The following is a 57,671-nucleotide window of genomic DNA, read 5'->3' on the forward strand; positions in this document are numbered from 1 at the left end:
TTCCAATCTCCACAACAAAATGAAATAGAGAAATTAATTAGAGTTGAGGTTAAGATTCATGAAGATAATCCTTGCAGGTTGTTGTTATAGCAACTAGTATGGGACTCAAAGTTGGTTGAAAATTTTTGCTTTTCGGCGATCGTCGCCCCAAGGCTTAGAGGGGCACTTTTGTTGGGACTGCCATTGAAGGAGAAAACGTTAGACAGCCTAACAATGAAAGCAATTCTCTCCAAGAAAACATTAAACGGATTCAAATCATCATGAAAATTTTAATGGAAAAAAACCGACGTTCGTTATTGTCATCAACAATAGACCAGAGAAATACACTTGTTGTTTTGGACGAACGGGTTCAAGACTTAGAGACTCTGTACGACGCCTTATTGCCCGGCGTTGTTGCTCACACACTAAATAGTCAGACCGATGCCATAACCACTATTTCCCAGTTATTGGCAGAAACAGGGGCAACTAAGCTGGCGATCGCCGCCCACGGCGAACCTGGTACAATTTTCCTCGGAAAAAATCCCTTAAACTCTCAGCAATTAGCAGCATATTCCCGTCTTTTAATGGAGTGGGGCGTCAAGGAAATTGCCCTCTACAGTTGCCAAGTGGCGCAGGGGAATGTTGGTAAACAGTTCATTCATCAGTTGAGTGAGTTAACTGGCGCAGTTATCGCAGCTTCAGCCACAAAGACAGGGTCTAAAGAACTCGGTGGTAATTGGTTGCTAGAAATGACTACGGGTGAAATACCGGAATCATTAGCATTTGAACGATCGCATTTAGAGATTTACCAAGGCATTCTTGATCGTTTTGACCCCTTCATCACTTACGACACAGGCGTTAATCCTATTGCTGTAACATTGGGGGATTTCAACGGTGATGGTTTTCTAGACATAGCTACAGCGAAAAATAACGAAAACGTATCCTTGCTGTTGAACAATGGTGATGGCACGTTTGGGACTCCAAACTTTACTTTCTTGAGTATAGGAGGTACTAATCCTTTTGCTATTGCTGCAGGGGATTTTAACGATGATGGCGACCTAGACCTAGTGACAGCAAATCGCAACAACAATAGCGTGTCAGTGCTCATAGGTAATGGTAATGGTGGCTTTACTGCGACCAACTTTGCTGCAGGAAGCAATCCTATCGATGTAACCGTAGGAGATTTCAACAATGACGGTAATCTAGACATTGCCACAGTGAAAGATGCGGCCTCAGAGGTATCGTTGTTGTTGGGTAATGGCAATGGCACGTTTGGGGGCGCAAGTTTCTTTAACTTGAATATAGGAGGCACAGATCCCTTCGCTATCGCTGCAGGAGATTTTAACAATGACGGTAACCTGGATCTAGTTACCGCAAATCGCAATAACAATAGTGTTTCGGTACTAATAGGCAATGGCAGTGGTGGCTTTACTCCGACCAACTTTAATGCCGGAACCAATCCTATCGATGTGACTGTGGGAGATTTCGACAACGACGGTAACCTAGATATTGCCACAGCGAAAGATAATGGAAACGTATCGGTGTTGTTTGGTAATGGTGGCGGAGCGTTCGGTGGTATAATCTTCCTAAATACGACAGGTACTCCTTCTTCCATCGGTGTGGGGGATTTTAATAACGACGGTAATCTAGACATTGTCACAACCAGCAACAGCAATAATAATGTCTCATTACTATTGGGCAATGGTGATCGAACATTCGAATCCGCTGCTACCTTTGCCGTAGACAGTGGACCTAACTCCATAGCTGTGGGGGACCTCACTAACAATACCCTAAGCGATGTAGTGACAGTGAGTCAGGGGCCTAACACTGCGTCAGTCCTGATTAATGACAATCCCGCGGACCTACTTAATACCCCATTTATCCGGTTTCAAAACACTAATCAACCCGGAACTTACTTGTTTGTTAACCAGGTAGAGGCCGCCGCAATTCGCAACAACCCTGGCTTGAGGCAGTTCGTAGAGGAAGGGGTTGCTTTTCAAGTTGCTCAACAAAAAACCGATCCATTGCAACAGGGATTCTTCCGTTTTCAAAATACTAGTCTGCCTGGCACCTACTTGTTTGCTAATGAAGGAGAAGCGGCAGCTATTCGCAGTAACCCCAACCTGAGCAATTTTGTTGAAGAAGGCCTTGCTTTTTATGCCTATGGACCAGGCACAGGCAACGGCACCGCTGACTTCACTCGTTTTCAGAGTGTAGGTGTTCCCGGTACTTATCTCTTTACTGCTCCTGGGGAAACTTCTTCTGTGATAGGAAACCCCAATTTTGTCAGGGAAGGAATTGCATTTTCTGCCGCCCTTGGTTGATTTCCTTGAAAAAAGCTAATGCTTTGATTGAGTTTAATTAGCTAAAAGTTAACTTCATATTTTTGGGTAAAACCCTCTGGAAACGGGGGGTTTCTTGATTTTTTCTGTGGGTGAATCCAGTTTGTAATCTCGATAACGGGATAAAGCACGGCAACTAACCAGAATTGAAATTAAGATTCATGAAAAAATCCTTGCCAATCAACAACTTATAGACTATCGTCTGGCTTGTAGACTGGCATTATTAGGGGCAGTGTGGAGTATTAGTTAGTCCAGTTTTCGATAATAAGCTTACAATATTATAAATTCCCTAACTCGCTGAATAGTACATTTATTTGAAGCTCCATGTCGGCCATAGGTAATATAACTTGTTAATTGAAAGTCAACTTATCGGCTTAGGTTTTTGTGATCTTTAGTTTAAATTAGAACTTCCACCAAATTAAACTTCTGTGTTTGTTGATGACTCTAAATCAGGATCTTATTTCATGGTAACTAACTTAATTACATTCGGAAGTAACAACACCGCCGCTAATGATAATAGTAAATTATCTTCCTTGGGAGGGGTGTTTGACGATAGTGGCAATCTTATTGTCTTTGATACCTTGGCATCAAATTTGATAGGAAGTATTGATGATAATAACCTAAACGATGTCTACATTTACAACATTTCTACTAAGACATACATAAATTTAACTCTGAGGGGACCCGTCGGCTCAATAAGCATTAACGGAAATGAAAATCCATCGATTAGTGGGGATGGAACCAGAGTGGTTTTCCAATACAGTAATCCTAGTACGGGATCCATCGATATTTACCTAGCAACGAATTTATTTGGTAATCCCCCAACTTTCAGTCTTGTTACCCCATTTAATACTAACAATAACATCAATGGTAGTAGCAGGAATCCTAAAATTAGCCGCAACGGCCGGTTTATAGCCTATGAAACTACAGCCACAATCCCAACGGGTTCAGGAGATGATGCCGATCGTGATTTTGATATAATTTTATTTGATACTGTCAACAATTCTAATACATGGGTTAGCCAAATAAGTAACTCTGGTGGTAATCCTTTCAGCCCCGGCTCTAGTACCAATGGCACGGTTAGCGAAATGGGTACTGTTGCTTTTCAGTCTCTTGTTCCTGAAAATGAATTAATGCCTGGTCCGGCATTTGGGAACAATGGATTCTCAGACATTTTCCTATTTAGTGCATCTAATGCAGGTGAGACTTTAACATTAGTATCTTTCAATCAAAATATTGCTCCCTTGGTGGGGGCGAATGGTGGTAGTTTTAATGCCTCAATTTCTGCCAATGGTAACTTTATCGCCTATGAATCAGACGCAAGTAATTTAGTTGCTGGTGATACCAACGGTCAGCGGGACATTTTTGTATACAACGTCAACAATGGCACGAATAAGCGAATTAATTTGCGCCCAGGGGGCATACAAACCCAAGGCGCTAGCCGTACTCCCAGCATTAGTGCAGACGGACGTTTTGTCGCCTTTGCATCTGATGATTCAAGCCTTGTTGCAAATGACACTAATGGTGTAACTGACATATTTGTCTGGGACGGCATTGACAACTCCATCAAACGTGTGAGTTTAGGAACAAATGGAGAACAAGCTGATGCTCCTGCTAGTAACCCCATAATAAGTTCAGATGGACGATTTGTATCTTTTCAATCCCGATCTACGACATTAGGTATGCCCACTACTGCTGGGACGTTAAATATTTTTAGTGTTTCTACTAGCTCTAGCCCCAATCCGAATCCAAATCCTATCCCCAATCCGAGTCCAAGTCCTATTCCCAATCCGAGTCCAAATCCTATTCCCAATCCGAATCCAAACCCTATCCCCAATCCGAATCCAAGTCTTGCCGATACTTTAACCTCTCCTTTCTTCCGTTTTCAGAATACCAATCAGCCTGGCACCTATTTATTTGTCAGTGCAGGTGAAGCTTCATCTATTCGGAGTAACCCTGGCTTAAGTCAGTTCGTAGAGGAAGGCATTGCTTTTCGGGTGGCTCTACAAAAAACAGATCCATTACAACAGGCATTCTTCCGTTTTCAAAATACTAGTCTGCCTGGCACCTACCTGTTTGCCAATGAAGGAGAAGCGGTAGCTATTCGCAGTAACCCCAACCTGAGCAATTTTGTTGAAGAAGGCCTTGCTTTTTATGCCTATGGACCAGGCACAGGCAACGGCACCGCTGATTTCACTCGTTTTCAGAGTGTAGGTGTTCCCGGTACTTATCTGTTCACTGCTCCTGGGGAAACTTCTTCTGTGATAGGAAACCCCAATTTTGTCAGGGAAGGAATTGCATTTTCTGCCGCCCTTGGTTGATTTCTTTGAAAAAAGCTAAAGCTTTGATTGAGTTTAATTAGCTAAAAGTTAACTTCATATTTTTGGGTAAAACCCTCTGTTTCCAGAGGGTTTCTTGATTTTTTCTGTGGGTGAATCCAGTTTGTAATCTCGACAACAGGATAAAGCACAGCAACTAACCAGAATTGAAGTTAAGATTCATTAAAAAATCCTTGCAAGTCAACAACTTATAGACTGTCATCTGGTTTCTAGACTGGCATTATTAGGGGCAGTGTGGAGTATTAGTTAGCCCGATTTCTTATAATATAGTCATTTCAATTGACAATGAGACGATTTATCGTTAAACAATAAGTCGTAAGAGTTAAAGGATTTAAACAATGACTCATATTTTAGACTTAAGGCAAAGAGTAGTAGATTATGTGGAAGCTGGAGGAAGTATAACCGAGGCTGCCAAAATATATAAGATAGGAAGAGCGTCAATATACAGATGGTTAAGTAGAGTGGATCTAAATCCAACAAAAGTAGAGCGTCGCCATAGAAAATTAGACTGGAAAGCTTTAGAAAAAGATGTAGAAGAAAATCCAGATGCAAGATTGATAGACAGAGCCAATAAATTTAAAGTAAGGCCGAGTGCCATATGTTATGCATTAAAGAAAATGAAAATAAACAGAAAAGAAAAGAACTACGTTATCGAGAAAGAAACCGAGATGAACGAATGAAGTACTATAGAACATTAAGGGAGTTAATCAAGGTCTATGGTAGTCGGGCGATAGTTTACATAGATGAATCAGGATTTGAAGCAATCGAAGCTTGTATTTATGCCTGGTCAAAAAAAGGAAAGAAAATTTATGGAGATAGACAAGGAAAAAGGGGAGTCCGAGAAAATCTAGTGGCAGAAAGAAGAAAAGGAAAAAAAGATTTGATTGCACCGATGGTTTTTACCGGGAGTATGAATGCAGAAGGCTTTGAAAGTTGGTTAAGTTTATATTTGTTACCGTCACTCGGCATTCCATCAATATCAATAATGGATAATGCTCCTATTCACCGTAAAACAGCTATTAGAGAATTAGCTAATGAAGCAGGTCATCTGGTTGTCTTTTTACCCAAGTATTCTCCTGATTTAAATGATATCGAGCATGATTTTAGTGTATTAAAAAGGAATAGAATGTACGCTCCAGAAGGAACAAGCCTTGATGAAATTATCCGCTCTTATTGTAATGACTTCAATCTCAGTCTTATTTGAAATGACTATATAAGCCCATTGGCAAAGTTTTAGTTTTCCCAAAAAATCACCCCACTAAAGCTATGGCAATAATGGGGAAACTTTTGTCCAATTTCCCCCAGTCTTAGAGGTTTGGAGGAGCTTTTCCAAGCCTTTTTAACTGCGTAAACTAACGGCAAATTGCTTGGTCAACGCCTCCCGGATTTGATTATGGAGGGGTTCCACATCGGCATCGGTGAGGGTCCGATCGCCGACCCGGTAGGCCAAACTGAAGGCGAGACTGCGTTGTCCAGCCGGGACGGATTGCCCCCGGTATTCATCAAACAATTCCACCTGTTCGAGTAAATTGCCACCGGCTTTGACCATGGCTTGGGTAAGTTCCGCCACCGTTAATTCCAGGGGAGCATAGAGGGCCAAATCCCTGGCCACCGCTGGGTAGGGGGAGTAGGGACGGAAATGGGGCGTACCCAGAATTTGGGTTTCCATGGCTTGGTATAGGGGGGCTAAGGCGATTTCAAAGGCGTAAACTTCATCAATCAGACCTTTTTCTCGCCGTAATTGGGGATGGAGTTGGCCAAACTGACCTAACACTGTGCCATTGCAACTTAATAAGGCAGTGCGACCGGGATGGAGGCGGGGGTCTTGGCGATCGCCGTTGTAGGTGACCGTTACACCCAAACGCTGAAAAATTTCTTCTAATAAACCTTTGGCATCGTACCAACCCATGGATCGGGGTTTGCCGCCCTGGGGCCAGGTGCCTTGGGTAATCTGGGGGCCGCCGCAAATGCCCGCCAGGTGATCCGCCTCACCAATATCCCCTTCGTTTTGCCAAAAAACTCGACCCACTTCAAAGGCATTCAAGGCCCCATTATTTTGGGCTTGGTTATTGGCAAAGGCGGTGATCAAACCATCGAGTAAATTGGTGCGGAGAGCGGAATATTCCGCAAAGAGGGGATTGGCCAATACCACTTCGGGTCCCTGGGGTTTGACGAGGGAGTAATGGACCACCTCCGTTAAACCAGCACCCCGACAGGCTTCCCGCAGGGCCAATTCAGCTTGATAGGTGGGGGATAAACCACCGGGCACCGCATTGTTGGGTAACTGTTCACAAAAGTGGTCATAGCCGTAAAGCCTGGCCACCTCTTCAATGAGGTCAATTTCCCGTTCAATGTCCCGTTGGCGGTAGGAGGGCACTGTCACAGCCCACACTGGACTAGCGCTATCGGATTGTCGGGTTAACCCACAGCCTAGATCGGTCAAAATTCTTTCCACATCTTCAGCATTAATCTCGCCAATACCATTGGGGGTATTCACTTTACCCAGCAATTGTTGAAGGCGTTCCAAACGCAGATTAATTACGGCTTCCCCTAGGTTCTGCCGTTGATCGGCCTTACCCTGACGAACCACTGTGCCCCCGGCCAATTCTGTCATTAAGGCGATCGCCCGATGCAGAGCCACTTCCAATTCACACTGGTTCACGCCCCGTTCATAGCGGGTGGAAGATTCACTACGGAGGTTAATGGCCTTACTGGATTTACGAATGGTGACCCCATCAAATAGGGCAGTTTCCAGCACAATATTTTGAGTATTTTCATCCACTTCCGTGGCCGCTCCCCCCATCACCCCGGCGATCGCCACTGGTTGGTCATGGGCGGTAATTAATAAATTTTGGGGTTGCAATGTCCGTTCCTGGTCATCCAGGGTAATTAACTTTTCCCCTGCCTTGGCAAACCTCACCCCCAGGTGAATATCTGCTCCGGCCCCTAGGGCTTGCAATTTATCTTGGTCAAAGCTGTGCAGAGGCTGGCCCCATTCCAAGAGTACGTAGTTGGTCACATCCACCACGTTATTGATGGGTCTGGTCCCCGCCGCTAACAATCTTTGTTGTAACCAATCCGGGGAAGGACCCACTTTCACCCCCCGCATCACAGTGCCCACATAGGCCGGGCAAGCTTGGGTTTCCGTCACACTGATGGGCAAATCCTGGTCCGATATTGAGACTTCCTCCACTTCCGGCAGGCTTAACTTACCCCCGGTGAGGGCCGCCACTTCCCGAGCTACCCCCACCATGCTGAGGGCATCGGCCCGGTTGGCAGTGGGGCTAATTTCCAAAATCACATCATCTAAGCCCAGCAGAGGCCCCACGGGACTACCCAGGGGCAAATTCAAATCGGCAAAGATATGGATGCCCGCCGACTCCTTACTGAGACCCAACTCTGCCAAAGAACAGATCATGCCGGAGGATTTTACGCCCCTTAACTTGGCTGGCTTAATTTTCAGATCTACTTTAGGTAAATAACTGCCCAGGGTAGCCACTGGCACTAGAATGTCTGCCCTCACATTGGGGGCTCCACAGACAATGGTGGAGGGTTCCTCTGCCCCAATATCCACCACGCAAACGCTTAATTTATCCGCATTGGGGTGTTTTTCCCTAGAAATGACTCGCCCCAACACTACCCCCGCTGCCCAGCTTCGACGATCTTCGATTTCCTCCACTTCCAAACCGGCGATCGTTAGCAATTCCCCAAGCTCTTCCGGAGACAAATTAAGTTCAACCAGGGATTGCAGCCAGTTGACAGAGATACGCATGGGTTTCCTTTTCTACTGATTTTTATTAATGCTTGCTTGGTTTGCTGTGGCGTCAGCGGCATCTATTGTATCGCTGAAGGCATTACCCCAGGCCATTCCAACCAATGTTTGACGACTTTCGGAACAAATTTATACTGGCGGGGGCTCAATGAACCAAAGTTTCCCGCTAACTAGCCTAAAATAGAGTGGCCTTCCCAATCCCATCAACTTTTCGGAAAATTTAACGAATTCGATAAAGCATAGGTTAGTCTTACATCACACCATCTGGTGAACCGGAATGAGTTTTTGCGTTAATCCCAATTGTCCCCATCCTAAAAACCCTAATAACGTGCAGGTGTGCCAAGCCTGTGGCAGTAGTTTGCGTCTTAACGGTCGTTACCAAACCTTGGGTTTATTGGGAAAGGGGGGATTTGGGGCTACTTTTGCGGCGGCGGATGTGGCACTGCCGGGGACTCCCATCTGTGTGGTGAAGCAGTTGCGCCCCCAAACCGATGACCCCAATGTGTTCCGCATGGCCAAGGAACTATTTGAGCGGGAGGCCCAGACCTTGGGTCGGGTCGGTAATCATCCCCAGGTGCCCCGTTTACTGGATTACTTTGAGGATGATCATCAGTTTTATTTGGTGCAAGAGTATGTAAAAGGCCATAATTTGCACCAAGAAGTGAAAAAAAATGGCACTTTTACCGAGGGCAGTGTCAAGCAATTTTTAACAGAAATATTGCCCATCCTTGACTATATCCACTCCCAAAAAGTTATTCATCGGGATATCAAGCCAGCTAATCTAATTCGTCGCCAAACGGACCAAAAATTAGTGCTGATTGATTTTGGGGCGGTGAAAAATCAAATTGATTCAGTTTTATCTTCCAACACCTCGGCTCAAACAGCCTTAACGGCTTTTGCGGTGGGCACGGCGGGTTTTGCCCCCCCGGAACAGATGGCCATGCGCCCAGTTTACGCCAGCGATATTTATGCCACTGGGGTAACTTGTTTATATTTACTAACTGGCAAGACTCCCAAGGAGATTGATTGCAACAGTCAAACGGGGGAAATGGACTGGGAAAAACATGTGACAGTTTCTAGCAAATTTGCTGAAGTGATCCGCAAAATGTTGGAACTTTCCGTGCGTCACCGTTACAAGAGTGCCCAACAAGTGCTGGATGCCCTGGAGATGCCCACCTATGAAGATGGCATGATGCAGGGCATGGTTTCCACCCCCTTTAGCTCCATAACGGGGACTGGGGATGAACCGGCGACGGGGATCCACATGGGGAATAGTTCTTCCCCAGACTATGGTGACCCATCCACTCGGTTTAACACTAATGTTCAGTCCAGGGGACCTAGCTCCACTAGGTTTAACACTGGCATTAAAACCCGTACCGCTAAACCCAAAAATGTTGAGCCTCCGGCCACTAGGGTGCGCCCTGCTTCCAATGCAGGGGATGGAGGCCCTGTTGGGGCGGGGGGAATTGACTACAATATGGTTAACCAAAAGCCCCTTTCTCGTCGGGAACGGGAAGAGGAAAAACCGGCGATCGCCAACCAACCGGAGATTAAACGTTGGAATGGTAAAACTTTTTTAGCCGAGTATGCCCAGGGGAAACGGGACTTTGCCGATCAGAATTTAGTTGGCATCGTTTTGGCTAAGGCGTTTGTGCCGGGAATTAACTGTTACCAAGCTAATTTGACCAATGCCAATTTTGAACAAGCGGAGCTGACTAGGGCAGACTTTGGCAAGGCCCGATTGAAAAATGTCGTCTTCAAAGGGGCCAATTTGAGCGATGCCTACTTCGGCTATGCCGACCTGCGGGGGGCGGATCTACGGGGAGCAAATCTCAGCGGCGTTAATTTTAAATACGCTAATCTCCAGGGTGCTAACTTCTCCGGGGCAGATTTGGGTTCAGCCAAGGTATCCCCAGAGCAGTTAAAGCTTGCTAAAACCAATTGGCGCACAGTCCTGCCCGGTTCCAGTCGGCGGAGATAGGGTTGGGGCCGACATGCCCACTCTTTCCGATCAAGCAATTAGGGTAAGAACCAGCATTTCACTTTGGGGCCCCATCACCACCGGCAATGTCAATGACCCAAATTGATTGACCTTAGTTAACCAGTCCAGAGCGGATGGCCCGCACCGCCGCCTGGGTACGGTCGTTGGCGCAGAGCTTATTAAGGATATTTCTGACATGGGTTTTAACTGTGCCCACGGTGATATAGAGTTTTTCTGCAATGTCGGCATTACTACAACCGTCCACAATTAATTGCAGAACCTCCAATTCTCTTTCCGTTAACCCATAGGATAAAGATGTTCGACCGGGGGAAGACGGTTCCGATGGTTCCGCCGCCGGGGCATGGGCCAATACTATTCTGGCGATCGCCGGGTCAATCCAGGCAAAACCACCGTGGGTAGCTTGAATAGCCTCGATTAACAACTCCGTGCGGCTGTCCTTCATGCAATAGGCGTCGGCCCCGGCACTAAAGGCGGCCAACACCGTTTCCTCCTGGTGATTGAGGGTCAAAATCACCACCCGACATTGGCAATTAAGGGGGCCTTTTTTGAGCCGTTGGGTAACATCAATGCCACTCATGTCTGGCAAACCAATGTCAATGATCACCACGTCGGGGCGTTGTTCTTCCATCATTGCCAGCCCTAATCGGCCATTGGCTGCTTCCCCCACCCACTGAAAACTAGGCTCGGTGTTCAAAGCATCCCGCAAGCCCTGGCGAATTAAATCTTCATCTTCAATTAAGGCAATGCGAATTTTCTCCATGGTTAGGGGTTATGGTGTTAGGCAATGTTCAAACACAGCGGCGGCGGAAGGGGACAATCCCTTGCCCCTAGCTCAATATTAGGTACCCTATCACCGAATCAGCCAGTATTACGCATTCCCGCTGCAATACCGTTGATGGTCAACAGAGCCCCCCGCAGTAGCTCTTCTTTGGAATAACGACGGTAGCGCACACCACTGGTCTCCGCTTCCTGGGTTACCTGGCGTAAGCGTTTTAACAGGGAAATCTGCAGTAGTCCCAGGGGCACAATGGTGCGATTGCGCAATAACACCGACCGTTGCAGAGAACGATCGCCATCGAGGAGGTGGGGATGGGCCGTAATTTCCATGGCAAAATCCCTGGTTAATTGGTACTCTTGCTTGATCTGCTGGAAAAGGCGATCAAATCGCTCCCGGTCTTCTGGCTTAGATAACTCCTGCACATAGTGGGAGGCAATGGTGAGGTCCACCTTGGAAAGGGTCATTTCCACTTTCGAGATCACCATGTTGAAAAAAGGCCATTTGAAGTAGAAGTAGCGCAACAACTTCATATTCTTGACCGGGTCTTGGTCCACAAAGGATTTTAACGCCGTACCCACCCCATACCAAGCCGGCAAAAGGAAACGGGTTTGGGTCCAACTGAACACCCAGGGAATGGCCCGCAAACTGCTGAGGTCCGCTTTGCCCCCCTTACGCCTGGCCGGGCGGGAACTGATTTGTAACTCGCTAATTTCGGGAATGGGAGTAACGGTAAGGAAAAAATCCAGGAAGTCCGGTTCTTCGTAAATTAGACTCCGGTAGGCCTGGCGGGCGGTGCAGGCCAACTCCTCCATAATCCGGTTCCAGGGCTCAATGAAATCAAAACTGCTTTTCAGTAAACTAGCTTGGATCACCGCCGTGGTTAAAGTTTCCAGATTATAGAGGGCCAACTCCGGCAGGGAATATTTCGAAGCCAACACTTCCCCTTGTTCGGTAATTTTGATCCGACCATCCACGGTACCTGCGGGCTGGGCCAAAATGGCTTTATAGGCTGGGCCTCCCCCCCGACCGACAGACCCTCCCCGACCGTGGAACAACCGCAGAATGACCCGATGCTTTTGGGCCACGGCCTGGAGCGCTTTTTGGGCCTTATGGATTTCCCAGTTACTGCTTAAAAAGCCCGAATCCTTGTTGCTGTCGGAATAACCCACCATAATTTCCTGGAGATTACCGGGATTTAATTGGGCCTTGGTGGTGGGAATTTGATAATAATCCAGGGGATGACTTTCCAGTTCCCGCAGGGATTGGTAACTGCCGGCCAAGGTGGCACGGTAAAAGGGCAAGGTGAACAGGGAATCCATGATCCCCGGGGCGTTTTTCAGGTCTTCCACTGTTTCAAACAGAGGCACAATACGGAGAGAATTAGCCGCCGTAGCGGGATCATACAATCCGGCTTCCTTGGCCAATAGCAGCACTTCCAACACATCACTGGCATCGTTGGTCATGCTGATGATGTAGGTTTGGCAAATATCCACCCCAAATTCCATCTGCAGGTGGCGCAGGGTGCGGAGGGTTTCAATGGTTTCCCTCGTCCGTTCCGAAAAGGGCATTTCCTGGGGAATTAGGGGCCGGCGGGTTTGGAGTTCGATCGCCAACCAGGCCAATTTATCCGCTTCGGGCATTTCCTCATAGGGAGTGGTGAGTACCCCCATATACTCGGCAATTTCGGCGATCGCCTCGGCATGGCGGGAGGACTCTTGACGGAAATCCAACTGGGCCAAGTTGAAGCCATAGACTTCCAACTGGGTAATTAGATTTTCCAACTCCAAACAGGTCAGCCCTGTTTCGGTGAGATTACGCTGAATTAGTCTTAACTCCTCTAATAATTCTTCCCCAGTGCGATAGTGATTTTCGGCCGGCATGGTGATCATGGTTTGCCGTTCTTCCGGGTTGGCTAAACGGTTATTGCGTCGCAGGGTATTTTCCAGCCGTTGGGTAACGTAGGCCAGCTTCATTCGATAGGGTTCCTGGCGATAGCGGAGGGAAAGTTCCTCGTACACTTCCGGCAATTGAATGCGGTCCCGTTCTAGGGAATCCAACAATTCCTGGGACACCTTACACCAATGGAGGGAAGGACTGAGAATAGCCACCAGTTCTCCCAAGCTAAACAGATATTTCCCCAGCACTAAACCCCTTTGATAACAAGCCGTTTGCCAGGTTACCTCCGGAGTTACGGAAGGGTTGCCGTCCCGATCGCCGCCGACCCAGGAGCCGAAATAGCAAAAATTAGCCCGGGGGGCCCGCAGATGGGGAAAGGTTTCCTTGATAGCTTGCCCTAGGCGTTTGGACAATTCCGGCACCGCATCGAATAGCACCTCATCAAAATAATGGAGGGAATAGTCCACTTCATCCAACACGGTGGGTTTGAACTGATGGAGCTCGTCAGTGCGCCACCAGAAACGAATTTCCTCTGTTAATTGGGCGATCGCCGTTTTTGCGTCCCAGGTGTTGAGCCAGTCCCGACCCACAACGGAACCCTGGAGTTGATCCAACTTGCGCAGAATGCGGTCTACCCTTCTTTGCTTGCGGCGAATGGTGTGGCGGACAATTTCCGTGGGATGGGCGGTGATGACCAGACGAATGTCCAGATGATCCAGTAAATTTTGGATATGTTGGGGGGGCACATTGAGACTTTTTAGCTCCCTCATCAACCAGTGAAAAGTACCCACTGAAGCTTGTACTTCGTTTTGATCAATGCCTACCGGCAAAGGCCCCGCCGAGGACCCAAGCCTTGACGGGTTCACCAGTTCTTCTTCATTGCCAGCCTGCTCATAAAAGTTGGTTTCCTGGGAAGCTTCCCAACGGTTACGTTGTTGCTCGTTTTGTTCGTAGTGCTGTTCAACAATGTTAATCAACTGAAAATACAACGCAAAAGCCCGGGCTGCCCGGATGGCATCATTGAGTTCCAAATGCTCAATCCGCTGGGTAATGCCCATGATGACTTCTTCGGAAATCTCGCTGGAGATCGCCTCATGGGTACCCTGGAGCCGCAATTCCGTCAGTAAATCCACCAATTCCTGGCCACACTCACTCTGTAGCACCCTTTCCCACAATTCCTCCACCATCTTTAACCGCTGGTAAAGCACCGACTCTTCTTCAGAGTTGGAACCATTGCCATTACCAGACCAGTTAGTGGAAAGACCGAATGCAGGAACTGCCAAGTTCATGGGAACCTCTAGGACAAGATAGTGACGCTAACAACACCCAGAATGCGTTGCTACTGTACAAGATACTACGGGATTATCACCCCCTCACTCCGCATCCCAGGCTACAGCCAGCGGTTTGTCGATGCTCTCCCCAGATTAAGGCAGAAAAAAACCCCTGGGGCAGGGGAAGGAAGAAGACAATGGAGTAGGGCACTAAAAGCTAAAATCACCGCAGTCATAGATGAACAAAAACTTAAGAATGGTGTCTAGTAGGCTAGGGTTTCTAGGGTTTGACGCAGATAGTGACGTACTTGGGCGTCTAGCAGGAGAGGGGCCACAGTTTCCGTTTTAGACACCACAGCCTCACCGTTATCATCCTGCCAGCATTTGAAACCGGAGCTGTCGGCGATCGCCAATTTGAGACTGTTCCAGATGGCGGAATCAGAGTTAGAAGCAGATGCAAGGGTAGCAGTAGTCATATTTTTATATCTCGCAGTGGTGGTCAGGAAACAACGAACGGGGTCCGACGTAACTTTGAGGTAACAGCCAAATACAGCTATGTTGTCGGCCTTAGCTCAACTACCTTCAGGTTAACTCAACTTTGGGGAGCTGGACTGTCAAGTCAAGCACAATTGTAAAGAAAATTCAACAGAGTTGCCATCACCGGGAATCAATGGACTGGGTTAGGATTGGGGAAGAGGGGAGCATTTTCTTCCCAGTTGCTGATTTTCCGGCTTCAACCGCAGGCCCAAGCCATTTATATGTCCCCTGTTTATCTTTGGATTGTAGCAGGCACCATACTCTGCCTTGTGGAAGTTATTTTCCCGGTGGATTTTGTCGCCGTTGTGATGGGGTTAAGCGCTGTGGCCACCGCTGGGGTGGCCCTGTTGGTCCCCGGCAGTTTTGCGCTCCAGTCCCTTTGTTGGCTGGGATTATCGGTGTTGTCAATTATTTTACTGCGGCGCTTTCTCCCCCGTCCTCGGCAGAAAAGTATTTTGCGGGATGCGGTGGAGGGCCAGTGTTTGACAGCTATTTTGCCCGGGGAAACTGGTCGGGTGCTCTATGAGGGCAATTCCTGGCGAGCGGAATGTCAGGATCCCGATGTGGCGATCGCCATTGATGAAAAAGTTTATGTGGTGGGGCGCAGTGGCAATACGTTATTGGTCTATCCGGCCAATGCTCTCCAAGGGCGATCGGATATTCAACACCCAAATTTTTGACAGGAATTTAAGCTTGTCCCAACCAAAATATTGTCAATGGATGTCAACTTCTGCTTTAACGGCATTCAATTCATCTGGAATGAGGGGAAAGCAAGAATTAATCCACTCAACCATGATGGAATTACTTTTGAGCAGGCTGTGGAAGCTTTCTTCGATCCCATGCTTGTGGTGGTTGATGCCAGTCGCAATGATGAAGCAAGGGAGGCGGTGATTGGCTTGGATCGACGTTGGAACTTGTTGTACGTTGTCTTCATTGAACGAGAGAATGAGGCTATTCGAATCATTTCAGCCCGCAAAGCGACACGTCAGGAGAGGGATCTTTATGAAGCCTGAGACATTAAAAAAGCGGTTAGACAAAAATCGTCCTATGACGACTATTACAGTCCGCATACCGGTAGATGTAATTGAAGATTTGAAGCGAGTTGCGCCTTTACTTGGTTTTTCCGGCCATCAATCCTTGGCAAGAACTTATATTGGTCAAGGTTTGCGGTCTGACTTGGAACTCCTAGAAAATGACGCCGTGTTGGCATTGATTGCCAGCCTTAAGCGTCACGGTGTCACCGATGAAGTAATTCAAGAGGCTTTAGTTGACGTTGCCCAACGTTAGGTTGACCCCAATTTAGGGAGAATATAGGAATTGACGTAAATTTTGGTAACGAACCCATTCCCCATGACCTGTTTACCCCCCTGGATAATTATTGACCCTTGGCTCCAGCAATGGTTGGCGGAGGACATTGGTCGGGGAGATTGGTCTACCCAGGGCCTTGGTTTACAACATCGGGGCCAAGCCCGTTGGGTGGCGAAGGAAAATGGTGTGATGGCGGGATTACCCATGGCCGCTCGGATTTTTCAGCTTTTGGATCCCTCCATGGAATTTCAGGGATTAGACCAAGAAGGTAAAACCGTCCAGTCCGGCACCATAATTGCCACCATGGCGGGAGATTTAGGCAGTTTACTGACTGGGGAAAGGGTGGCCCTCAATTTGGTGATGGGTTTGAGCGGCATTGCCACCATGACTAGGCAATACGTCCAGGCGATCGCCGACTATCCCAGCCGTTTTGTGGATACCCGGAAAACCACCCCAGGGTTGAGGGTGTTGGAAAAATATGCCAGCCGTTTGGGGGGAGCCATGAACCATCGTCTCGGCTTGGATGATGCGGTGATGGTCAAGGATAACCACATTCAAGCGGCCGGAAGTATTACTAAAGCCGTGCAGACCCTACGGCAAAATTTGCCCTATCCCCTGGCCATTGAGGTGGAAACCAGCAATTTGGAGGAAGTGAAAGAGGCGATCGGCGCCCAGGTGGAAATTATTATGCTGGATAACATGGACACCGAAACCATGGCCGCTGCAGTGAAATTAATCCGCCAAGCCAACCCCCTCATCCGCATTGAAGCTTCCGGCAACGTTACCCTGGCCAATCTCACGGCGATCGCCAGCACTGGGGTGGACTTTATCTCCAGCAGTGCCCCCATCACCCGTTCCCCCTGGTTAGACTTGAGCATGCAAATTGTGCAAAATTGAACAAATCTGGCTAATTTATGCCCAGCCTTGGAAACTTAAACCGGAGTCGAGCCATCTTCAATAGGCAGTGACGGCTTGCCCCCGGCCCATAGCCATTGTCCTCCGCTTTCCCCCAGCCCCAAGTTTTTATGAATAATTCCGATTTCCTGTCTTTTTTCCCTGAGCCTGACAATGATGATACGGCGGATGTCAACGTCGAAGAATTGGCCCTGCTATTCAATGGGATAGGCGGAGATGTACAGGAGCAGGTAAATCCCTCTGACCAGGAGCATTTTGGCACCATGCTCGATGGCATCGAAATGTTAGAAGAAATGCTGGTGGAAACGGAATTAGCTGGGGAAGCGGCCCTGCAGGAAATGACCCCCTTGGAGCAGGAAACGTCCGTTATGTTCGAGGGAGACGATTTACAGTACGAAGAAGTGGATGACCATAACCCAGTGGTCCTAATTCCACCCTTTCTCCGGGCCCATGAAGCCTTACAGGAACAGGTTATTAGCCTGGGGCAACGTCTAGCTTCCACAGAACAGGAACTCCTGGGACACCAGCGTCGAGCTTCCAGTGCCGAAAATTTGATTCAAGACCAGGCGATCGCCCTAACCCAGGCTCAGGAACAATTAGCCCATACGGTGGCGGAACTGCAGGTTTACCAAGAAGCTTGTAAGCAACAACAATTGCAGGTGGAAACCCTGACGGAACAATTGGAGGTGAGCCAAGGGCAAGTCATCGCTCAGCAAAATCAACTGGATGGGGGAATGGCTGATAAGGGGGCGGAAAACCAAGAGCTCCAAGCTCTAGTAACTAGCCTCACAGCGGAAAATGAACAATTAAAAGGACAGATCGGCCGTCATGACTCGGAAGTGGCCCGCTTTGAGCAACAACTCCAGGAACTGAGGGCCCGTCTGCAACGGCAACAACGCTACGCCCTCCAATATAAGTCCGCCCTGGAGCAATACCTGGCCCAACCTGATCTTCTGCCCCTGGGCGACATTGGTGAGGTGGTGGCCAATGTAACGGCCCAGTCCAAGGAAGTGAAACCCTGGGCCAGCGTCGGCGATGTGTTGGCTTCATTCTCCAGTGTTAACAATGAACCGCCCAGTGCCCCCGTGGCCGACCTAACACCGGGTCTAGTTAATTATTCCCCATCCCCTGCCCAGGAGATTACATCCCCAACAGAGGCAACCCATGGGGATAAAACAGAGGAAATTTCTCCCCCGCCCCAACCTTCCCCGACCCCAGCAGTACCAGCCATTGATCGACTAACTTTTGCAGTCAAAGAACCTCGACCTTCCCGTCGTGCCATTGATCTGCCCAGCTTTTTGCCCCGTTCTACCCCGATTGGGTAATCTTAAGCTTGCACCGCAATCAGGCAAGATAGCAGCCCGATGGAGTTGAAATTGGGATCGGCCCCAGCTCAATGGACAATGGCGTTGACCATTTTGATGCAAAACCCCGGTTATTCCCACCCCGGAGTCAATGCAACCCAGTTTCGTTGCCCTGCCTGGGGGAGCAGTCAATTTTCCTTTAATAGTTTATGAGTAATCTTTCGATCGCCGATGGGGTCCGCCTCGGTATTGCAGTGGGGGTGGCCAAGACTGTTACAGCCGTGGTAAAAGCCCTGCGCTTGGGTTCCGCCAGTGTGTTACCGGGGGAAATTGCCCGTCGTTTACATCCTAAAATGCTGGGGCTGTTAGCTCAACAAGTGTCCCAAGGGGTGATTTTAGTGGTGGGCACCAATGGCAAAACTACTACCTCATTGCTGCTAAGGAAAATTTTGGTGGACCAGGGTTATCGGGTGACCCACAATGCCACCGGCGCTAACTTGATCAATGGTTTAATTACTGCTCTGTTGGCCGATGCCAACCTATTTGGGCGTTTATCCACCGATTTTGCCATTTTGGAAGTGGATGAAAATGTCCTCCCCCTGGTGCTCAAGGATTGTCAACCCAGGGCAATTTTGGCCCTGAATCTTTTCCGGGATCAACTAGACCGCTATGGGGAAGTGGATAGCATTAGTCAGCGTTGGCAAAAGGCGATCGCCCCCCTACCGGAAGACACCATCATTGCCGTCAATGCTGATGATCCCACCCTTTCCCATCTGGGGCAAAAGTTAGCCCAACAGGTTTGTTACTTTGGCTTGAGCGAACCAGATTTATACCTGGAGGAAATTCCCCATGCGGTGGATTCCATTTACTGTCCCCAGTGCGGAACTTCCCTAGATTATCAAGGGGTTTACCTTTCCCATTTGGGGGATTTTCAATGTCCTAGCTGTGGATTTCACAAAAGCCAGCCGGCTTTCCATAGCAGTGAGTGGCCCCAAATTCTCATCGGTGTTTACAACAAATACAACACCCTAGCCGCCGGTTTGGTAGCTCAACAATTGGGCATCAAGACAGAGAAGATTTTCAACAACATCCGCAGTTTCAAGGCGGCTTTTGGTCGGGCAGAGGAGTTAGACGTGGAGGGCAAACATGTCCGCATTCTCCTGTCTAAAAATCCGGTGGGCTTAAATGAAACCATTCGGGCTGTCAATGACCTTAAACTGCAAGGACAATGCTCCACTACCCTGTTGGTACTCAATGACCGCATTGCCGATGGCACCGACGTTTCTTGGATTTGGGATGTGGACACTGAACCCCTGGTGGCATCCGGGGGAACTTTCATAGTCAGCGGCGATCGCCTTTATGACATGGCCCTACGTTTGCAATATAGCCAGGAAAATTTAATTCAACCCAGCCAGGGAAATGAGGCGTGGGATGGACAAACATCGAGGCTAATTTTGGAGGAAAACCTCGAAAAAGCAGTGCAAATTGCCTTGGAACTCACCCCTGAGGAAGAAACTCTCCATATCATTCCCACCTACACTGCCATGCTGGAAGTGCGGGGTATCCTAACTGGCCGCAAAATTCTCTAGGAGTCTGTTGGTCGGGTTTTATTGTTTCTCAGTTTCTCAATCCATTCCCTCAAACCACTCTAATACGGGGGGGATTTTTATCTCGATTCTTGCCAGGCCAACATCAGTAACGCATTGACAATGCCAGCGGCCACGGGGGAACCGCCCTTATTTCCTTCCACCCTAATTTGGGGACAGGGCAAGGTGGATAAAGTTTCCTTGGCTTCCAGAACCCCAATGAAGCCCACCGGCACTCCGATCACTAAAGCTGGTCTGGCCTCACCGACGGCGATCGCCTGACAAAGGGTTAAAAGGGCGGTGGGAGCATTACCAATGACGTAGATCGCTTCGGGAAATTGGGTAATACAGTGGTCCATGCCGGTTTCGGTGCGGGTTTTGCCAGGGGTGGCCGTGGGCGCAAAATCAATTGCCGTTTGGATGGGATTGCTAAAAGTGCGCTGTACTAAACCTTGAATGCCCTGTTTGACCATATTCACATCCACCACAATGGTTTGGCCCTGGCGCAAACTTTTTATCCCCCTGGCGATCGCCTGATTGGTCAGCAAATCTGGATCAAATTCAGCCTTGGCTAAATCCGGGGTAAAACGGAGCAGGTGAAGAAAATCAAAGTCGGCGGTGCTGTGGATCACCCGACGGGCAATGGCATATTCCTGGGCAGAAAGATTATGGGGCCCCACAGAACGGTCAATGTGGGCAAAGCTTGCCAGCAAAATGGGATGTTCTAGGGGAATCATTGGCGATTAGATTCCGGCAAAATCCGACCAATGGTACTGTTCTCTGGGCGGAAAGTCTCTTGGGCAACCCGTTGAATATCCTCTGGGGTCACAGCGGCGATCGCCTCTAGGCGGACAAAAAGATTACGCCAATCTCCGGTACGCACATTGTATTTCACCAACAGTTGGGCCATGCCCATATTGGAGTTGAGGGATTGCAGGGCAGAAATTTGTAGTAAGTTCTGGGCCCGTTCCAGTTCCTCCTGGGTTACAGGCTCCGTTTTTAACCGTTCAATTTCCCCATGGAGGGCTTGGCTAAGTTCATCCAAACTGCGGCCGGGGGCACTCTGGGCATAGAACATCAACAGGTTGGGAAATTTATCAGCGGGAAAACCGTTAAAGCCCTGGGCCATCAACGCCAACTGTTGTTCCTCCACCAGGGATTGATACAAACGGGACGTGCGGCCACTGCTGAGAATGGTGGTCATCACGTCAAACACCGCACTATCGGGATCATCAAAAGCCGGGCTGTGGTAACCCTCGAAATACCATGGCTGGGAAGGCAAGGTTAAATTAATTTCTTTTTGTTCCGTCTGGGGCGGTTCCACCACCGTTACCTGGGGCGTAGGGGGGCGCTTAGGGAAACGACCAAAATATTTCTGCGCCAAACTTTTCACTTGGTCAGCCTTCACATCTCCGACCACCGCAATGGTCATATTGCCAGGAGTGTAATATTTTTCATAAAAATCCGTCACATCTTGGCGGGAAAGGTTGCGGATATCCTCGTCATAGCCAATTACCGGGCGACGGTAGGGGTGCTTAGTAAAAGCAGTGTCTAAAAATTCCTCCACCATTTGCCCCACTGGGTTATTTTCCGTGCGCATACGCCGCTCTTCCAAAATTACTTCCTGCTCTTGGTAAAACTCCCGAAATACCGGTTCTAAAAACCGCTCCGACTCCAAAGACATCCACAGTTCCAATTTGTTGGCCGGCAAACTGTAGAAATAAAACGTAGCATCGGCACTGGTGGCCGCATTTAAGCCCACGCCCCCGGCCATCTGAATAATTTGCCCAAATTCATTCTGTTGCACTAAGCTCTGGGCCTGTTGTTGGATTTGCTTAAATTTTTCCTCTAACTTGGCCTCTGCCTCCTTATCCCCCTTGGCCCTGGCCTGGGTGATTTGTCCAAACACTTCGTCCAATTGGTCTAGTAGCTTTTGTTCCTGGGCAAAATTCTTGGTGCCAATGCGTTCTGTGCCTTTAAAGGCCATGTGCTCCAGAAAGTGGGCTACGCCGGTTTTTCCTACCGGTTCATCTACTCCCCCCACATCAAAGTAGGTGTAAAAGGAAACCACTGGAGCCTCGTTATTCTCCATGACGATAAATTTCAAACCATTATCCAGTTGAAACTCCGTCACCCGTTCGATCGCCTGGTCGAGGTAGGGTTTGAGGGTTTGGCTATTTCTTTCCCTAACAGGGCTGAGGTCAGCGGCGATCGCCGGGGTGGGCGACAGCAAAGGACTGTGCAGAGCTAACAGTAGCACCAGGGCACAAAGGGAACGGGGCAAGGAACTCAAGACCGGCAGGGGCATGGGGAGCAATAAACTATGAACGCAAACTACTTCTACCCATCACTTTAGACCATCGCGGTGGAGAACTTGGGCGCTTGCCGGGAGGGTTTAAGGAAGATTAAAATTTGTAACAGTGCTAATTTATCTGGCAAAGTTCAATCATAGGGTGAAGCCGAAATGCGTGTTGCAATTGTAGGAGCGGGATTGGCGGGGATGGCCACCGCAGTGGAATTGGTGGATGCGGGCCACGAAGTTGAACTTTACGAAGCCAGGAGTTTCATCGGCGGCAAAGTGGGCAGTTGGGTGGACGGCGATGGCAACCACATCGAAATGGGCTTGCATGTCTTTTTCGGCTGTTACTACAATCTTTTCAACTTGATGGAAAAGGTGGGAGCCAAGCAAAATCTCCGGCTTAAGGAACATACCCACACTTTTGTTAACCAAGGGGGCCGCATTGGCGAATTAGATTTTCGTTTCTTCACCGGCGCTCCATTTAACGGCTTAAAAGCATTTTTCACCACGTCCCAACTGGATACCCAGGACAAAATTGCCAACTCCATTGCCCTGGCCACCAGTCCCATTGTGCGGGGCTTAGTGGACTTCGATGGAGCCATGAAAACTATCCGGGATTTAGACAGAATCAGTTTTGCGGAATGGTTCCTCAGCAAAGGCGGTAACGAAGGTAGTTTGAAAAAAATGTGGGACCCGATCGCCTATGCGTTGGGTTTTATTGATACGGAAAACATTTCTGCCCGGTGCATGCTGACCATTTTTCAGTTGTTTGCCGCCCGCACAGAGGCCTCAGTGTTGCGGATGTTGGAAGGCTCACCCCAGGAATATTTACATAAACCCATTCAGGAATATTTGGAAAAACGGGGAGCCAAGTTTTACACCAGGCATCGAGTCAAGGAAATTCACACCAAGGTATTTGACGGAGAAACTAAAGTAACCGGCTTAGTGATCAACGATGGCTCTGACAGCAAAACCGTAATCGCTGATGCCTATGTAGCCGCCTGTGACGTGCCGGGTATTAAAAACCTGTTGCCGGAAAGCTGGCGCACCCAATGGGACTTTTTTAACAAAATTTACTACCTGGACACCGTTCCCGTAGCCACAGTGCAACTGCGCTTTGACGGCTGGGTAACGGAAATGAATGACCCAGCCAAACGCAAACAGCTAGAACAAGCCTTTGGGTTAGACAACCTGCTCTACACCAGCGATGCGGAATTTTCCTGTTTTGCTGACCTAGCCCTCACCAGTCCCGCCGATTATTACCGACCCGGGGAAGGTTCCCTGTTGCAATTAGTGCTCACCCCCGGTGATCCCTTCATGAAAGAGTCCAACGAGGCGATCGCCTATCGTGTGCTTAAACAGGTTAAAGCTCTGTTCCCTTCCGCAGCGGATCTGAACATGACTTGGTACAGCGTGGTTAAGTTAGCCCAATCTTTGTACCGGGAAGCACCGGGCATGGATCTGTTCCGCCCCAGCCAAGCAACCCCGATCGCCAACTTCTTTTTAGCCGGTAGCTACACCCAACAGGATTACATCGATAGTATGGAAGGGGCCACCCTATCCGGTCGCCAGGCCGCCCAGGCTGTTTTGGCTAACCAAGCCCGTTTGCAAATCCCCGTCCCTTCCGCCCAATAATTTTTCTCAAATCCCATGGCTAATTGGCTAGAACATAGTGTGCAGGTGGAAGTGGATGCTCCCATTGAATTGGTGTGGCAACTGTGGTCTGACCTGGAGCAGATGCCCCGCTGGATGAAATGGATTGATTCCGTCAAAGTGCTGGAAGATGATCCAGAGCTTTCCCGGTGGAAGCTGGCCAGTGGCAGTTTGGAGTTCACCTGGCTGTCGCGGATTACTAAATTAATTTCCCAACAAATTATTCAGTGGGAATCGGTGGATGGTTTGCCCAACCGGGGCGCTGTGCGCTTTTACGATCGCCAAGGGAAAAGTATTGTCCGCCTCACCATTGCCTATAACGTACCGGGTTGGCTGGGGTTATTGATGGATAATCTCTTCCTCGGTCGGGTGGTGGAATCTACCATCCAAGCAGACCTAGAACGCTTCCGGGAATATATCAATAAGTTACAGGCTCCATAAACTAAAATCACAGTAGGCGGTCATAACCGGCATCTTGAGCATTAACAGCAAATATCGAGGTCACTGTGGCGGAGAAAACAAAAGTCTCAAGAAGCTTGTTAGTCCTTGACGACGAAAAAGATGTCGCCGCCACAATCTGCATGATGGCTGCCACCGCAGCCTATGACGCTGACTATATTGATGATGCTGACATTTTTCTAGAGAAAGTGGCCTCCTCGGCACCAACCCACGTGGCGGTAGATTTGCAACTAGCTGATCGTGATGGGATAGAAGTTATCCGTAAGCTAGCAGAGATGAAATGCAAGGCGGCAGTGATCATTATGTCTGGTCTAGGAGGACGCATACTAGAATCCTCTGCTAGGGCCACCACTGAAAACGGACTTCGGCTTCTGGGCACCCTAGCCAAGCCCTTTTCCCGTGCTCAACTTTTGGAATTGTTGGCAAAGGATGCCCATGAGACTGTTTCAACGCGGAAATTCCCAACCTATTCTGTTTCTGATGAACAAATCAGCGATGCGCTCAAGGCCAAAGTCTTTGTGGCCCACTTTCAGCCCAAAATTTCCTGTCTGACTGGCGAACTAGTCGGATTTGAATGCCTCGCCCGTTGGCCCCAAAAGGACGGTACTATGATCCCCCCGGATCAGTTCATTGGTTTGGCTGAGCAACGAGGAATGATTGATGCACTAACGCGACAAGTCTATCATTACGCCTTAGCCAACTTGCCCCTACGAAACCATAGATCTCCATTGAAATATGCGTTGAATCTTTCACCAATCAATTTAAAAGATACAAATTTTCCCAACTGGTTAAGAAATAAATGCCGCGAGCATAGTATTAAGCCATCACAGATTATTCTGGAACTTACAGAGACAGCTAGCATGGAAAATCCACTGGTGTTATTAGAGCATTTGACTCAGTTTCGCATCCATGGATTTCAGTTGTCCATTGATGATTTTGGTGTCGGTTACTCCTCCCTTGTGCAACTGGCACGGTTACCTTTTTCGGAACTGAAGGTCGACCAAATGTTCGTCAAAACTCTCTCCAGTTCCCAAGAGTCTCAGAAAATTGTCGCCGCTGTGGTTGGTCTTGGGAAGTCCATGGATCTGAATGTAGTAGCTGAGGGGGTAGAAAACACATCCGCTCTGGGGCTGTTGCGAGAGCTTGGTTGCGACGAAGCCCAAGGCTACTTTATCGGCAAGCCCATGGATGTTGTCACCGCCGGGAATTGGAGCAGCTTATCGGACAAGTAGGCATAATGAATCAACCAATGAATTTTCTATACAAGAGACTTTTCAAAGCGTCACCAAGCAAAATTCTGGTGCTCCAGCCCGACAGATTTGAGATTATTGCCGTCACGGATGAATACCTGAAGGCGACCGTTACAAAAGAAAGTGATATTGTCGGCAAGACCCTGTTTGAGGTATTTCCCGATGACCCCAATGACCCCAATGCGGATGGGGTAAACAGCTTGTCCGCTTCCCTGCAGAGAGTTATGTCGCTGAAAACAGCCGATATAATGGGTATACAACGTTATCCCATACGCCTACCCAATGGTACTTTTGAAGAAAGGTTTTGGAGTCCGGTAAATAGTCCTGTGTTAGATGAATTCGGAGTAGTCGAGTTTATTATGCACAGGGTAGAGGATGTGACGGAGATAGTTCATCAAAATAGTTTTGCCATCCTCACGGAGATCACCAAAACTGAAAACCGCATTGCTCTTCAGGATATTATTCTGCGGTCAAAAGAACTAAAGCAGACTCTATCAAAACTGCAGGAACATGAGGCTCGCATTCGCACCGCAGAGCGGATTCTGAGTCTTGGTACTTGGGAATATAATCCACAGACCGGCACTTTGAATTGGTCTAAGCAGGTGTTTGACATCTACGGTATGACCCCTACTCAAAAAACACTGGATGTCGAAGAATATTTTGCCATGGTACATCCAGATGATCGGGAAGCATCCATTGCCGTTTATCAGTCCTTTATGGAAGAAAATGCCCCCCGAATTGCTTTTGAACATCGTGTGACCACCCGTGATGGCGATGTTAGGCATGTTAAAGGCTTTGGTGAACGTCATTGGACACCGGACGGTGAAATCGTGGTTGGCTGTGTTCAGGACATTACCTCGTTTATCAGAAATCGAGACAAACTTACCCAAGCGGAATACCTTTTACGTCTAGCAGGGGAAAAGGCCAGGCTAGGAGGTTGGCGGGTTGAACTCGATCCGCCGGTTGTCACTTGGACGTCGGAGACCGCGGTGATTCATGGTATGCCAGCCGGTTACTCTCCCCCTGATGTGGCCACAGCAGTTCAGTTTTATGCGCCCGAATTTCGTGAATTTATCATGGAAGTTTTTGAACGTTGTGTGCAGCAAGGGGAGGCTTTCGATGTCATCTGCCAACTTCAACTACCCGATGGGCGGAGTCCTTGGATACGGGCCATTGGTGAAGCCGAAAGAGATGCTCAAGGCAAGGTAATTGTTGTTCAGGGAGCGTTTCAGGATATTTCCACTTTGCGCGAGGCCCAGGACCGTTTTCAGTTAATATCCAAAGCCACCAATGATGTAATTTGGGACTGGAATTTTGCCACCAATAAAATCTGGTGGAATGCCTCCATAACGGATACGTTTGGATACACTTTGTCGGATATGGCGGGGCCTGACTCCTGGGCATTACGCATTCATCCGGAGGATCTAGAACGTGTTCTTCAAAGTATTCATCAAGTTATCGACGGTGAGGATAATTACTGGCAAAGCGATTACCGTTTTGTTAAAAGCGATGGGCAGTACGCTAACGTCATGGATCGTGGTTTTGTGACCCGTGATAGCCAAGGTAAGGCGACTCGTATGGTGGGAAGCATGCTCGATGTCACTGAGCGCATGGCCATGGAACAGAGGCTACGAGAATCGCAAAAACTCGAAGCTGTGGGACATTTAACCGGTGGTGTGGCCCACGATTTTAATAATTTATTAACAATTATTCTAGGTAACGCCGAAATGTTGTCGGAACTGGTGGCGGATCCAAACCTACAAAGTATGGCGGAAATGACATTATCGGCCGCTAAGCGTGGTGCCGAACTAACTAGCCATTTGCTGGCCTTTGCCCGCCGCCAACCCCTTGACCCGAAAGTGATAAATATTAATCATTTAGTGGAGGCGATGTGGGGCCTGATTCGTCTCACCCTACCGGAAAATATTGAGCTTGAATTTGTCCCCGATCCTGATCTAGGCATTACAGAAATTGATGCTGGTGAACTGGAAACAGCATTGTTGAATCTGGTAGTCAATGCCCGCGATGCCATGCAAGATGGGGGTAAATTAACCATTGAGACCTCCACTGCTGTGCTGGATAGTGATTACGCCGATCGCCACTCTGAAGTGATAACGGGCGAGTATGTCATGATTTGTGTTTCGGACACTGGCATTGGCATGGATGCAGATACGGTGAGCCATGCCTTTGAACCCTTCTTCACCACTAAAACGGTGGGTAAGGGCAGTGGCCTTGGTTTAAGCATGGTCTTTGGTTTTACCAAACAATCGGGTGGACATATAAAAATTTATTCCGAACCCGGTGAAGGCACGGCCGTTAAACTCTACTTCCCGATGGTGAGAGGTGCCCAGCAAGTAAATTATCAACCAACCCAGGAATCATCACCGGAAGGTGGTACGGAGCATATTTTGATTGCCGAGGACGACGATTTGGTACTGAAACACCTTGAAGCTCAGTTGCGCTCCCTAGGTTATCGCGTCACAGCCGTCACATCCGGCCCCGATGCACTAAAAGTCTTGGGCAGCCATAACGATATCGAGCTTTTGCTTACCGACATAATTATGCCCGGTGGCATGAACGGGCGGGAATTAGCTGATCGTGCCAAGGCAATGTATCCCAAACTCAAGATTTTGTTCACCTCTGGCTACACCGAGAACGCCATTGTTCATCACGGTCGCCTTGATCCGGGAGTGGACCTGCTAAGTAAACCCTATAATCGTTTGGAACTGGCAACTAAGGTAAAGCGTGTAATTCGAGGTTCTGGCAGTTGAAAACCTTTGCTGATTTTGCTAGATCATCTTACTTACATGTCGGCCTGATTTGGCTTTTTTGGGCCTTGGTATTCTACACCGACTTTCTCACTCCCCTTGGCTTTGCCCACGGTATCCTCTATGTCCCCGTTCTAATCTATGCCATGGTAGTGCCGGGTATAGGGGGGCGACTACAACTGATGGTACTGATAGCGGCCCTGACTTCCACGATTTTGTCTTATTCACTGATACCCAATCACTCCGATTTATCAAATATATACATTTTCAGTAACCGCTTACTGTCAGTGGCCATACTTCTATTAACCTATTTTTATTTCCAAAAGCTGCGTGCTACCAATCAGCAAAATATTACTATTCGTAAATTGGAGCAATCTCAACGTCAGACATTGGCTGATTTCCTTGAGGCTATGCCGGTACAAGTTTGGTCTGCCGATGCTAGTGGTGTCATAGATTTCGTCAGCAGCGGCTTGGTAACTTTTTCCGGTAGGAGCAGGGAAGCTATTCTCAATGACTGGATTGAACTCCTCCACCCTGAAGATCGAAAAAATACCATTGAAGCCTGGAGCCACTCGGTAAAAACTGGAACCCCATATCATATTGATTTTCGGCTAAGACGCCATGATAAAAAGTACATCTGGTTTAGTACCCAAGCCGTTGCTCAACGAGATGAAAATGGCAGGATACAGCGCTGGCTGGGTTCCTCAATTGACATTGACGATCTGCGTCGATTTCGAGAAGAATCTGAGCGAATAGCGGCAAAGTTTCGACATACCGTAGAAAGTATTACCGATGCCTTGTTTACCCTTGACCATGACTTTCGATTTACCTATTTAAATCAGAAGGCGGCGGAAATATTGGGTGGTACGGTTGAAGATTTACTGGGGGAAATTATCTGGCGAAAATGTAGTATTGGCTATCATAGCTCTTTTGCTGTATGGTATCGCAGGGCTGCACAGACAGGACAAAAACTACATTTCGAAGAATATTTTCCCCCCGATGATAAGTGGCTCGAAGTGCGTATCTATCCATCTCCTGATGGCCTTTCAGTATATTTTTCAGATATTTCAGAGCGGCGAAAGGAACGTGAACAACTACGGTTACTAAATATCGCTGTGTCCAAGCTCAATGACATTATTCTTATTACCGAAGCAGAGCCCCTGGATGAGCCGGGACCAAAAATTGTCTATGTCAATCCAGCCTTTGAAAAATTGACAGGGTACACATCCCAGGAGATCATTGGACGTAGTCCCAGATTATTACAAGGTCCCCAAACAGACCCTGGGGAATTAAGCCGGATTAAGACAGCCCTGGAAAATAAAGATTCAGTCCGTGCACAGCTTATCAACTACACAAAGACAGGCAAACAATATTGCATTGAACTTGAGATTATTCCCTTGCTAGATGACAAGATGCTCTGTACTCATTTGGTCTCAGTGCAGCGTGATATTACTGCGCGAATACAAATGGAACAGAGGCTAAGGGAGTCGCAAAAACTGGAAGCTGTGGGACATTTGACCGGTGGCGTGGCCCACGATTTCAATAATTTATTAACGATTATCCTGGGTAACGCCGAAATGTTGTCAGAACTGGTGGCGGAGCCAAGTCTACAAAGTATGGCGCAAATGACGTTATCGGCCGCTAATCGTGGTGCCGAACTAACCCGTCATTTACTGGCCTTTGCCCGCCGCCAACCCCTTGACCCGAAAGTGATAAATATTAATCATTTAGTGGAGGCGATGTGGGGCCTGATTCGTCGAGCCCTACCAGAAAATATTGAGCTTGAATTTGTCCCCGATCCTGATCTAGGCATTACAGAAATTGATGCTGGTGAACTGGAAACAGCATTGTTGAATCTGGTGGTCAATGCCCGTGATGCCATGCAAGATGGAGGTAAATTAACCATTGAGACCTCCACTGCTGTGCTGGATAGTGATTACGCCGATCGCCACTCTGAAGTGATAACGGGCGAGTATGTCATGATTTGTGTTTCGGACACTGGCATTGGCATGGATACAGATACGGTGAGCCATGCCTTTGAACCCTTCTTCACCACTAAAACGGTGGGCAAGGGCAGTGGCCTTGGTTTAAGCATGGTCTTTGGTTTTACCAAACAATCGGGTGGACATATAAAAATTTATTCCGAACCCGGTGAAGGCACGGCAGTTAAACTCTACTTCCCGATGGTGAGAGGTGCCCAGCAAGTAAATTATCAACCAACCCAGGAATCATTACCGGAAGGTGGTCCGGAGCATATTTTGATTGCCGAGGACGACGATTTGGTACTGAAACACCTTGAAGCCCAGTTGCGCTCCCTAGGTTATCGAGTCACAGCCGTCACATCCGGCCCCGATGCACTAAAAGTCTTGGGCAGCCATAACGATATCGAGCTTTTGCTTACCGACATAATTATGCCCGGTGGCATGAACGGGCGGGAATTAGCTGATCGTGCCAAGGCAATGTATCCCAAACTCAAGATTTTATTTACCTCTGGCTACACCGATAACGCCATTGTTCATAACGGTCGCCTCGATCCGGGGGTGGAGCTGCTAAGTAAACCCTATAATCGTTTGGAGCTAGCAACTAAAGTGCGACAAGTGCTGAGCCAAAAACGTTAACTTTTGTTCAAATACCTGACTAGGATGAATTCAATGAAATATTTCCATTTGAGCAATGGGGAGCAGATTCCTGCCCTAGGTCTGGGAACGTGGAAGTCGTCCCCCCAAGTGGTAGGCCAAGCCGTTGAGCAAGCTTTGGACTTGGGGTATCGCCACTTTGACTGTGCCGCCATCTATGGCAATGAGGCGGAAATTGGATCCACTTTTGCCAATGCTTTCAAGAAGGGTTTGGTAAAGCGAGAGGATCTCTGGATCACTTCCAAGCTGTGGAGTAATGCCCATCATCCCGACGCGGTTTTACCTGCTCTCCAAAAAACTTTGCAGGATTTGGGCCTAGATTATTTGGATCTGTATCTAATCCATTGGCCGGTGGTCATTCAACCCGGTGTTGGGTTTCCTGAATCCGGTGATCAGTTATTGCCATTTACCCAAGCTTCCCTAGAAGGAACCTGGCAAGCCTTAGAGAAAGCAGTTGATTTAGGACTCTGTCACCATATTGGGGTGTCTAATTTCAGCCTTAAAAAGTTAGAAATGCTCCTGTCCATGGCCCGTATTCGCCCCGCCGTCAATCAGGTGGAACTTCACCCCTATCTCCAGCAATCAGACTTACTGGCGTTTGCTGAATCCCAAAACATTTTACTCACGAGTTATTCTCCCCTGGGCTCTGGCGATCGCCCGGCGGCTTTTCAGAAGGAAGCAGAACCAAAATTACTAGCTGACCCAGTGATTGCTGGGATTGCGACTGAACAAGGATGCAGTGCGGCCCAAGTCCTTTTAGCCTGGGCAATTAAAAGGGGAACTGTAACTATTCCGAAGTCGGTTAATCCTGAACGACTACTACAAAATTTGAAGGCGGCAGATATTACCCTCACTGATGCCCAAATGGCAAAAATTGCGGCACTAGACCGTCATTATCGCTACGTCTCAGGGGAGTTTTGGACAATTCCAGGCAGCCCCTATACCTTAGAAAACCTATGGGATGAAATCTAAACTTTGTTTTGAATTATAGAAAACCATGCCGAGCATTACTGTCCAAGGAAAAATCATTAACTGTCAGAGGGGAGCTAATCTCCGGCAGGTGTTGCTGAGAAACCAGATTCCCGTCCATAACGGCAATGCCAAAATCATAAATTGCCGGGGTTTGGGAACCTGTGGAACTTGTGCAGTGGCGATCAAGGGCGAGGTTTCGACATTGGGTTGGAAGGAACAGACCCGTTTATCCCTGCCTCCCCATGTCCCCGAAACGACTCGGCGGCTGGCCTGTCAGGTCAAAGTCTTGGGCAACCTGACAGTGACTAAATTTGATGGTTTTTGGGGCCACGGCGATCATCTTAATTACTAGGGGATAACTGGCGATCGCCGTCAATATTATTTTTTTGCTATCTCTGATTTTTGCTCGTCCGTATGTTGCTATCTTAATTTTTTTATCATTTCAATTCATTAAAATATTACAGAAACTTACCTCAAAGGAAGGAAGCGTGATGATTCTCGAACTGAACCGGGAACAACTGGAAAAAATGAAATCCCATCCTGGCTTCATTGCCGCCTTAGACCAAAGTGGAGGTAGCACGCCGGGTGCATTGGCCGATTACGGAATCGAACAGGATACCTACTCTGGTGACGACGAGATGTTCGCGCTGGTGCATCAAATGCGGACCCGCATCATGACTAGTCCCGGCTTCAGCGGCGATCGGATTTTGGCGGCGATTCTGTTCGAGGACACCATGGACCGGGAAGTTGAGGGAGAGCCCACTGTCAACTACCTTTGGAAGCAGAAGCAAATCGTACCGATTCTGAAAGTCGACAAGGGACTAGCCGAAGAGAAGGACGGAGTCCAGTTGATGAAGCCCATACCCCAGCTTGACGATCTGCTAATGAAAGCCAAGAAAATAGGCATCTTCGGCACAAAAATGCGGTCGTTTATCAAACAGGCCAATGGGGCCGGTATCGAGGCGATCGTGAACCAGCAATTCGGGCTAGCCCAGCAAATTATTGCCGCCGGACTGGTACCAATCATTGAGCCAGAGGTGGACATTCACTGCCCAGAGAAAGCTATGGCAGAAACACTACTCAAAACTGCCATTCTGAAGCATCTTGAACAATTGTCCAAAGAACAGTGGGTGATGCTCAAACTTACCCTGCCGGAGCAAGACAACCTTTATAGCGATTGCATTGAACATTCCAGTGTTTTGAGAGTGGTTGCTTTGTCTGGTGGCTACTCCCAAATGGAAGCCAATGAACGCCTGGGTAGGAATCACGATGTCATAGCAAGCTTTTCCCGAGCCTTGACTGAAGGGTTGACCGCCCAGCAAACCGATGGCGAGTTCAACACCATGTTGGATGAATCCATTCAAAAGATCTATCAGGCATCACTCACATAATCTGTGGTAGGGAAAAATTTCATACTTTTAAGGGGCGCCCAAATTAAAGCACAGTAAAACTTGCCCCTGCCGTCCTCCCGTCTAACTTTGCCCATTTGCGTTAACTGGTCTGCAAAGTGTTGTATCAACCCACAAATCTCTCCAAGGAACAGGGTAAACCTCTCTGGATGAAACTAGAAGCAGTCCTGCTGTACATGAGTGGTATGTCAATCAATGCTAAGGCAAAACTATTGGGAGTTTCCACTCAGTCAGTGCTCAACTAGGTTAGAGATTTTGGTGAAGCAAACTATGAAAAACCAGCCCCAGACTCAGCCATGGTGGTGGAATTAGATGAACTGTGGCATTTTCTCCAGATGAAAAAACAAGTTATGGATCTGGAAAGCATATGACCGTCTTATTGGGAGACTCATCGACTGGGAACTGGGAAATCTTGATAGTCAAACCCTAGGTCGTTTGCTGGAGAGACTGGCAAAGTGGAAAGTGACGGTGTACTGCACCGATGACTGGAAGCCTTATCAACAACTGCTGGATGAACATCCTGATGCGTTCCATGTGATTAGGAAAAGGGAAATCGTCGGGATTGAGAGAAACAACTCAGATAATCGCCATTGGTTTGCCGCCGGATGAAGGTTGTCTCCAAGTCAGCCGGCATGGTTGATATTACCATGGCAATATTTGCTAAATTCAGGGTCAATGACAGCATAGAATTGTTACGCAACTGGCGGCTTTCATTACTTGCTTGAAACTCTCTTCTTTTTATATCCAGAATTAATCCTAGATGCAAATATTTAAAGTACTCTAAACTTCTCACTTCTAGGAACAAGTCTCTGTAGGCTCAGCAATATTTGTCTATGAATTCTACTGTTTCTCTGGCTTTACGGGGGGCTACCATATGCCACCTCTAGCTTTCAGCTTTTTTTTCTATTCTATCTTCCCTTTTCTGATAGAAGAGCGATAGCTTGACCACAAATTATGAGCGGGTCAGAACATATCATCGAGCCGAGTCACGATCCGTTTAAAGACCTCTTGGCAATACCCTCAAGTTTCCTTCAAACAATCAAAATATGCTTGATAATTACCAAGCTACTTTTCCCCCAAATCATAGGAGGGACTAAGCCAACCCTTGCGCCAGAAGAAATAGAGGGAGCCTCCGGCAATTAAAATCATCACTATCCAGGTAATATAGTAGCCCCACGGACTATTTAATTCTGGCATGTCTTTGAAGTTCATACCGTAAACCCCAGCAATAAAAGTTAGGGGGATGAAAATAGTGGAAATAACAGTCAAAAACTTCATCACCTCGTTCATTTTATTACTCATGGCAGTCATATAAACCTCCATTAAACTCGAAGCTAATTCCCGGTAAGCCTCAATAATATCTAACACTTGAATAATGTGGTCGTAGCAATCTCTAAAATAAATTCTTACGTCTGCTGTTACGATGGAATTGGTGGTGTCCCGGAGCAGCACATTCATCACATGGCGCAGGGGCCAAATTAACCTTCTCAGGGCCAACAATTCCCGACGAATATGGTAAATTTCCTCCATCAATGAACTATTGGGATTACGAATAATGGTATCTTCTAGGGCTTCGATACGTTCCTCATAGTCTTCTAAGAGGGGAAAATATTCATCAATTAACATGTCAATTAACAAATAACAGAGGTAATCCGCCCCCTGTTGGCACACTTTTCCCTGGTTGGTACGAATTCTTTCCCGCAATGGATTAAAACAATCAATAATATGGCCTTCCTGGAAAGTTAACAGGTAACGTTTGCCCAACACAAAACTGACCTGCTCACTCTCAAATCCATCTTCTTCCCGGTTGGGGCGTACCCGATGGGCAATCACCATGACATGGTCGTTATAATCTTCCACCTTGGCCCGTTGGGGCACGTTAACAATATCTTCCAATAGCAGAGGGTGTAACTTAAAAATTTCCCCCACTTCCTTAAGCACCTCTTCACTGCCCAAACCTTCAATGTCCATCCAGGAAACGGTGTTGGTGCCTAGGTAGGGCCTGAGGGCGTTGGGACTAATATCAGATTTGCGGACAGCATGGTTGGGGCTATAGTCCACTAAGACTATGCGAGAAGGGGGCGCATCGGGTTCAATGCTGAGGGTCCCTGGTTCACTGCCCGGTTCATCGTAAAAATAGTCGAAATAGTCTTCCTCTTCCTCTGCTTCTGGGGGGCGGCGCAGTTGGCGCAGGAGAAAATCCTCAATGCCAGTTTGGGTTTGGGGCATGGCAAATGCTCAGGAAAACTAGTTGATTTTATCGCAGGCTGTTTAAAGTTTGTTTAAACTGCGGTTCTTTGACGATGGGGATTTGGGCATAAATTCCGACAATGTCGGGCTGGCCCTAAACTTTACCAAAACGACGTTGCCTTTGTTGATAGTCCCGCAGGGCTAAATGGAACGCTTGGCGGTCAAAGTCGGGCCAGAGAGTGGAGGTGACATAAATTTCCGCGTAGGCCATTTGCCAGAGCAAAAAGTTGCTGATTCTCAATTCTCCACTGGTGCGGATCAAGAGGTCGGGATGGGATAAACCTTCAGTATAGAGATATTTTTCCACCACCCCTTCATCGATGGTTTCTGGGTCTAACTTTCCCCCTTGCACTTCCCTGGCGATCGCCTGGCAGACATGGACAATTTCTTGGCGGCCGCCGTAGTTGGTGGCCACGGTGAAGCGGATTCCCGTATTATTTTTCGTATCTTCCATGGAGCGGGCAATTTCATCCTGGAGGGAACGGGGCAGGGAAGTAAGATTACCCACAAAGCGGATACGGACATTTTCCGCCATCATTTCCTTCAATTCCCGCCGTAGCACCCGCTCAAACAGGGTCATCAAAAATTCCACTTCTTCCAAGGGACGGCCCCAATTTTCGGTGGAAAAAGCATAGGCCGTCAGGGCAGAAATGCCCCAATCGTCGCAACAACGTAACAAATTCTTCAGGGAGTCCACCCCCCGCTGGTGGCCCATAATCCTTGGCATTCCCCTTTGCTTTGCCCAGCGGCCATTCCCATCCATGATGACCGCCACATGTTGGGGTAACCGTTGCTTATCCAAATCCGGCGGTAATGTTTCTAAGATGACAGGTTTAATAGTCATTTTTTGTCGTTTTGGGCAGTTGAGGAAGGCAGCCAAAGCAAACGTCTGAGTATTCCCCAACTTTGGTTACTCAGGCTACGGCTCAGGCGGCTGAGTTGGGGGGTAACGGACTCCCGCTCCGTGGGGGGGGCATATTCAGTTTCGAGCAATTCCTTTAGTTTACTGCTAGTCAGGGGACGGTTGAGATTTCCCCCCTGGGCCAGGGTAATGGAGCCAGTTTCCTCGGAAACGACAATACAAAGACAATTTTCACTTTTTTCGGTGATGCCCATGGCGGCACGGTGCCTGGTGCCCAACTGCCGAGAAGCACTGCGTTCTGAGAGCGGCAAAATCACCCCGGCGGACACTAAACGGGAGCCCCGGATAAAAATGGCTCCATCGTGGAGCAAGGTTTTTGGCTGAAAAATGGTTTGCAACAATTCCTTGGACAATTTACTGTCAATGGCTACCCCCCGATTGAGAAAAATACGGCTGTCTAAAATTCCTTGGGCTTCCATCACCATCAGAGCCCCAATCCGATTTTGGGACAGTTCCTTGACGGCATCGACAATTTCGTCAATGGCATCGGTGCTGGGGGGGCTAGAACTCCGCCGCCGCAATAATTCTAAAAATCTCCCTTGGCCAAGCAGTTCTAAAAATCGCCTCAGTTCTGCCTGGAAGATTACAGCTAGGGCCACCGCTGTGCCCAAGACAAATTTTTCCAGCACAAACTTCAACAATTCCAAATGGAGGCGATCGCTCACCACCTGGGCCACCATCAGCACCAACAGCCCCCTCATAATCCATAGGGTTTGATTTTCACCAAAGACCCGGCTTAGCAGGTAAAACAAACCGATGACTAAGCCAAGATCGAGGGCGCCATGGAGGAGGGGGAGTAGGGAGACAAAATCCGGGGGAAAGCCCGACATGGGTAAGGGGAGATGGTCGTTAGGGTGGGGGTGGGGAGAAATTTAGGAAAGTAGACGGTTGGGTAAACAATCCTGGCGTAATAGGTCGGTGTAGGTTTCCCGTTGCAGAATCAGGTTTGCTTCCCCTTGGCTTACTAGTACAGCGGCTGGGCGACCTAAACGGTTGTAGTTGGAAGCCATGCTGTAGTTATAGGCTCCGGTGGCGGTGACCACTAGAATGTCCCCTGGCTCAGCGGCGGGTAGGGCCACATCCTTAACGAGAATATCGCCGGACTCACAATGTTTCCCGGCCACGGTGACAGTTTCGCTTAGCTCATCGTTCATGCGGTTAGCTAGGGCAACGCGGTACACCGATTGGTAGGTGATGGGGCGGGGATTATCGGACATGCCGCCATCGACGGCAATGTAGGTGCGGATATTGGGCACGACTTTGCGCCCCCCCACCCGATAGGCCGTTACACAGGCAGACCCCACTAGGGAACGTCCCGGCTCAGCAATCAGTTTGGGGTAAGGGACATTATGGTGATCGCAGGCCTTGGCTACGGAGAGGGCCGCCGCTTGGGCCCATTCTTCAATGCTGGGGGGATCGTCACTTTCGGTGTAGCAAATTCCTAGGCCACCGCCGATGTTGAGTTCCTTCAGGGGCAGGCCGTAGGTTAAACCTTTGGCAAACCATTGCACCAGCACTTCCCCTAAGTCTTGGTGGGGTTGGCGCTCAAAAATTTGGGAGCCGATGTGGGCATGGAGTCCGAGGCAATGGAGTGCGGGCTGCTCGGCAATGTAGGTGAAAACCGCTTCGAGCTGGTTGGGATCAAAGCCAAATTTGCTGTCTAGATGTCCAGTTTTAATATATTCATGGGTGTGGCATTCGATGCCGGGGGTGAGGCGCAACATGATTTTTACCGACTCCCCTGAGTTGGCCGCCAATTTGCTCAGGGTTTCTAATTCCAGCCAGTTGTCGACAATGATGGTGCAATTAACAGCGATCGCCTCTTGGAGTTCCTGCACCGATTTGTTATTGCCGTGGAAGTAAATTTTTTCTGCAATCTCAGCTTCGTCCCAGCCCAATTGCTTCAGGGCTGAAACCGTGGTGAATAATTCTCCGCCGGATACCACATCGAACCCCAAACCTTCCTGGGCGGCGATCGCCACTACGGCTAAACAACTCCAAGCTTTGGAAGCGTAGATTACTTGACTGGGGCCAGGATAGTGGGTTTGGAAAGATTGACGATATTGTTGGGCCGCTTGCCGGAGGGTGGTTTCATCCAAAATGTAGAGGGGAGAGCCAAACTGTTCCACCAAAGCCGTGACGGAGCAACCACCAATTTCCAGTTCACCGTTTTTATTGATTACGGCGGTCAGAGGTAAAAGATTTTGGTTGGGGGAGGGAGAGGCCGGGGTTTTTAACAATGTACTTCCGGTGGTCGTACGGGGCATTTCAGTGGAGAGCATAGCAGGGGGAATTTTAATACAGATAAAATTTAATCGAACTGGCGGGACAGCGGAGCTACAACAACCAGGGGCAAAGCAAAACCCTAAAAGTATCAATAACTCTTGTAATATCTCAGTTTATCAACCTTGGGGATGATTGTTTTCCTTCTTTTTCTGCTGCAACTGCGGTCAAGGAGAGGGGGATACAATTCTTTCTGGCGTTAATTTCCCCTGCAGTTCTTGCTTAATGCGGGCCATAACGGAATTTTGATCCAAAGAATTGAGGATGTCTCGCACCACCGTCCGGGGCCCCGTTTCTCCCCAGGCGGCTCCGTTGGCTAGGTAGGTTTTGGTCACTTGACCGATCGCCAAGGTGGACACTCCGGCCACGCTAGCTTGGGTGAGGGCAACGGAAATATAAGGGGCCAGGGCCAATCCCCCCGTTAACGGCACCGTTAGACCCAGTAAGCCTTTGAGGGAACTGAGTCCCAATCCGGCCAAAAATTCGCTGGCCGTGATGCCCCCCATGCTCACCCCAATTTTTTGCAACAGGGCGATCGCCGTCGTTTGGGTCATGGGCAAGCCGTACAGCTTGGAGAGGGAAATAATCAGGGCCACATCCACCACCGCCCCACTGAATAAATCCAGCACAGTCACCGGATTGAGGGCAATGGCCGCCGCCTTAACCATCACTGCTTTTTGGATAATGCTATTGGCTTGGCTATCCCGCAAACGCATTTTTTGTTGCACTAATTTATCATTCAAACTATCAGCACAAAGCAAGGTATTTAAAGCTACTAAAGATTTCCCTTCCCGTTGGAGTAAATCAATGATTTTCAAGCGTAGGTTATCAACCTTTGCTTCCCCCCGATATTGATGACGCTCTAATTTACCTTGGGCATTTTGCCTTAATTCTGTAATCAATGGACTGGCGGAAACTAAGATAATTTCCTCTGGGGACAATAATTCTTTTACTCGTTCATCACGAATTTTTTCGTAAATCAATTGCTGATCTGTCGCCGGATATTGATCAATTTTATTAAATACTAACAACATTGGTTTGCCCACCGCTCGCAGTTGGGATAAGGCTTGGAATTCCACCTGGGACATGTCCCCCGCAATGACAAACAAAATTAAATCCACCTGTTGGGCCACGGCGATCGCCAATTGTTCCCGTTCTTTGCCCTTTACTTCATCAATGCCCGGTGTATCAATTAATTGTAATTGGGCATTGCCCCAACCGGAAATGGTAACGGTGGATAAACCGTTAGCTTGGGTCAGTTGCCAGGGAGCGGACTGGTGGCTCTGGGTAACGCCATGGATTGGTCCTGTGGTGAAAACTTGCTGCCCTAAAAGGGCATTGAGCAGGGAAGATTTGCCCCTTCCCACCAAGCCAAAAGCCGCAATTTGTACTAGTCCCTGGTTGAGGTTTTCTAGCATGGCACAGAGGTGACCAATTTCCCTTTCCAGTCCCTGTTTTTCCCTAGTATCAAGATCAATTTGTTCGACGATCGCCGTCAAGCTAGCCTGGGCTTGTTGATAATTTAAATCTTCTTGAATCGCACTAATAATATCTAAGGTCTGGTCTAAATCAGTCAAAGAATTATTATTCATGGAAAGTAACGATAAAATTCTCGACGATGGATAACTCTTGCCAAAATAACGCTCTCATTCTGAATATAAAAGCCAATTCTATAGTCCCCTAGGCGTATTCGATAAGCATTGTCTTCTCCTTTGAGTTTTTTGACATTAGGAATACTTTGGATTTGTTCAAGTTGGGGGATTTCATCAAAGACTAAGCTCCTAATGAGCTCGTATTGGGGAAAACTTTTTAGTCTTTTTAAATCTTTGATAAAGCTAGGAAAATATTGAACATCCATCGAAATTAGTTCTCTAGTTCTGCTAGAGCTTCAGAATGGCTTAAAGGAGTCTCATCTTTAACTTTATGCATAAAAGCTAACAGTTGATTATCTTCAAAATTTTCAAGCATTTTTTGATAATCATCAAAATCAATCACAACTTTTTGAATGTTTCCTTGGGGATCTTTAATTAGTTCTTGGGCAAAAGGATAATTGATATCCATAACTATTAACTCAAAATAATCAAAGTATTTTTACCTGTGTAATCTATTCTAACAAAAGGATTTTGGTAAATAAATGGGGAAGTTATTTTCCCATATTTACATCCTGTCTAAAACCGGAATACCCAATAAAGACAGACCTAATTTTAAAGTTCTGGCGGTGAGATCACAAAGCAGTAAACGGGAACGACGCTGGGGATCCTTTGCCTTGAGCACCGGACAATTTTCATAAAAACGGTTAAAAACTTTGCTTAATTCATAAAGATAATCGCAAAGACGATTGGGCAATAAACTAGTTTCCACCGTTTCAATGACGTCAGCAAATTGTAAAAGACTTTTAGCCAAAACTAACTCCGTTGGTTCAGTCAAAATAATTTCACCACTGGCCATTTGGGCAAAATCAATGCCCCCTTCCCGACTAATGCTCTGAATACGGGCGTAGGCATAGAGCATATAGGGTGCCGTATTGCCCTGGAGAGCCAACATTTTGTCAAAACTGAAAACGTAATCACTGGTGCGATTTTGACTAAGGTCGGCATATTTCACTGCCCCAATGCCCACCCGTTGGGCCACCTCGGTCTTAAATGCTTCAGTTTCTTGCCGTTCTTCTGCTGTTAAGCGAGTTTCCAAGTCCTGTCTAGCCCGAGCGACTGCTTCCGTTAACAAATCCTTTAGGCGAATGGTGTCCCCTGCCCTGGTTTTCAGCTTTTTGCCGTCTTCCCCCTTAACCAAGCCGAATGGCACATGGACTACTTGACTGGGGTCAGTGAGAATGTCAGCTTTTTGGGCTACCTGAAAAAATTGGGCAAAATGGTTGGCCTGCCCCGCATCGGTGACGTAAATAATTTTCTGCGCCCCATCGGTTGTTAGGCGATAATTCAAAGCGGCTAAATCGGTAGTGGCGTAGTTATAGCCCCCGTCGGATTTTTGCACTATTAATGGCAGGCGATCGCCATCTTTATTGGTGAAACCGTCAAGGAAAACGCATTGGGCACCGTTATCTTCCACCAGTAACTCTTTTTCCTGCAATAGTTCCACTACACCGGGTAGAAAGGGATTGTAAAATGACTCTCCTCGTTCCTCAATGACGATATCTAACCAATCGTAAATCAGTTGAAATTCCCGTCGAGATTGATCACAAAGTAATTGCCATGCTTTGATGCTTTCTGCATCCCCCGCCTGGAGAGAAACTACGGCTTGGCGGGACGTTTCCCGGAATTGTTCATCTTGGTCAAACCTTTGTTTAGCTTGCTTGTAAAAGGTAACTAGATCGCCAATGTCTAACGCGTCGGCAGTTACCAATGCCTCTGGATAAACCTCTTTTAAATAGGTAATTAACATGCCAAATTGGGTGCCCCAATCCCCCACATGGTTGAGGCGCAAAACGTCATAGCCCCGCAATTCCAATACCCGTGCCAAACAATCCCCAATGATGGTAGAGCGGAGGTGACCCACATGCATTTCCTTGGCAATGTTGGGGCTCGAAAAATCCACCACCACCCTTTCTTCAACTTGGATTAGGGGCACGCCCAACTGTTGGTCCTGTTGGAGTTTAATTAATTGTTCTCCCAGATAATCAGGCAATAACTTGAGATTAATAAAACCTGGCCCAGCGATGGTTAATGGTTCACAAATTCTGCTTAAATTAACTTTATCGACAATCTCTATGGCGATCGCCCGGGGTGGTTGACCCAACTGCTTGGCCAGGGGCAGGGCAATGTTGCATTGAAAATCGCCAAATTTAGGATTGGAAGCGGGCACCACCAAGGGAGTGGGCAGGGTAACATCGGGCGGAAACTGACCTCCCAGAGCTTGGGCAAAGTGATCATTGAGTTGGGTCAGAATCGATACCATGGACGATGATGTTAGGGGAAGTGAACGTTAAACAATTAAAAACTAGGCTCTGGGCTGGACAGTAATGCCATGTAACAAGCCCTGATATAACCAGTATATTAGATTAATTACCCCAAGGGAATTTGTAGAATAAAATTAGTCGATCACCAATGTTAGTCCCAGGGCAATCAATGGGCGTGAAAAACTTCTATCTTCCAGCTTAATTAAGTCTTTCCAATTGCAGATATTCTAACCCCCAAAGATCACTAACTAAATACAAGGGTCGAGCTTTAACCTCTTCATAAACTCGCCCCAAATATTCACCAATTACTCCCAGGCTAATTAGTTGCACTCCCCCAAGGAATAAAATTGCCACCATCAAAGAAGCATAACCCGGTACGTCGGTGCCAACAATTAAGGTTTTTAAAATCAAAAAACTGGCATAGGCTAAGGAAAGCAGGGAGATAATTAAACCCAGATAGGTCCAAATTTTCAGGGGAAGCAAGCTAAAGGAAAAAATACCGTCCAGGGCAAAATTCCAGAGTTTCCAGTAATTCCATTTAGTTTGGCCTTGGAAACGGGGCTCCCGGTCAAATAAGACGAAAGTTTGGCGATAGCCCACCCAAGCAAATAAACCTTTCATAAACCGAGTTCTTTCTGGTAGTTGCTTAATGGCATTGACTACCCTGCGGTCCATTAAACGAAAATCGCCGGTGTTGGGGGGGATTTTAATTTCCGTCATGCGGCCAATCACTTTGTAAAACATTTTGGCAGTGAATTGTTTTACCCAGGTTTCCCCTTGGCGTGAACGGCGAGTAGCATAGACGATATCATAACCTTCGCGCCATTTATTAACTAATTCATGGATTAATTCTGGCGGGTCCTGGAGGTCGGCATCAATGGGAATAACCGCCTTCCCCTGGGCGTAATCAATACCAGCAGAAAGGGCAATTTCTTTGCCAAAGTTACGGGACAGATTAACAATTTTGATTTGGGGATTAGTTTGGTGGCAATTAATTAATTGGCTCAGGGTTTTATCCTTACTACCGTCGTTAACGCAAATAATTTCGTAGGTAATTTTGAGGGGAGTCAGCACTTCTAACAAACGGGCAAATAAATGCTCGAGGTTATCTTCCTCGTTGTACATTGGAATCACAATGGACAGTTCAATGGTCATAGATATAAGTTATTTCCTGTCGATTTATCAGCGCGTTAATGTCGTTGTCCAATGGGGTGATCTGGTTAAAATCAATGCAGTTGGTTGATTGCGGCTACTGTTACCATACCGATCGCCAGTTAGTTATCAATAATTTCGTTCCTTGGCACCGGCTCGAGCAATTCCGTAATATTTCCAGGATATTTTCAGAAAATTACCATATGCAAGCTCACTTTTTCCAGCACGTTCCCTTTGAAAACCTTGGTGCCATTGAGCCTTGGCTGAAAACTAAAGGCTACAGCATCAGCCAGACTTGTTTATTCGAGCAGTCTACCTCCCCTGGTTTTCCCCCCTTAGCGACCATAGACCTGTTGATTGTTCTAGGGGGTCCCATGAGCGTCAACGACGAAGCGGAATATCCTTGGTTGATAGAGGAGAAGGCATTCATCTGTAAGGCGATCGCCGCTGGTAAACCGATCTTAGGTATTTGTCTGGGAGCCCAACTCATAGCCAATGCTTTGGGAGCCAAAGTTTATCCCAACGCAGTCAAAGAAATTGGCTGGTTTCCCATCATGGGGCAACAGAGTGAGCCACAGTTAGATTTATTCCAGTTTCCCCCCAGTATTGAAGTTTTCCATTGGCACGGCGAAACCTTTGATTTACCCCCAGGGGCCGAGTTGATTGCCTCCAGTGCAGCTTGTCAGCATCAAGCTTTCCAAATTGGGCGATCGGCGATCGGTCTGCAATGCCATCTGGAAACTACCCCCACAGCAGCTCAGGCACTGGTGGATAATTGTGCCGATGAATTGATCCCCGGCCCCTTTGTGCAGGATGCCGCCACCATTTTGATGGCTGACCAGACGAGATTTGCCCCCATGGGCGCAGTCCTAGTCCAATTGTTGGAATATCTACACCATCAAGTTGTTAGCCAAGCCTAATCCCCTGGTCCCCAACCCCTAGGCGCGGAGAATATGGCACAATCTAGGAAGAATACTACGGTAACAACACCATCTCTCCATGATTCCAACCGTCATTGAAACGTCTGGGCGTGGCGATCGCGCCTTTGATATTTATTCCCGCCTACTCCGGGAGCGGATTGTCTTCCTGGGGCAAGAAGTCCGGGACGAGAATGCCAATCTAGTTGTTGCCCAACTGCTATTTTTAGAAGCGGAAGATCCGGAAAAAGACATTTATCTCTACATCAACTCCCCTGGGGGATCGGTGTCGGCGGGGCTAGGAATTTTCGACACCATGAACCAAATCCGTCCCGATGTCTGCACCATCTGCATCGGCTTAGCGGCCAGCATGGGGGCTTTTCTCCTTAGTGCCGGAGCCAAAGGTAAGCGCATGAGTCTGCCCAACTCCCGCATTATGATTCACCAACCCCTAGGGGGAGCCCAGGGGCAAGCCACGGATATTGAAATTCAAGCCAAGGAAATTCTTTATCTCAAAGCACTACTCAACCAACATTTGGCCAACCACACCGGCAAGTCCCTGGAGGAAATCACCTCTGATACGGAACGGGATTTCTTTATGTCCGCTGAGGAATCCAAGGAATACGGCCTGATTGACCAAGTGATTAACCGTCGTCCTTCCGCCAGTGACCCTCTTTAATTGGTTGTAGGGGTTCAACCCCCATTGCTCGCTAGAAGGTTACCAGGCCATTGGCTGAGAATATTAATGCAATGGCCTAACCAATCCCCCCCATTTTCCCCATTCCCTTTCCTGACTGTCCGTGAACATCACTTCCCCCCTTTCTCCCCCCCGCCACCAATACCCCGATGCCTTGGGGCGTTTTGGTAACTACGGTGGTAAATACGTGCCCGAAACCCTCATGCCTGCTCTGACAGAGTTGGAGGAAGCCTACTATCGTTATCGGGCGGAGAGTTCCTTCCAGGAAGAATTGACAGGGTTACTGAAGGACTATGTGGGCCGTTCTTCCCCTCTGTATTTTGCGGAACGGTTAAGTGCCCATTATGCCCGTCCCGACGGTACCCATCCCTTGATATACCTCAAGCGGGAAGATTTGAACCACACGGGGGCCCACAAAATCAATAATGCCCTTGGCCAAGTTCTGTTGGCTAAACGCATGGGTAAAAAACGGATCATTGCCGAAACCGGCGCTGGTCAGCATGGGGTGGCCACGGCTACGGTGTGTGCTCGCTTTGGCTTGGAATGCATCATCTACATGGGGGTGCAGGATATGGAGCGGCAAAAATTAAATGTTTTTCGGATGAATTTGCTGGGGGCCAGGGTGCAACCAGTGACGGCGGGCACAGGTACCCTCAAAGATGCTACTTCCGAAGCCATCCGAGATTGGGTCACCAATGTGGAAACCACCCACTACATCCTCGGTTCCGTAGCGGGCCCCCATCCGTACCCCATGATGGTGCGGGATTTTCATCGGGTCATTGGCCAGGAAACCCGGCAACAATCCTTAGAAAAATGGGGGGGCTTACCGGACGTGCTGTTGGCCTGTGTGGGGGGAGGTTCCAATGCCATGGGGCTGTTCTATGACTTCATCGATGATCCGGAAGTGAGAATGATCGGCATTGAAGCGGCGGGGGAAAGCATTGTCTCTGGTAAACACGCGGCCACTTTAACCATGGGTAAACCGGGGGTATTACACGGGGCCATGAGTTATTTGTTGCAGGATACGGAAGGTCAGGTTACCGAAGCCCATTCCATCAGTGCGGGACTGGATTACCCCGGTGTAGGCCCTGAGCATAGTTACCTCAAAGATGCCGGGCGGGCTGAGTATTACAGCGTCACTGACCAAGAGGCGATCGCCGCTTTGCAGAGGTTATCGGAGTTGGAAGGCATTATTCCAGCCCTGGAAACGGCCCATGCTTTTGCTTATTTAGAAACCCTCTGTCCCCAACTGAAAAATGGCGAACGGATTGTGATCAATTGCTCCGGTCGAGGGGATAAGGACGTGCAGACGGTGGCTAAATACCTGCAGATGGAAATTTAACTGGCCAAATGTTCCTTAAAAGTTGGTTTGAGGCTAGATTAACTTTCCTAGGAGAGAAGGAAGATTAGTCTGCTTCCCCGATCAGGGTAAAAGCGCCCCAATAGTAGGGTTCGGGATACTCTTCCTTGAGCTGAAGCATGGCTTGACGGAGGGCCGCAGCTTTACCTAATCCTTGCTGTTGCCATTGTTGGTAAAACTGGGTCATCAACTTTTCTGTGGAAGCATCATCCACACTCCAGAGGCTAACCAAAATACTGGGTACCCCCGCCGCAATTAGGGAACGGGAAAGGCCGATCACCCCATCGCCGGTAATTTCCCCCTGCCCTGTGTCACAGGCACTGAGGATGGCAATGTCCGCATGGAGGGGATTAGTTTCAAAATGATCAAAAATTTCTGCTGCTGTGATGCGCCCCGGGGTGCTCAGTAAATCTTCTGTGCTTTGGTCGGGCTCCGCTGTTAGGTAAATGGCGCTTTCCAAACCATTTTGCTCGTCAAAGCTGGCATGGGTGGCAAAATGCAACACTTCCGCCTGGGGCATTTGGGCCAATACCGTTTCCTCCCTGGCCTGTTTACCGATGAGGGGTTGCACCCCTAACAATTGACCAATCTGTTTAGCTTCATTGGCGGCGTTTTCTAGGTCATTAAGGTTGTCAGGGTAGGGATAGGGATTACCCACCACTAGGGCCGGGGTCAAATTTAATGCTTGCTGATTGAGCCGTTGCTTTTGTTGAGCAGTTTGGGCCAACACTTGGATAGAAGGGGCAGTAAGAATGGTGTGTTTATCAATCAAATACTCACCATTACTATCCTGGAGAGCGGGAAAGGGAATGCCAAAGAGGGGGCCCTGGGGAATAAAAATGACGGGGGCATCGGCATTGCTGGGCAACAGGTCGGCAATGGGGTCAATTAGAATTTGGTGCAGTTGTTGGAGGGAGGTACTGGCTTCCTGGGCGGTGCGGCGGGCAATGATATTGGAAGACGATCGCCTGGTGACGGATTGCCTAGTGGTTTGGAGTAATTGCACAAAATCTACGTCCTTTAAATCTTGGTTAAAGTCCATCTGGCGGAATGCCATGGTGCCGTCGGGGGCAATGACATAGACGTAAAGTTTGACGGGGGAGGCCAGCTCTTTGGTGGGAATGAGGGCATAGGTAACTAGGGTACTTTGGCGATCGCCAGCGATTTTTTTCAGGGCGGCAATATTGGGTTTTTCGGTGGGGATAAAATCGGCGTCCCTGGCAAAACGTTTATTGAGCAGTTCTACTAAAGCCCTGGCCCGGCCCCGTTCGGCAATTTCTAGGGCTACAGCCGGTTGATTTTGAGCAATTAAACTCTCCTGGAGACGGAAATAATTGTACAGATAGGTATCAAAGTAGGAAACCTTCAATTCATCACTTAAATCTTCACTGTTAATTGATTCAAATAAATCGATAGCTTGGGTTAAGAAGAGGGTAGATTTATCATATTTTTTTTGGTCAAATTCCACATAGCCAATATTGCTCAAAATAGTTGCTTCTAGCCCCACATTTTTCACTGCTCGACTGAGGGTCAAAGCCTGTTCATAGTAATTTAATGCCTGGCCATAATCCTCACGGGCATAGTAAATAGTGCCGATATTATTTAAAGTTAATGCTTCCCCATCCCGGTCTTTAATCTCTCGACGGAGCGCCAAAGCCCGCTGGTAATAATCCATAGCCCGGTCTAGTTGTTCCAAGCCGTCATACACATAGCCGATATTACTTAAAATGGCTCCTTCCACCAGGCGATCGCCAGTGTCCTGGGCCAATTGGAGGGCTTGTCGATAATAGGCTAAGGCTTCATCTTTTTCGCCAACACTGTCGTAGAGCAAAGCAATATTATTTAACCGCACCCCTTCCCCGGAACGATCGCCTACTAATCGGGCTAATTCTAAGGCCTGTTGATAATATTCTAGGGCCTGGGCTTTTTGCCCCAACCCATCCAGCACTAAGGCGATATTACTAATGACTGAACCCTGGAGGGATTGGTCCCCTACTGCCTCTGCAATCACTAAAGATTGAATGTAATGTTCCAGAGCCCGATCCTTTTCTCCAAAGCCGTCGTACACCAAAGCAATGTTATTTAACCGCACTGCTTCTCCCTGGCGATCGCCAACGGAACGGGATATGGTCAGGGCCTCTTGGTAATATTCCAACGCCTTCTCCCTTTCCCCCAAATTGTTATAGGCTAAACCAATATTGCTGAGGATAGTACCCACCATTTTTAAATCATTGAGCTCTTTTCCGAGGGCAAGGGCTTCAGCATAATATTGCAAAGCTTTTTCACTTTCTCCTAGGTTATCGTAGGCTACCCCCAGGTTGTTAATGGTGGTCATTTCTTCCGTTTTATCCCCGGCTTGACGGATTAAAACTAGAGCTTGTTGGTAATAATCAATGGCCGTTTTTCGATCTGCCAAAGCATTATAAATACTGCCAATATTATTTAGGGTAGCTCCCTCTAGAGCATTGTCTCCCAACTGTTGAGCCAAAGGAACGGCCTGTTGATAATAATCTAAAGCTTTAGAATTTTCCCCAAAGTCAGAATAAATGGTGCCTAAGCGATTGAGGGCAAATACCATTTCTCGATTAACAATGCCTATTTGCTGATAAAATTCCACACCCTGGGTAAATAATTCAATCGCCTGGAGTAAGGATTCTTTGGAACCTTCATCCATCATGGCCTGGGCTTGAATGAGGGATTGGTGCCCCTGAATTTCAATTAATTGTTTGGCATCGGGCAGAATAATTTGCAGTTGATATTTGCCCGTTACCCCTGGCTTATTGCTGGTAACTACTATCCCATATCCTTGGGGATCGATTTGATTGATTAAAATGCCTGCATTATTATCATATAAATCATCATTTTCTGCTAACTTATTACCTTCGGCATCCATCAAAATTAAATAGGGGTCAAAATCCTGACTTTCTAGGTAAATTAATACGGGCTGATCCGCCGTTAGCTGGAGGGGATAAAGGTCAAAAATCACACCATTGTCCGAGCTTAAATCCCCTATTTCTAACTCCCCAAGGGCACTATCAAGTACTTCTACTTCTGCTTGGCCATAGGCGGGGCAGGAAAGAAAAAAAAACTGAGAATTAATAGCCAAGGGAAGCGCATGGTGTTTTCTCCAAGCAAAAGTCAGAATTTGTCACGATCAGTTGGGGGGAGTGATCACAAACCAATAACTACTAGCTAATTATTGATCGTCCATTGTTCCTGTTACTATGCAGTCCCCTAGGAAAATTCTAGAACATCAAAGTCGTTATCATAATAGACACGACTAATATCCTTGTTGTCTGCCGTTCGCTCTAGATAGCCTCCATGCTTGATTCCAATTCGTTAATGACCTACTCCCCAGCCAGCAAGGGCGATCGCCAAAATTCTTCCCAAGGGGATGTGCTGCTGCGCCTGGAGGGAGTATCCAAAATTTATGGGGCAGGGGAAACGGAAGTCAAAGCTTTGGCTGATGTCAGTTTGACCATTGCCAAGGGTAGTTACTGCGCCATTATGGGGGCCTCTGGATCGGGTAAGTCCACCATGATGAATATTATTGGTTGCCTAGACCGCCCCACCCTAGGCCATTATTTCTTGGACGGGGAGGATGTGTCCGGTTTAAGTGCTGACCAGTTAGCCAAAATTCGCAATCGCAAAATTGGCTTTGTATTTCAGCAATTTTATCTGTTGCCCCAGATGACCGCCCTGGAAAATGTCATGTTACCGATGATTTATGCGGGCATACCGGCGGAAACCAGAAAAGAAAAGGCCATCGCCGCCTTAGTTAGGGTAGGGCTCAGCCAAAGGCTACATAACCGTCCCAATCAATTATCCGGCGGACAACAACAACGGGTGGCGATCGCCAGGGCCATTGTTAACGAACCGTTATTGCTGCTGGCCGATGAACCCACTGGGGCGTTGGATTCCCACACCACCGAGGAAGTGTTAGCTATTTTTGCCCAGTTGCACAGCACAGGCATCACCATTGTGGTGGTGACCCACGAAGCCGATGTGGCCAGCCATGGAGAACGGATTATTTCCTTCCAGGATGGGCAGATTCTCCGGGATCAGGTCATTAAAACTATTCCCCACCGGGAGGAAGAACCTCAGAAAAACGGTAACGTCCCAGGTTCAGACCGCAATGGATTGCCAGGATAGTGCGCCTTACCCCGATGGGCTTCTTGGAAGTACGGACTGGGGGGTATATTGAAAGGTTGGGGTTGATGGCTCCCCCTACTAGTTTTTGAGCCACTACCACATTTGAGCATCCCCAGGGAAAATTTTATGTTAGATCTCAGCGGCAAACACGCCTTCGTTACCGGCATCGCCAATAATCGCTCCATTGCCTGGGGCATTGCCCAACAACTACACCGCGCCGGGGCTGAAATTGGCGTTAGTTATCTTCCGGACGACAAAGGCAGATTTGAAAAGAAAGTGCGGGAGTTGACCGAGCCCTTGCACCCCACCCTTGTGTTGCCGGGGGATGTACAGGACGATGCCCAGGTGGATGCCCTGTTCAATACGGTGAAGGAAAAATGGGGCAAACTCGATATTTTGATCCATTGTTTGGCCTTTGCGGACAAGTCTGGTTTAACGGGGAATTACACCGACATTCCCAAGGAAGCCTTTAGCCAAGCGATGGAAATTAGTACCTATTCCCTTGGTCGTTTGGCCCGGGGCGCAAAACCCCTAATGACCAATGGCGGTAGCATCATCACCCTGACCTATTTCGGCGGTGTGAAAGTCATTCCCAACTACAATCTGATGGGGGTTGCTAAGGCTGGCCTAGAAATGACTGTGCGCTATCTAGCGGCGGAATTGGGCCCCCAAAATATCCGCGTTAACGGTATTTCCGCTGGTCCCATCCGGACCCTGGCTTCTTCGGCCGTAGGGGGTATTTTGGATATGATTCACAATGTGGAAGAGGTGGCACCATTGAAACGCACCGTCACCCAAACGGAAGTGGGCAACACGGCGGCGTTCCTGGCCAGTGACCTATCCAGTGGCATTACCGGGCAAATTATCTACGTCGATTCTGGCTATGAAATTATGGGTATGTATAACTAGTAAAAATAAGATTGAGATGGTGTCACTTTCTGTGAGGCTTGTGTCAAGAGCTTTTTGGTCTGTTGCTCTGCCAGCACTCTTAATTGAATTAGCTATAATGGTAAAGATTAAACGACAAAAATAGTTCTTTGCCATGGGAGCCCATCATCAAGGCCAATTTGAGCAAAAATTTGAGGAAGGAAAGGGCGCTTTTGACCAGGGGCGCTATCGCCAAAGTATTGCTCTTTTTGAGGAAGCGGTTAAACTTTCTGCTGGGGCATCCCGGCGGGGCGGCGAGGCTCAGTTGTGGTTAGCCATGGCCCACCAGGCCAGTGGAGATTTGACCACGGCCAAACAGATTTGCCGTAAATTGGTACGTCATCCCCATCCTGAATGTCGCAAGCAGGGACAACAGGTGTTGGAAATTTTGCAGGCCCCCCAGTTAACCCGCCCCAAAGAGTGGTTGACCCCCATCCCGGATTTAACCGACCAGGAAAATACCAAGCCCAGTACCCCCCGCATGGCCCGTCGCCGTCGTCGTCAGCCGGAGCCTGCCCCCATTCAGTTTGAAGATACCCGGAGAATGAATACCAAGGACAATGGTTTTATCTTCACGGCGATCGCCTTTTTGGCTGTGTTGCTGGGGGTGACCTATTGGTTGAGTTAATCCTGGGCAACCTACCCGATGGCAAAAGTCAACGATGGTAGTCTTCATTTGTCCCTGGTGAGCTAAAAAGCCATTAAACTAGGCGAGAAATCATCATCCCCAACGGCCCCCTATGGAATGGTTTGCCATTGCCCTGTCCACTTTCCTTACTTTCCTGGCCCCGGTCAACTTCATTGGTGATCAAGTCATAGCCAACCAAATTCGCCAGCGGGTCCATGGGGTAGAAGACCTATCGGTGCGGGTGGATAATGCCCCCAACTATCAATTAATCCAGGGCAAAATCCAACGGGTCCGCATCGCCAGTCGGGGTCTGGAAATTGTGCCCAGCCTACGGATTCAGCAACTGCAATTGGAAACCGATCCCATTGATGTGGACCTGCAAGCTCTGCGGGAAAACCGGAACCTAGCGGGACTGAGGCAAGCCCTACGGCAACCCTTCCAAGGGGCGGCGGAACTGGTGCTCAGCGAAGCTGATTTGAATCGGGCTCTGCAAAATGCCACCGTTAAGGAACGGCTACAAAAACAAATTGACCAACGGGTACCAGCCGATGTGCCCCGCTTTCAACTGCTCAACGCCCAAGTGGATTTCCTCGGGGAAGATCGCCTTGGCATTAACTTAGAACTGGGGCAACAATTGGAACCCGATGCTGACCTGGAAAAATTAGTCATTGCCATCGAAACTGGTATCTCGATCCAAAACGGCGATCGCCTAATCCTGGTTGAGCCCACAGCCTCCCTCAATGGCCGCCGCATCAACACCAATGTTCTGAACAGTATCATCAGCAGTTTTAGCGATAACCTCAGCTTAAAAAGATTGGAAGATCGGGGCATCACCGCCAGAATTTTACGGTATGACATCACCCCGGATGAATTCAGTTTTAGTGCCTTCGGCAGTATTGCACCGGAAAAAGAATAAAAAAATGCCCCCAATGCGATGGATTAGGGGCGGGACTTATTTAGTGGATTAACGATCAGACTTGATATTTACCACTTTTAAACAGGAAATATGTTGGTGAAATCACTAGTCGTTAATGTGCCGGTGAAGTTAGTCAATTCGATAAACGCATCCTTGGTGGCATTAAAGCCAATTGAGCCATCGTTGATAGCCACAAAGGTGCGGGAACCTACGGTAATTTGAGCAGCATCATAAGCACCAAGAGTTGACAAGCCAAGAACTGTTACCCCCAATCCAAAGATGCTATTAGCGCTCAGTTGACGCACACCTGGAAGGATGCCGTCAGTTGGTACCTGTTGAACAAAGAACTTATCTTGCCCAATTGTAAAATCAGTGATGACATCAACCTTAGACAAATTAACGTTGAACCAGGAAATTCCTATCTGAGAATCGGTCAGAGTAGTGTAGTCAAACAGGTCATTATCAGAACCACCAGTTAGAAGGTCTTTTTCTGCACCACCAGAGATAAAGTCATTTCCATCGCCCCCAAAGATGGTGTCCTTGCCCCCCCCTCCTCTTAGGATGTTGTCTTGAGCATCGCCGGTAATACTGTCATTACCACTAGTGCCGATAACATCATCAAAGTTAATGACTTTTGCTAGAGAAAAAGTGGGATCAGTTTCGTTGGGGGAAGACAGAGTTTCAGCGCTCAAATCTACATTAACCGGTGAAACAGCACCAGAAAAGTCGATGGTGTTATTGTCAGCACCACCATTGGCAATGACTTCTTCGATGTTGAGGAGCGTATCTGTGCCCAGAGCGCCCTTTTCTACGGTTAAGGATAGGTCACCAGTGCCTTTTAGGGTAATAGCCTGGTCACCACTATCTTCGAGGTCTCCATAGTGGGCAGTGTCATAATCGTCGCCACCATCCATGGTGTCATTGCCTTGGCCACCAAATAGGGTGTCATTGTCGAGATCACCAAATACGCTGTCATCTCCCAGATCGCCGTATAGGCTGTCATTGCCTTTCCCGCCCCTGACGGTATCATTGCCTTTCCCGCCCCTGACAGTATCATCACCTACATTCCCGTTTAAGAAATCATCTCCCACATTCCCGTTCAGGAAATCATTTCCATCACCACCGGATATGCTGTCATTTCCGTCACCACCGAGTATGCTATCGTCTCCATCACCACCGGATATGGTGTCGTCTCCGCCCATACCGTAGATGGTGTCATTTCCCCCTAGACCAGTTAAGACGTTATTCCCGTCGTTACCAATAATGACGTTATCTAGGGCATTACCTTCGCCGTTAATGTTATCCGTACCCGTCAAAGTTAGATTCTCAATAAATTGGGGGGTTAAATCAAGTAACGTCAGTCCTAGATAAAGAGCATAGTCAACAGGACCTAGTCCGATCACGGGCAGGGCGGCAGCGGTATTATTAGCAAGTCCACTGATCCCTGGCAAAGAAAAGGTGGAACCGTTTAATGAGTAGGTCACTGAAGATTCGACTAAATCTGTGCCATCTGTATCTAGCCACTCTCCAACTAAATCACCAGTATTGTCAACAATGTAGGTATCGTCACCGAAACCACCGAACATGGTATCGGCCCCGGTACCACCATCCAAAAGATCGTCACCGGTTAACCCCACTAGGATGTCAGTTCCTGCATCACCAAAGATACTATCGTCGCCCAAGGTACCAATTAGGGCGGGGCGAAAGTTCTTGGTCTGCAAAACTAGACCCAAAAAGCCTCCAAATGAAGCACCGGTGTTGTTATCGTTTTGGGGAGTTCCGTTAATGATAGCCATAGTACCTAACCTCTAATGTAAACTGTGGAGTATAAAAAACTAATGCTTGAAATATGAACACCATTAATGGGACGGCAGTGGTAGACGAATCTAATGGCGGCGGGTAGATTGGCAAATCAAAGGAAGCTGGCGGCTTTCCAGACGAACCAAACGGATTGGAGATCCACTGTGGGTGTTCATACTGAAATTTTATACTAGGTTAATTGATTTAAGTGCTAAGGAATGCTTAAGAATGGGCTGCTTTATTAATTTTTATGTTCTTAGGTTGAGCTTTGTAAACTTGAAATTTTCATTCGCCAATCACTCTCGGAAAAATTGTGAGGCAGAAAGATGGATTTGTTGATGATCGCCGGAGGCTAATTTCCCCCAGAAAGGCGGGGAAGCCCCCACGGCCTCGAATTTTCTGCTAGAAATACCTAGGGGGCTCTTTAAAAAATCCCTTTAAAATCGAACCCTTTAGGAGAACACCAACTATATGTTTACTAACGTCAAGTCCACCATCCGCCGTGTTGATCCCGAAGCGTTACATGGGCGCAAGCTACTCAAGGTGGTCTATGTGGTCTTGGAATCCCAGTATCAGAGCGCTTTGTCGGCGGCCGTTAGAAACATTAACCGCACTAACTCCAGCCTGGCCATCCAATTAACGGGCTATTTGATCGAGGAGTTGCGGGACCCGGAAAATTACGCCAACTTTAAGCACGATGTCAGCGAAGCAAACCTCTTCATTGCTTCCCTGATTTTCATTGAGGACTTGGCCGATAAGGTGGTGGAAGCCGTAACTCCCTACAGAGATAACCTCGACGCGGCGATCGTGTTCCCCTCCATGCCCCAGGTGATGCGCCTCAACAAAATGGGTTCCTTCTCCATGGCGCAATTGGGCCAATCCAAAAGTGCGATCGCCCAGTTTATGAAAAAGCGCAAGGAAAACAGCAGTGGCGCTGGCTTCCAGGATGCAATGTTAAAGCTGTTGCGGACCCTGCCCACGGTGCTGAAATATTTGCCGGTGGAAAAAGCCCGGGATGCCCGCAATTTCATGCTCAGCTTCCAGTACTGGCTGGGGGGCTCCCAGGAGAACTTGGAAAATTTCTTGTTGATGCTGACCGATAAATACGTTTATCCTGATTTGGGTTTGGATAAACTGGTCAACTACCAAGAGCCAGTGGTTTATCCCGATATGGGCATTTGGCATCCCCTATCGATGCAGATGTTTGAAAATGTTAAGGATTATCTGGAATGGTATAACCAACGTCCTGACATTTCCGACGACTTAAAAGATCCCCTCGCCCCTTGCATTGGCCTAATTATGCAGCGCACCCACCTGGTCACTGGGGATGACGCCCATTACGTCGGCATGGTGCAGGAATTGGAGGCTATGGGGGCCAGGGTTATTTGTGTGTTCTCCGGCGGTCTTGATTTCTCCAAACCCGTGGATGAGTATTTCTTGGATAAAAGTGTCAATGGCATGGAACCGCTGCCGATCGTCGATGCGGTGGTGTCCCTAACCGGTTTTGCCCTGGTGGGAGGCCCCGCTCGCCAAGACCATCCCAAGGCGATCGAGTCTTTAAAGAAATTAAACCGCCCTTATATGTGCGCCTTGCCCCTGGTGTTCCAAACCACGGAGGAGTGGGAAGCCAGTGACCTCGGTTTGCACCCGATCCAAGTAGCGTTACAAATTGCCATTCCTGAATTAGACGGGGCGATTGAACCCATTATCCTCTCCGGTCGAGATGGTTCCACCGGTCGGGCCATTGCTTTACAGGATCGGTTAGAGGCGATCGCCCAACGGGCCATGAAATGGGCTAATTTACGCAAAAAACCCAAGCTGGATAAAAAAGTTGCCATTACCGTTTTTAGCTTCCCCCCCGATAAGGGCAATGTGGGTACTGCGGCTTACTTGGATGTATTTGGCTCCATTTACGAGGTGATGAAAGGTCTCCAGGGTAACGGTTACGATGTCCAGGATTTACCTGGCTCTGCCAAAGAATTGATGGAAGCGGTGATCCACGATGTCCAAGCCCAATACAACAGCCCAGAATTAAACATCGCCCATCGCATGTCGGTGGAGCAATATGAACGGCTCACTCCCTATTCCGTGCGATTGGAAGAAAACTGGGGCAAACCACCGGGACATTTGAACAGTGACGGGCAAAATCTGCTAATTTACGGCAAAGAATTTGGCAATGTCTTCATCGGCGTACAACCCACCTTTGGCTATGAAGGCGACCCGATGCGGTTGTTATTTTCCCGTTCTGCCAGCCCCCACCACGGTTTTGCCGCTTACTA

43 protein-coding genes and 3 pseudogenes (1 of these 46 cut by a window edge) are annotated in these 57,671 nt (G+C 48.1%); 27 read left to right on the top strand and 19 right to left on the bottom strand.

Annotated elements, in window-relative coordinates; genetic code table 11:
* Window positions 1–260 precede the first annotated feature (260 nt).
* The 3 genes and pseudogenes from H6G45_RS08680 (at window position 261) to H6G45_RS08690 (ending at window position 5,864) form a co-directional block, all read left to right on the top strand.
* Window positions 261–2,303 (top strand): FG-GAP-like repeat-containing protein, encoded by a 2,043-nt coding sequence (locus H6G45_RS08680; protein WP_190598056.1) that lies wholly within the window; start codon window positions 261–263, stop codon window positions 2,301–2,303.
* A 446-nt stretch (window positions 2,304–2,749) separates the two neighbouring features.
* Complete coding sequence (locus H6G45_RS08685; protein WP_190598057.1) at window positions 2,750–4,642, top strand: PD40 domain-containing protein; 1,893 nt, start codon at window positions 2,750–2,752, stop codon at window positions 4,640–4,642.
* Window positions 4,643–4,998: 356 nt separating this feature from the next.
* Window positions 4,999–5,864, top strand: a pseudogene (locus H6G45_RS08690) (IS630 family transposase).
* A gap of 135 nt (window positions 5,865–5,999) precedes the next feature.
* On the opposite strand, the gene pheT reads toward H6G45_RS08690, so the two are convergent.
* Window positions 6,000–8,432: a phenylalanine--tRNA ligase subunit beta gene (gene pheT / locus H6G45_RS08695; RefSeq protein ID WP_190598058.1), complete on the bottom strand. Its 2,433-nt coding sequence runs from the start codon at window positions 8,430–8,432 to the stop codon at window positions 6,000–6,002.
* Window positions 8,433–8,709: 277 nt separating this feature from the next.
* Here pheT and H6G45_RS08700 point away from each other — a divergent pair, with 277 nt between their 5' ends.
* A complete protein-coding gene (locus H6G45_RS08700; RefSeq protein ID WP_190598059.1) occupies window positions 8,710–10,413 on the top strand; it encodes a serine/threonine-protein kinase in 1,704 nt (567 codons plus the stop codon).
* Between the two features lie 112 nt (window positions 10,414–10,525).
* On the opposite strand, the gene H6G45_RS08705 is transcribed toward H6G45_RS08700, so the two are convergent.
* The 3 genes from H6G45_RS08705 to H6G45_RS08715 form a co-directional block, all read right to left on the bottom strand.
* Window positions 10,526–11,194 carry a response regulator transcription factor gene (locus tag H6G45_RS08705; protein WP_190598060.1) on the bottom strand — a complete coding sequence of 223 codons (669 nt, stop codon included), beginning with the start codon at window positions 11,192–11,194 and terminating at the stop codon, window positions 10,526–10,528.
* Between the two features lie 98 nt (window positions 11,195–11,292).
* Window positions 11,293–14,397, bottom strand: a complete 3,105-nt coding sequence (gene ppc, locus H6G45_RS08710) for a phosphoenolpyruvate carboxylase (protein WP_190598061.1) — start codon at window positions 14,395–14,397, stop codon at window positions 11,293–11,295.
* A 245-nt stretch (window positions 14,398–14,642) separates the two neighbouring features.
* Window positions 14,643–14,855, bottom strand: coding sequence for a hypothetical protein (locus H6G45_RS08715; RefSeq protein WP_223342375.1), 213 nt, complete (start codon window positions 14,853–14,855; stop codon window positions 14,643–14,645).
* Window positions 14,856–15,137: 282 nt separating this feature from the next.
* On the opposite strand from H6G45_RS08715, the gene H6G45_RS08720 reads away from it, so the two are divergent.
* The 6 genes from H6G45_RS08720 (at window position 15,138) to H6G45_RS08745 (ending at window position 20,032) form a co-directional block, all read left to right on the top strand.
* Window positions 15,138–15,596, top strand: coding sequence for an NfeD family protein (locus tag H6G45_RS08720; protein ID WP_190598062.1), 459 nt, complete (start codon window positions 15,138–15,140; stop codon window positions 15,594–15,596).
* A 36-nt stretch (window positions 15,597–15,632) separates the two neighbouring features.
* Window positions 15,633–15,929: a BrnT family toxin gene (locus H6G45_RS08725; protein ID WP_190598063.1), complete on the top strand. Its 297-nt coding sequence runs from the start codon at window positions 15,633–15,635 to the stop codon at window positions 15,927–15,929.
* A 34-nt stretch (window positions 15,930–15,963) separates the two neighbouring features.
* A complete protein-coding gene (locus tag H6G45_RS08730; protein WP_242018104.1) occupies window positions 15,964–16,203 on the top strand; it encodes a hypothetical protein in 240 nt (79 codons plus the stop codon).
* A gap of 63 nt (window positions 16,204–16,266) precedes the next feature.
* A complete protein-coding gene (gene nadC, locus H6G45_RS08735) occupies window positions 16,267–17,121 on the top strand; it encodes a carboxylating nicotinate-nucleotide diphosphorylase (RefSeq protein WP_190598065.1) in 855 nt (284 codons plus the stop codon).
* 128 nt (window positions 17,122–17,249) lie between these two features.
* Window positions 17,250–18,464, top strand: a complete 1,215-nt coding sequence (locus H6G45_RS08740; protein WP_190598066.1) for a hypothetical protein — start codon at window positions 17,250–17,252, stop codon at window positions 18,462–18,464.
* Between the two features lie 188 nt (window positions 18,465–18,652).
* Window positions 18,653–20,032, top strand: coding sequence for a Mur ligase family protein (locus tag H6G45_RS08745; protein ID WP_190598067.1), 1,380 nt, complete (start codon window positions 18,653–18,655; stop codon window positions 20,030–20,032).
* A 77-nt stretch (window positions 20,033–20,109) separates the two neighbouring features.
* On the opposite strand, the gene H6G45_RS08750 is transcribed toward H6G45_RS08745, so the two are convergent.
* The gene (locus H6G45_RS08750; protein ID WP_190598068.1) at window positions 20,110–20,766 is read right to left on the bottom strand and encodes a cobalt-precorrin-8X methylmutase; all 657 of its coding nucleotides are present in this window, start codon (window positions 20,764–20,766) and stop codon (window positions 20,110–20,112) included.
* Window positions 20,763–22,337, bottom strand: a complete 1,575-nt coding sequence (locus tag H6G45_RS08755; protein ID WP_190598069.1) for a pitrilysin family protein — start codon at window positions 22,335–22,337, stop codon at window positions 20,763–20,765. Before H6G45_RS08755 ends, H6G45_RS08750 begins: the two co-directional genes overlap by 4 nt.
* Before the next feature lie 156 nt (window positions 22,338–22,493).
* Here H6G45_RS08755 and zds point away from each other — a divergent pair, with 156 nt between their 5' ends.
* The 3 genes from zds to H6G45_RS08770 all read left to right on the top strand — a co-directional run bounded on the left by zds (window position 22,494) and on the right by H6G45_RS08770 (window position 25,672).
* Complete coding sequence (gene zds / locus H6G45_RS08760) at window positions 22,494–23,963, top strand: 9,9'-di-cis-zeta-carotene desaturase (RefSeq protein WP_190598070.1); 1,470 nt, start codon at window positions 22,494–22,496, stop codon at window positions 23,961–23,963.
* A gap of 15 nt (window positions 23,964–23,978) precedes the next feature.
* A complete protein-coding gene (locus tag H6G45_RS08765; RefSeq protein WP_190598071.1) occupies window positions 23,979–24,422 on the top strand; it encodes an SRPBCC family protein in 444 nt (147 codons plus the stop codon).
* Between the two features lie 65 nt (window positions 24,423–24,487).
* Complete coding sequence (locus tag H6G45_RS08770) at window positions 24,488–25,672, top strand: EAL domain-containing response regulator (protein WP_347338257.1); 1,185 nt, start codon at window positions 24,488–24,490, stop codon at window positions 25,670–25,672.
* A gap of 50 nt (window positions 25,673–25,722) precedes the next feature.
* On the opposite strand, the gene H6G45_RS08775 is transcribed toward H6G45_RS08770, so the two are convergent.
* Complete coding sequence (locus tag H6G45_RS08775; RefSeq protein ID WP_190598106.1) at window positions 25,723–25,950, bottom strand: hypothetical protein; 228 nt, start codon at window positions 25,948–25,950, stop codon at window positions 25,723–25,725.
* Here H6G45_RS08775 and H6G45_RS08780 point away from each other — a divergent pair.
* The 6 genes and pseudogenes from H6G45_RS08780 to H6G45_RS08805 form a co-directional block, all read left to right on the top strand.
* Complete coding sequence (locus H6G45_RS08780) at window positions 25,939–28,461, top strand: PAS domain-containing sensor histidine kinase (protein WP_242018105.1); 2,523 nt, start codon at window positions 25,939–25,941, stop codon at window positions 28,459–28,461. The genes H6G45_RS08775 and H6G45_RS08780 overlap by 12 nt on opposite strands.
* Window positions 28,458–31,076 (top strand): hybrid sensor histidine kinase/response regulator, encoded by a 2,619-nt coding sequence (locus H6G45_RS08785; RefSeq protein WP_242018106.1) that lies wholly within the window; start codon window positions 28,458–28,460, stop codon window positions 31,074–31,076. The genes H6G45_RS08780 and H6G45_RS08785 overlap by 4 nt, the downstream gene beginning before the upstream one ends.
* Window positions 31,077–31,109: 33 nt before the next feature.
* On the top strand, window positions 31,110–32,066 hold the full coding sequence (locus tag H6G45_RS08790; RefSeq protein WP_190598072.1) for an aldo/keto reductase: 957 nt from the start codon (window positions 31,110–31,112) through the stop codon (window positions 32,064–32,066).
* Window positions 32,067–32,091: 25 nt separating this feature from the next.
* On the top strand, window positions 32,092–32,418 hold the full coding sequence (locus H6G45_RS08795; protein WP_190598073.1) for a 2Fe-2S iron-sulfur cluster-binding protein: 327 nt from the start codon (window positions 32,092–32,094) through the stop codon (window positions 32,416–32,418).
* 136 nt (window positions 32,419–32,554) lie between these two features.
* A complete protein-coding gene (locus tag H6G45_RS08800) occupies window positions 32,555–33,457 on the top strand; it encodes a fructose bisphosphate aldolase (protein WP_190598074.1) in 903 nt (300 codons plus the stop codon).
* A 122-nt stretch (window positions 33,458–33,579) separates the two neighbouring features.
* Window positions 33,580–34,200, top strand: a pseudogene (locus tag H6G45_RS08805) (IS1 family transposase); the annotation flags it as partial.
* 5 nt (window positions 34,201–34,205) lie between these two features.
* Here the strand turns inward: H6G45_RS08805 and H6G45_RS19540 are convergent.
* The 10 genes and pseudogenes from H6G45_RS19540 to gtrB form a co-directional block, all read right to left on the bottom strand.
* Window positions 34,206–34,349: pseudogene (locus H6G45_RS19540) on the bottom strand (IS701 family transposase); the annotation flags it as partial.
* Window positions 34,350–34,540: 191 nt separating this feature from the next.
* Entirely contained in the window at window positions 34,541–35,704 is a 1,164-nt protein-coding gene (gene corA / locus H6G45_RS08810) for a magnesium/cobalt transporter CorA (protein ID WP_190598075.1), read from the bottom strand.
* 115 nt (window positions 35,705–35,819) lie between these two features.
* The gene (uppS, locus tag H6G45_RS08815; protein WP_190598076.1) at window positions 35,820–36,569 is read right to left on the bottom strand and encodes a polyprenyl diphosphate synthase; all 750 of its coding nucleotides are present in this window, start codon (window positions 36,567–36,569) and stop codon (window positions 35,820–35,822) included.
* Complete coding sequence (gene cdaA / locus H6G45_RS08820; RefSeq protein ID WP_190598077.1) at window positions 36,566–37,477, bottom strand: diadenylate cyclase CdaA; 912 nt, start codon at window positions 37,475–37,477, stop codon at window positions 36,566–36,568. The genes uppS and cdaA overlap by 4 nt, the downstream gene beginning before the upstream one ends.
* 42 nt (window positions 37,478–37,519) lie before the next feature.
* Window positions 37,520–38,929 (bottom strand): diaminopimelate decarboxylase, encoded by a 1,410-nt coding sequence (lysA, locus tag H6G45_RS08825; protein ID WP_190598078.1) that lies wholly within the window; start codon window positions 38,927–38,929, stop codon window positions 37,520–37,522.
* 168 nt (window positions 38,930–39,097) lie between these two features.
* Complete coding sequence (locus H6G45_RS08830; RefSeq protein ID WP_190598079.1) at window positions 39,098–40,522, bottom strand: DUF697 domain-containing protein; 1,425 nt, start codon at window positions 40,520–40,522, stop codon at window positions 39,098–39,100.
* Complete coding sequence (locus tag H6G45_RS08835) at window positions 40,519–40,788, bottom strand: type II toxin-antitoxin system RelE/ParE family toxin (protein ID WP_190598080.1); 270 nt, start codon at window positions 40,786–40,788, stop codon at window positions 40,519–40,521. The genes H6G45_RS08830 and H6G45_RS08835 overlap by 4 nt, the downstream gene beginning before the upstream one ends.
* Window positions 40,789–40,793: 5 nt before the next feature.
* Window positions 40,794–40,991: a hypothetical protein gene (locus H6G45_RS08840; RefSeq protein ID WP_190598081.1), complete on the bottom strand. Its 198-nt coding sequence runs from the start codon at window positions 40,989–40,991 to the stop codon at window positions 40,794–40,796.
* Between the two features lie 96 nt (window positions 40,992–41,087).
* Window positions 41,088–42,842: an arginine--tRNA ligase gene (argS, locus tag H6G45_RS08845; RefSeq protein WP_190598082.1), complete on the bottom strand. Its 1,755-nt coding sequence runs from the start codon at window positions 42,840–42,842 to the stop codon at window positions 41,088–41,090.
* Window positions 42,843–43,041: 199 nt separating this feature from the next.
* Entirely contained in the window at window positions 43,042–43,998 is a 957-nt protein-coding gene (gene gtrB, locus H6G45_RS08850; RefSeq protein ID WP_190598083.1) for a glycosyltransferase GtrB, read from the bottom strand.
* 74 nt (window positions 43,999–44,072) lie between these two features.
* Here gtrB and H6G45_RS08855 point away from each other — a divergent pair, with 74 nt between their 5' ends.
* The 3 genes from H6G45_RS08855 to trpB all read left to right on the top strand — a co-directional run bounded on the left by H6G45_RS08855 (window position 44,073) and on the right by trpB (window position 46,951).
* Window positions 44,073–44,915 (top strand): gamma-glutamyl-gamma-aminobutyrate hydrolase family protein, encoded by an 843-nt coding sequence (locus tag H6G45_RS08855; RefSeq protein WP_242018107.1) that lies wholly within the window; start codon window positions 44,073–44,075, stop codon window positions 44,913–44,915.
* Between the two features lie 79 nt (window positions 44,916–44,994).
* The gene (clpP, locus tag H6G45_RS08860) at window positions 44,995–45,591 is read left to right on the top strand and encodes an ATP-dependent Clp endopeptidase proteolytic subunit ClpP (RefSeq protein WP_190598084.1); all 597 of its coding nucleotides are present in this window, start codon (window positions 44,995–44,997) and stop codon (window positions 45,589–45,591) included.
* A 121-nt stretch (window positions 45,592–45,712) separates the two neighbouring features.
* Entirely contained in the window at window positions 45,713–46,951 is a 1,239-nt protein-coding gene (gene trpB, locus H6G45_RS08865) for a tryptophan synthase subunit beta (RefSeq protein ID WP_190598085.1), read from the top strand.
* 64 nt (window positions 46,952–47,015) lie between these two features.
* Here trpB and H6G45_RS08870 read toward each other — a convergent pair whose 3' ends face one another.
* Window positions 47,016–50,075 (bottom strand): CHAT domain-containing protein, encoded by a 3,060-nt coding sequence (locus tag H6G45_RS08870; protein ID WP_242018108.1) that lies wholly within the window; start codon window positions 50,073–50,075, stop codon window positions 47,016–47,018.
* A gap of 215 nt (window positions 50,076–50,290) precedes the next feature.
* On the opposite strand from H6G45_RS08870, the gene H6G45_RS08875 reads away from it, so the two are divergent.
* From H6G45_RS08875 to H6G45_RS08890, 4 genes are all read left to right on the top strand, one after another.
* Window positions 50,291–51,121: an ABC transporter ATP-binding protein gene (locus H6G45_RS08875; RefSeq protein ID WP_242018109.1), complete on the top strand. Its 831-nt coding sequence runs from the start codon at window positions 50,291–50,293 to the stop codon at window positions 51,119–51,121.
* A 126-nt stretch (window positions 51,122–51,247) separates the two neighbouring features.
* On the top strand, window positions 51,248–52,030 hold the full coding sequence (gene fabI, locus H6G45_RS08880; protein ID WP_190598086.1) for an enoyl-ACP reductase FabI: 783 nt from the start codon (window positions 51,248–51,250) through the stop codon (window positions 52,028–52,030).
* Between the two features lie 133 nt (window positions 52,031–52,163).
* Window positions 52,164–52,676: a tetratricopeptide repeat protein gene (locus tag H6G45_RS08885; RefSeq protein WP_190598087.1), complete on the top strand. Its 513-nt coding sequence runs from the start codon at window positions 52,164–52,166 to the stop codon at window positions 52,674–52,676.
* A 112-nt stretch (window positions 52,677–52,788) separates the two neighbouring features.
* Window positions 52,789–53,592: a DUF2993 domain-containing protein gene (locus H6G45_RS08890; RefSeq protein WP_190598088.1), complete on the top strand. Its 804-nt coding sequence runs from the start codon at window positions 52,789–52,791 to the stop codon at window positions 53,590–53,592.
* 77 nt (window positions 53,593–53,669) lie between these two features.
* Here H6G45_RS08890 and H6G45_RS08895 read toward each other — a convergent pair whose 3' ends face one another.
* Entirely contained in the window at window positions 53,670–55,388 is a 1,719-nt protein-coding gene (locus H6G45_RS08895; protein WP_190598089.1) for a calcium-binding protein, read from the bottom strand.
* 475 nt (window positions 55,389–55,863) lie between these two features.
* On the opposite strand from H6G45_RS08895, the gene H6G45_RS08900 reads away from it, so the two are divergent.
* Window positions 55,864–57,671, top strand: the start of a protein-coding gene (locus H6G45_RS08900) for a magnesium chelatase subunit H (RefSeq protein ID WP_190598090.1). Its footprint extends 2,188 nt past the window's final position; only the first 1,808 of its 3,996 coding nucleotides appear in the window; the start codon lies at window positions 55,864–55,866; its stop codon lies off the right edge, out of view.

Source organism: Synechocystis sp. FACHB-383 (genome assembly GCF_014698605.1).
Lineage (GTDB): Bacteria > Cyanobacteriota > Cyanobacteriia > Cyanobacteriales > Microcystaceae > Synechocystis > Synechocystis salina.

What these genes read in the sequence shown, in the direction of transcription:
- H6G45_RS08765 (WP_190598071.1), top strand. Translation starts at nt 23,979, where the DNA reads ATGGCTAATTGGCTAGAACATAGTGTGCAGGTGGAAGTGGATGCTCCC.
- H6G45_RS08680 (WP_190598056.1), top strand. Translation starts at nt 261, where the DNA reads ATGAAAATTTTAATGGAAAAAAACCGACGTTCGTTATTGTCATCAACA.
- H6G45_RS08795 (WP_190598073.1), top strand. Translation starts at nt 32,092, where the DNA reads ATGCCGAGCATTACTGTCCAAGGAAAAATCATTAACTGTCAGAGGGGA.
- H6G45_RS08895 (WP_190598089.1), bottom strand. Translation starts at nt 55,388, where the DNA reads ATGGCTATCATTAACGGAACTCCCCAAAACGATAACAACACCGGTGCT.
- H6G45_RS08875 (WP_242018109.1), top strand. Translation starts at nt 50,291, where the DNA reads ATGCTTGATTCCAATTCGTTAATGACCTACTCCCCAGCCAGCAAGGGC.
- corA (WP_190598075.1), bottom strand. Translation starts at nt 35,704, where the DNA reads ATGCCCCAAACCCAAACTGGCATTGAGGATTTTCTCCTGCGCCAACTG.
- H6G45_RS08890 (WP_190598088.1), top strand. Translation starts at nt 52,789, where the DNA reads ATGGAATGGTTTGCCATTGCCCTGTCCACTTTCCTTACTTTCCTGGCC.
- H6G45_RS08755 (WP_190598069.1), bottom strand. Translation starts at nt 22,337, where the DNA reads ATGCCCCTGCCGGTCTTGAGTTCCTTGCCCCGTTCCCTTTGTGCCCTG.
- uppS (WP_190598076.1), bottom strand. Translation starts at nt 36,569, where the DNA reads ATGACTATTAAACCTGTCATCTTAGAAACATTACCGCCGGATTTGGAT.
- fabI (WP_190598086.1), top strand. Translation starts at nt 51,248, where the DNA reads ATGTTAGATCTCAGCGGCAAACACGCCTTCGTTACCGGCATCGCCAAT.
- H6G45_RS08750 (WP_190598068.1), bottom strand. Translation starts at nt 20,766, where the DNA reads ATGATTCCCCTAGAACATCCCATTTTGCTGGCAAGCTTTGCCCACATT.
- gtrB (WP_190598083.1), bottom strand. Translation starts at nt 43,998, where the DNA reads ATGACCATTGAACTGTCCATTGTGATTCCAATGTACAACGAGGAAGAT.
- H6G45_RS08705 (WP_190598060.1), bottom strand. Translation starts at nt 11,194, where the DNA reads ATGGAGAAAATTCGCATTGCCTTAATTGAAGATGAAGATTTAATTCGC.
- argS (WP_190598082.1), bottom strand. Translation starts at nt 42,842, where the DNA reads ATGGTATCGATTCTGACCCAACTCAATGATCACTTTGCCCAAGCTCTG.
- lysA (WP_190598078.1), bottom strand. Translation starts at nt 38,929, where the DNA reads ATGCTCTCCACTGAAATGCCCCGTACGACCACCGGAAGTACATTGTTA.
- cdaA (WP_190598077.1), bottom strand. Translation starts at nt 37,477, where the DNA reads ATGTCGGGCTTTCCCCCGGATTTTGTCTCCCTACTCCCCCTCCTCCAT.
- H6G45_RS08740 (WP_190598066.1), top strand. Translation starts at nt 17,250, where the DNA reads ATGAATAATTCCGATTTCCTGTCTTTTTTCCCTGAGCCTGACAATGAT.
- H6G45_RS08840 (WP_190598081.1), bottom strand. Translation starts at nt 40,991, where the DNA reads ATGGATATCAATTATCCTTTTGCCCAAGAACTAATTAAAGATCCCCAA.
- zds (WP_190598070.1), top strand. Translation starts at nt 22,494, where the DNA reads ATGCGTGTTGCAATTGTAGGAGCGGGATTGGCGGGGATGGCCACCGCA.
- H6G45_RS08720 (WP_190598062.1), top strand. Translation starts at nt 15,138, where the DNA reads ATGTCCCCTGTTTATCTTTGGATTGTAGCAGGCACCATACTCTGCCTT.
- H6G45_RS08725 (WP_190598063.1), top strand. Translation starts at nt 15,633, where the DNA reads ATGGATGTCAACTTCTGCTTTAACGGCATTCAATTCATCTGGAATGAG.
- H6G45_RS08885 (WP_190598087.1), top strand. Translation starts at nt 52,164, where the DNA reads ATGGGAGCCCATCATCAAGGCCAATTTGAGCAAAAATTTGAGGAAGGA.
- H6G45_RS08780 (WP_242018105.1), top strand. Translation starts at nt 25,939, where the DNA reads ATGGGTATACAACGTTATCCCATACGCCTACCCAATGGTACTTTTGAA.
- H6G45_RS08730 (WP_242018104.1), top strand. Translation starts at nt 15,964, where the DNA reads ATGACGACTATTACAGTCCGCATACCGGTAGATGTAATTGAAGATTTG.
- nadC (WP_190598065.1), top strand. Translation starts at nt 16,267, where the DNA reads ATGACCTGTTTACCCCCCTGGATAATTATTGACCCTTGGCTCCAGCAA.
- H6G45_RS08830 (WP_190598079.1), bottom strand. Translation starts at nt 40,522, where the DNA reads ATGAATAATAATTCTTTGACTGATTTAGACCAGACCTTAGATATTATT.
- pheT (WP_190598058.1), bottom strand. Translation starts at nt 8,432, where the DNA reads ATGCGTATCTCTGTCAACTGGCTGCAATCCCTGGTTGAACTTAATTTG.
- H6G45_RS08790 (WP_190598072.1), top strand. Translation starts at nt 31,110, where the DNA reads ATGAAATATTTCCATTTGAGCAATGGGGAGCAGATTCCTGCCCTAGGT.
- H6G45_RS08855 (WP_242018107.1), top strand. Translation starts at nt 44,073, where the DNA reads ATGCAGTTGGTTGATTGCGGCTACTGTTACCATACCGATCGCCAGTTA.
- ppc (WP_190598061.1), bottom strand. Translation starts at nt 14,397, where the DNA reads ATGAACTTGGCAGTTCCTGCATTCGGTCTTTCCACTAACTGGTCTGGT.
- H6G45_RS08715 (WP_223342375.1), bottom strand. Translation starts at nt 14,855, where the DNA reads ATGACTACTGCTACCCTTGCATCTGCTTCTAACTCTGATTCCGCCATC.
- H6G45_RS08745 (WP_190598067.1), top strand. Translation starts at nt 18,653, where the DNA reads ATGAGTAATCTTTCGATCGCCGATGGGGTCCGCCTCGGTATTGCAGTG.
- H6G45_RS08835 (WP_190598080.1), bottom strand. Translation starts at nt 40,788, where the DNA reads ATGGATGTTCAATATTTTCCTAGCTTTATCAAAGATTTAAAAAGACTA.
- H6G45_RS08700 (WP_190598059.1), top strand. Translation starts at nt 8,710, where the DNA reads ATGAGTTTTTGCGTTAATCCCAATTGTCCCCATCCTAAAAACCCTAAT.
- clpP (WP_190598084.1), top strand. Translation starts at nt 44,995, where the DNA reads ATGATTCCAACCGTCATTGAAACGTCTGGGCGTGGCGATCGCGCCTTT.